A 51,513-nucleotide genomic window follows, 5' to 3' on the forward strand; every position below is an offset into this window, starting at 1 on the left:
ACGATGACGGCGCTCTTCATGGCTCAGGCCACCTTTTCGATGCGGTAGTTTTCGATCACCGTATTGGCCAGCAGCTTGCGGCACATGGCGTCGATATCCTCGTCGCTGGTACCTTCGACCAGATCCAGCTCGATGAGCTTGCCTGCGCGCACGTCATTGACGCCGCCAAAGCCAAGGCCGTCCAGGGCATGGTGGATCGCCTTGCCCTGCGGGTCGAGGACACCGCCCTTGAGGGTGACGAAGATGCGGGCTTTCATGAGAGTGGAACTCCGTAAACAGGCTTCGCGCACCCCCTAGTCCCGGAGTGCGCGGCAGGCAAGGCATTATGCTTTTGTTAGCGACCATCGCTTTATCCTTGCCGTGGGAGGAGAGGGTTTCGCACTATGGCGGGTCTTGCTTTGGCGATGTTTGTCGGGCTTTTTGCCTTCGGACAGCAGATCATGGGCTATGATGATCCCCATGGGCGGGTTCAGCTGGCGTTGCTGGCCACCTTCACCTTCGGCGTTCTGATCGGTTACCGCGCCAACGGCTGAGCCGCAAAAAGCGATTCCTTCGGCAGCCACCTTGCATTAGGCGAGGCGCCATGAGTCCCGAATATCTCTATTATTCCTGCGCGATCATCGCCGTCATCCTCTCCGGCCTTGCGAAAGGCGGCTTTGCCGGGGTGGGGGCGCTCGCCATGCCGATCATGGCCCTGGGCGTCGATCCGGTGCGCGGCGCGGCGATCCTGCTGCCGATCCTGATCCTGCAGGATGCGGTCAGCGTCTGGGCGTTCCGGCACAGCTGGGATCGGCATATCCTGACAGTGATGCTGCCGGGCATGGCGATCGGCGTGGCGATCGGCTATTTTTTCGCCGCCGCCGTGTCGGAGATCGCGGTGCTGGGCGTGCTGGGCGCGATTTCGACGCTGTTCGGCCTCCAGCGACTGTGGGTCGAGCGGGGCGGGGCGATCGTCCTACCGTCCAACTCGGCCGATTGGGTGGGCGTGTTCTTCGGCATGGCCAGTGGCTTCACCAGCCAGATCGCCCATGCGGGATCGCCGCCGTTCCAGATGTGGGTGCTGCCCAAGCGCCTGCCCCGCGACATGCTGGTGGGCACGACGGCGATCGCCTTCGCCACGATGAACTGGATGAAGGTGCCCGCTTATGCCGCGCTGGGGCAGTTCACGCGGGCCAATCTGCTGGCAACGGCAATGTTGGCCCCGTTCGCGGTGATGGCCACCTTTGCCGGCGTGACGCTGGTGCGCCGGGTCGATGCAGCGCGTTTCTACACACTGATCTATGTGCTGATGGTGCTGTTGGGGTTCAAGCTGATGGCGGACGCGCTGCTCGCCTGAGCAGCGCGTCCCGTCCAATCAGTCCTTGCCGCGCTTCTTGCGGTGGGTGTCGAGGTCGAGGACGGTCGTGTCCAGCCCTTCCGGCAGCAGGCCGAGGCGGCGGGCGACTTCCTGATAGGCTTCGCTTTCGCCGCCCAGATCGCGGCGGAAACGGTCCTTGTCGAGCTTCTCGCCGGTGTTCATGTCCCACAGGCGGCAACCGTCCGGGCTGATCTCGTCTGCCAGAAGGATGCGACTGTAATCGCCGTCCCAAAGCCGGCCGAACTCCAGCTTGAAGTCGATCAGGCGAATGCCGATGCCCGCGAACAGGCCGCACATGAAGTCGTTGATGCGGATCGCCATGTCGGCAATGTCGTGCATCTCTTCCTGGCTGGCCCAGCCGAAGCAGGCGATATGCTCTTCGGACACCAGCGGGTCGCCCAGCGCATCGTCCTTGTAGCAATATTCGATCAGTGTGCGGGGCAGTTGCGTGCCTTCCTCGATCCCCAGCTTCTTGCTGAGCGAACCGGCGGCGACGTTGCGCACCACGACCTCGATCGGCACGATCTCGACCTGGCGGACCAGCTGCTCGCGCATATTGAGGCGGCGGATGAAGTGGGTGGGCACGCCGATCTGGCCGAGCAGGGTGAAGATATGCTCGGAAATGCGGTTGTTGAGGACGCCCTTGCCCGAAATCGTGCCCTTTTTCTGGGCATTGAAGGCTGTCGCGTCGTCCTTGAAATATTGGATGATCGTTCCCGGCTCGGGACCTTCATAAAGGATCTTTGCCTTGCCTTCGTAGATCTGGCGGCGACGGGCCATATGCGGTTCCTGTCTTCCCAAGAAAGAAATGTGCCCCGGCAAACGCGAATCGGGAAGGATCAGCGGGTGCCGGGGCTGCTTGGGCTGGCCCTTAGACCAAAGTGCGCAAGGGTGCAAATGGATGGCATCTCCTACAGCACGTCCCCGAACATGAACCAGATCAGGGCAAGCCAGGCGACCATTCCGATCGCGCCCAATATGACGCCTGATCGGGCGCGAAGGGCGGCGATCGGGCCGCGCGGTTCTTCGTCATCTTCCATGCCCGTGACAGTAGCGGCTGATGAACGAAAGTTAAGCCGGTTCCGCTTCCGGCTTCATTTCGCCATTGCGTTGCACCGCCATCAGCCGATCGGTGAAACGTTGGCGCCACCAGCTGATGTCCTGATTTTCCACGCTGTCCATCATCGCGCGCCAGCGACGCTTGCGCTCGTTCAGGGGCATGGCCAGCGCGCGGGAGATGGCGTCGGACATCTCCTCCGGACTATAGGGGTTGATGAGCAGCGCGTCCTTGAGCTGCTGCGCCGCTCCGGCAAAGCGGGAGAGGATGAGCACGCCGGGATCGTCGGGGTTTTGCGCCGCCACATATTCCTTGGCGACAAGGTTCATGCCGTCGCGCAGCGGCGTGACCAGGCCGATCCGCGCCGCGCGATAGATGCCCGCCAGCTTGTCGCGCGGATAGCCCTGATTGACGTAGCGGATCGGCGTCCAGTCCACGTCGCTATATTCGCCATTGATGCGCCCCGCCAGGGCGTCGAGGGTCGCGCGGATATGCTGATAGCTTTCGACTTCCCCGCGGGAGGGCGGGGCGATCTGGGTCAGCACCACATTGCGATGCTGTTCGTGATGGTCCTTCAGAAAGCGGGCATAGCCGTTGAAGCGCTCTTCCAGCCCCTTGCTGTAATCCAGCCGGTCGACGCCCACGATCATGGCCCGATCCTGGAGCGAGCGGCGCACCTTTTCGTACATGTCCTTCGCGGCGTCGCTGACCGCCGCATTGGCATATTCCTGCGCGTTGATGCCGATCGGGCAGGCGATCGCCTGGATGGTGCGGTTGCCCAGCGTCACATGATCGCCGTCGACCGACCCGCCCATTTCCCGCTCGATATAATGGCGGAAGGATTCCAGCCATTCCTCCGTGTGGAAGCCCACCACATCATAAGCGAAGAGCGTCCGGACCAGCTTCATATGATGGGGCAGCGATACCAGCAGCCGGGTCGGGGGCCAGGGGATGTGCAGGAAGAAGCCCATGCGATTGTCATGACCCCTATCGCGCAGCATCTGGCCCAGCGGGATCATGTGGTAATCCTGAACCCAGATGATGTCCTCCGGCTCGATCAGCGGGCTGGTGGTGTCCGCGAAGCGCTGGTTGACGCGATTATAGCCGCCCTCGAAATCGCGCTCATATTCCGCGAGATCGATGCGGAAGTGGAATAGCGGCCAGAGCGTCTTGTTGGCATAGCCATTATAATATTCGTCGACATCCTGTTCTTCCAGGTCGATGGTCGCGGTCTTCACGCCGTCATCTTCGGAAAAGCCGATCTGGCCGGTGAAATTTTCCGTGACCTCGCCCGACCAGCCGACCCAGATGCCCCGGCTTTCCCGCAGGGCCTGTGACAGCGCCACAGCCAGGCCGCCCTGATTGCCGCTCTTGTTGGGTCGGCTGACCCTGTTTGAAATGACTATCAAACGGCTCATCGCATCACGCTCCACGGTTTGCTCAAGAGCACGGCGCAGTTGATGATGCCGACCAATGAGTAGGTTTGGGGATAGTTCCCCCACAATTCCCCCGTCACAGGATCGATATCTTCCGACAGCAGCCCCGCGGCGGTGCGGCGGGAAAGCATTTCTTCGAACAGGGACCGGGCTTCCGCGGTGCGGCCGGTGCGATGGAGGGCTTCGATCAGCCAGAAGGTGCAGACGTTGAATGCAGTGACGGGCTCTCCGAAATCGTCGGGCGCGCTATAGCGAAGCATGTTGTTGCCACGCCGCAGGTCCTGCTCAAGTGCTTTCAGCGTCCCGATGAACATCGGATCGTCGGCAGTCAGAAAACGCAGGTCGAGCAACTGGAGCAGGGATGCGTCCCGCGCATCATCCTCGAAATTGGCGGAGATGGCGTTGCTGTCGGTACGCCAGGCGGATTGCAGGATGCGGGCCTTCATGATCTCCGCCCGTTCCCGCCAATGGACTTCGCGTTCCGGCAGGCCGACGGCGGCTGCGGCGTGGGCGAGACGGGCGCAGGCAGCCCAGCACATCACCGCGCTATAGCTGTGGACATGGGCGCGGGTGCGCAATTCCCAAAGGCCCGCATCAGGCTGGTCATAGACTTGCCATGCGCGCTCGCCGACGGCTTCCAGCGCCTCGAAATCGGATGCGCCGGCCATGCGGAGCAGGCGCTGGTCGATGAAGCCCTGAACCGAGGACAGGACAATCTGGCCATAGGCGTCGTGCTGGACCTGCGAATAGGCGGCGTTGCCGACCCGCACGGGACCCATGCCACGATAGCCGGGGAGATTTTGCGCCTCCCGTTCCTCCAGCGTGGCATTGCCGCGCACATCGTAAAGCGGCTGGATATGGCCGCCCCTGGCGCCGTCCACGATGTTGCGGAGATAGACGAGATAGCTTTCCAACACGTCCAGCGCGCCAAGGCGGTTCAGCGCTTCGACCGTGTAATAGGCGTCTCTTATCCAGCAGTAGCGATAGTCCCAGTTCCGGCCGCTATCGGCATGTTCGGGGATGCTGGTGGTGAGGGCGGCGACGATCGCGCCGGTTTCCTCATGCTGGCAGAGCTTGAGCGTGATGGCGGAGCGGATGACCGCTTCCTGCCATTCTGGGGGAATGGCCAGGCCCCGGACCCAGATCTGCCATTCGTGAATCGTGTCGTCCAGCATCCGCTCGACCGCTGGGCGCAGGGCGTCGGAAAAGCTCTCGTCCGGTCCCATGAAGAAATGCGTGTCATGTTCAAGCCTGAACCAGCTCTCCTGGGAAATCAGGCCGATGGGAGCGTTGGTGGAAACGCGCATCGCCATATAGGACAGGACCAGCCGGATGTGGTTCGACCCATAGCTGATCGGCACCTTTTCCGAATGCCAGGACGTCGTCGGGCGCAGCCTTACCCGAACGCGCGGGCTGCCCGAGATCGGCCGGATGATGCGGGCGAATGCCACTGGGCGATACATGCGGCCCTGATGCTTGTGACGGGGGCAGAAGTCGTAAAGCTCTATCGCATTGCCCTGCGCATCGCTTTGGCGCGTGACCAGGATCGGCGTATTGCGGATATAATGCTGTTCGATGAGGGTGCAGTTTTCCAGCTCGATTGCCCAGAAACCGCGTGCTTCCGGATTGTCCCAGCCAGCTTCATCCAGCAGCGCCGAAAAAACGGGATCGCCGTCCACGCGCGGCACGCAGGCCCAGACCATCCGTCCGACGCGGTCGATCAGCGCCGATGCCTGGCAATTGCCTATGGGCCAAAGGTCGAGCGTTCGCTCACTCCCGCCCCGAAAGTCCTTTTTTTGCGTGGCTATCGGTCCGTCCCCCTTGTTCGTCCGGGGACGACGGACGATCGGATCAATCGATGCCAGCCATCCCCTGAGCCAGATAATGCCTGACGGCGGCAACCTGTTCCAAAGAGAATGCGGCGAGCGTCGGTCTGGTCGGGCCGACCAAGATGCCGGCCCCTCCCAGATCGCGAGCGGCGGCAAAGCCTTCTTCATCCGTCACGTCGTCGCCGATGAATATCGGGATTCCGCCGGCCATGGGCGCGCGCTGCATCAGTGCGCGCACGGCGCTGCCCTTGTCGGCGCCGCCGGGACGCAATTCGTACAGCATCTTGCCTGGCTGAAGGGCAAGGCCGAACTGGTCCGCCAATTTCGTCGCAAGGTCGCCCGCTTCCCGGCCCCATTGGGGCGCCCCGCGGAAATGGAGGCCGACGCTGATCGTCTTGCGTTCGACCAATATGCCGGATTTTCCTGCGGCGAAGGTCTGGAAAGCGGCTTCGGCCTCATCGATCGCGGGCAGGCGGGCGGGTGCTACGACGGGGCGGCCGGGTTCTGCAAATTCCAGTCCATGAGTGCCCGCGAGCAGAAATTCACCAAAGCCGAAATCGCGCAGCGTCGCGACGGACCTGCCGCTTACGATGGCGAGGCGCCCCTCCAGACGATCGCCCAGGTGCCCCAGCAAGGCAAGCAGATCGTCATCCACCATGACGCCGTCCGGCGTGTCGGCAATCGGCGCCAGCGTGCCGTCGAAGTCGACAAACAGCGCGGCCCCGGTCAGCAGCGCGGGAGGCGGAGGGGGAAGGCATGAATCGGACACGCGCGCAAATTGGTGCCTTAGACGGAATGTGCAAGTCCCATAAGGCAGTTTGCGCGATTTTTGAGTGGCTTCATCGACGTTCCTCCGCCCAGGGCGCAGACCATGCGATGCGGTGAAGGGTGCCGAAGGCCTGCATGATCATGGCGAGCACGCCGGAGGGAGCGGAGGGTTTTTCATGGCTGCTGGCGCGCAGCCGGGTGTCATCAGGCAAGCGCATGACGGTGCTCCTTTGTTCGATGAATAGGTATGAAACGCTTTTGTCGCGCTGACATCGCTATGGCTCTTTTCCGTAGCGGCCGCCAACAAAAGGGTGGACGCCATATATAAGCTGGCCTTATCAAGGGAGCATGAGTCAGCTGCCGCCGCTTTCCGCCGTTCGCGTGTTTGAGGCTGCGGCGCGGCTGGAGAATTTTACCGCCGCGGCGCAGGAACTGGGGATGACCCAGGCGGCGGTCAGCTATCAGGTGAAATTGCTGGAAGAGCGGCTGGGGATCAGCCTGTTCCAGCGGGCTGGGCGCAAGGTGGCGCTGACCGACAAGGGGCGGGAGATCGCACCCGTCATCACGCGGGCCTTCGACCAGATGCGGCAGGGTTTCACGGCGTTGACGCAGGATCATTCGACGGTTCTGACGATCAGCTGTTCCATCAGTTTCGCGCATCTTTGGCTGGCGCCCCGGATCGGCGCTTTCCAGATGCTCCAGCCGGGGTTGGCGGTGCGGATCGATGCAACGAATCAGGTGGTGGATTTTGCTCGCGACGGCGTGGATGTCGCGGTGCGGGGCGGCGAAGGGAAATGGCCGGGCGTTGAGGCGAAACTGCTGACCCACAACCGCCTGGCGCCGCTGTGCAGCCCGGAGTGGCTCGCACGGAACGGGCCGATCGCCGATGCGCGCGCGCTGCACGCCGTGCCTCGCCTGTCGCCGGACGACATGTGGTGGCACGAATGGTTCGCGGCCATGGGCGTGGAAACGGATGGCGAACCGCTGCTGCCGGGAATCGCGCTGGATTCCCAGGTGATGGAAGGGCGGGCGGCGATGGCGGGGCAGGGGGTCGCGATCGGCAACCTGTTCCTGTGGAAAGCGGAAATCGAGGGCGGGTCGCTGGTGGAAGCGGTGCCATCCTATGTACGGGAACGGGCGAGCTATTGGGTGGTCTATCCGCCTCATGCGCGCAATAGCCCGAAGGTGAAGGCCTTTCGCGACTGGATCGGCGCGGAATTCGCGCGGGAAATCGCAGCCGATCCGGAGAGGCGTTACCTGCCCCGCTAAACTTCGTTTCCGTTTTGTCGCGGCGCTGCTATTCCCCTCCGCGATGACCGATTTTCGCGACCCGTTCGACGCTATCAAGGATCACCCGTTCGACGATGCGCTGTCCCAGCGCTATCTCGTCTATGCGCTTTCTACCATCACCGCGCGATCCTTGCCCGACCTGCGCGACGGATTGAAGCCGGTGCATCGCCGGCTGCTCTGGGCGATGCGGCTGCTGCGGATGGAGCCGGGTGGGGCTTCGCCCGACGTGCTGGTCGCCAATCCGGCGCGCAACACTACCTCTTACAAGAAATGCGCGCGCGTCGTGGGCGACGTCATCGGCAAATATCACCCGCATGGCGACACGTCGGTTTATGATGCGATGGTGCGTCTGGCGCAGGATTTCTCGCTGCGGACGCCTTTGGTCGACGGGCAGGGCAATTTCGGCAATATCGACGGCGATAATGCAGCGGCGATGCGCTATACGGAGGCGCGGCTGACGCAGGCGGCGGCCGATCTGATGGCGGGGCTGGATGAAGGCACGGTTGAGTTTCGCCCGACCTATAATGGCGAGGATCATGAGCCGGAGGTTTTTCCCGGTCTTTTCCCCAATCTGCTTGCCAATGGCGCCACCGGCATCGCGGTCGGCATGGCTACCAGCATCCCGCCGCATAATGTGTCGGAACTGATCGATGCGGCCAGCCTGCTGATTGACAATCCGGAGGCCGGGCATGCGGACCTGATGCAGATCGTGCGCGGGCCGGACTTTCCCACAGGGGGCGTACTGGTCGACAGTACATCCATTATTTCAGAGGCTTATGCGACGGGTCGTGGATCGTTTCGAACCCGCGCGCGCTGGCGCAAGGAGGATAGCGGGCGCGGCACCTGGGTCGCGGTGGTCACGCAAATCCCCTTCCAGGTGCAGAAATCCAAGCTGATCGAGCAGATCGCCGCTCTGATCAACGACAAGAAGCTGCCGATCCTTGCCGATGTGCGCGATGAGAGCGATGAGGCGATCCGCATCGTCATCGAACCGCGCGCCCGCACCGTCGACCCCGATGTGCTGATGGACAGCCTGTTCCGGCTGACCGATCTGGAAAACCGTTTCCCGCTCAATCTGAATGTGCTTGACGCCACGCGCACGCCGCGCGTGCTGGGCCTGAAGTCGGTGCTGATCGAGTGGCTGAAGCACCAGATCGATGTGCTGGTGCGGCGCGCGCAGCACCGGCTGGAAAAGATCGCGGCGCGGCTGGAACTGCTCGACGGTTATATCATCGCCTATCTGAACCTTGACCGGGTGATCGAGATCATCCGGACGGAGGATGAGCCGAAGGAGGTGATGATGGCTGAATTTCAGCTCACGGACCGGCAGGCTGAAGCGATCCTCAACATGCGGCTGCGGTCTTTGCGCAAGCTGGAGGAGATGGAACTCCGCCGCGAGCATTCGGAATTGCTGAAGGAGCGCGATGAACTGACCAAGCTGGTCGAAAGTCCCGCGCGGCAGCGTACGCGGTTGAAGAAGGATCTGGCGGACCTGCGCAAGCGCTATTCGCCCGACAGCGATATCGGCAAGCGGCGTACATTGGTCGAGGAGGCGGCGCCGGCGCGGGAAATCCCGCTGGAGGCGATGATCGAGAAGGAGCCGATCACCGTGATCCTGTCCGAACGCGGATGGATCAGGGCGATGAGCGGGCACCGCGACCTGGCCTCCGCCGATACGCTGAAGTTCAAGGAAGGCGATGGTCCGATGATCGCCTTCCATGCGCAGACGACGGACAAGTTGCTGTTGGCGACCGAGACGGGCCGGATTTTCACGCTGGGTGCTGATAAATTGCCGGGCGGTCGCGGCTTTGGCGATCCGGTGCGGTCGCTGGTCGACATGGACGGAACCGGCAATATCGTTGCCCTGATGCCAGCGCGGATCAGCGGCGAATTGCTGTTGGCCGCTTCGGACGGGCGCGGATTCGTGGCCGTCATGGCCGATGTGATCGCGGAAACCCGCAAGGGCAAGCAGGTCGTGAACGTGCGGGCCGGCGCGAAGCTGAGCGTCGTGCATCCGATCGCGCCGGAGGCGGACAGCGTCGCGGTGGTGGGTGAAAATCGCAAGCTGCTGGTCTTTTCGCTGATTGAAATGCCCCGCATGGCGCGTGGGCAGGGCGTGCAGATGCAGCGCTATCGGGATGGGGGATTGTCGGATGCGATCGCTTTCCGCCTGTCCGATGGTCTGAGCTGGACCATGGGCGGAGGTACGGGACGGACCCGGACGGAAGCGGACATGACGCCATGGCGCGTTGCCAGAGGCGCTGCGGGGCGCATGCCTCCCACCGGCTTTCCACGCGATAACCGGTTCTGACAGGCTGATTTTTTCGCTATCGTTGGAATCTGGAACGTCGTTTCCCGAAAATTTACCGATTGAGCCTATGGCAGGCTTATGGAATCCACGTCGATGCGCGATCGGCCGATTGAAATGCCGAAGATCAGGCTCCTTTCCGGGGCGCATGACGCGCATCTCGCCCATAGGGTTGCGATCGTTGACTGGCTGGCTGCACTGCCTTATCCGGCAGCTATATTTTCGTTTAAAGACAATGAATTATCTATAATTTCCACCAATGCCTCCTTTGGCGATCATTTCAGTTCCGGCGGGACGGAAGAGGCAGAGCGACCCCATGCAGCGGAATGGCGCAGGCGGATCGTGCAATGCATTTTGTCGGAGCGTTATTCCGAATCTCTCGAATTACGCCGAGACGGCGTTTTGGGGCCGGAATATTTTTATTGCACGGTGGGCCGGTTGCCCGCTCCCGATGGGGCACCCAATCTTTTTCTCCTCACGGCGCTTGACCGGACCAGCGACCGGACCCTCGAGAAGAATTTGCGGCGGGAATTACTGTCGGACGGTCTGACCGCGCTGCCCAATCGTACCGGCTTTGGGGAGGAAATCGACGAGCGCCTGGCGAACATGCCCTGGCCTGATAATGCCCAGTTCGGCATCATTGCGATTGATCTCAGCAGGTTCAGCCGGGTCAACGAATCCCTGGGTCCCATGGCCGGTGACGAACTGTTGATCACTGTGGCCAAGCGCCTGAAATCCAGCCTGCGCCAAGGGGATGTGCTCGCTCGCATCGGGGGTAATGATTTTGCGATTTTTGCCCGATTGAACAACGGTTTGTCTGATGCCCTTCACATTGTTCAGCGCATTCGCGATGCGCTGAGCTACACGATCCGACTGAGCGATCTGCAAATTCGGGTCGATTGCGCGATCGGCTGCGCCTTGTCGACCAGCCTGACCGAAGATCCCGAAGATGTCGTGCGCAAGGCGCAGGCAGCGGTGAAGATCGCCAAACGCAGCGGCAAGGTGGAGATTTACCGCAATGGGGTGCTCAAAGAGGCCCAGAGGCGTTTTTCCATCGAGAGCCGTCTGCGCGATGCGCTGGCGCAGGGTGGGCTGACTCTCGCTTTTCAGCCGCTCATCCATTTGCAGACCGGGGAGATCACCGGTTTCGAGGCGTTGGCGCGGTGGGAGGATGACGAACTGGGGCATGTTTCGCCTGTCGAGTTCATTGCGGTAGCGGAAGAAAGCGGGCTGATCACGCCGCTTGGGCGTTGGGCCGCCTATGAGGCGGCGCAGGCGCTCAGCCGTTGGGACGCGAAATTCGGTCAGCCTCTGCCCGTGGGCGTCAATGTCAACCTGTCTCCGATCCAGATGACACGCGATGATGTTGCTTCGATGTTCGAGGAATCACTGCGCTATTCGGGCATTTCGGGAAATCGGTTAACGGCGGAATTGACCGAAAGCGCCATCGTCGCCGATCCGGATAAAGCGCGGAAGCTGTTGTTCGCGCTCAAGGACCTGCACATGCCGATTGCGATGGACGATTTTGGCACAGGCTATTCGAACTTGGCAAGCCTGCACAGCCTGCCGATCGACATTCTGAAGATCGACCGCAGTTTCGTGACGTCCATGCTCGATGATCGCGACAAGGAAATCATGGTGCGTACCATCCTGTCGCTAGCGGAATCGCTGGGCTTGCATGTGACGGCCGAGGGAATCGAAACGCAGGAACTGGCCCATGCGTTGCAGAATCTGGGTTGCTGGCAGGGGCAGGGTTATTATTTCGCGCGGCCCATGCCGGAAGCCGAAGCCTTCGACTATTGGCGCGCGCGCTGGAATTTCGAGACGGTCTGATCCGCGATTTCGGCCACGCGGCTTTCGTCCGGGAAACCTTCGGCTACCCAGATATCCTGAACTTCCGCCAGTGCCTTGGCCACGTCCGGGCCGGGTTGAAGCCCGCGCGCGATCAGCGCGCCGCCGCCCAGTGGCAGACGTGGCGGCAGCCAGCCCGTCAACATCGATACGCCGTCCAGCGGCGCGGCAGGATTGAGCAGAATCCGGTCGATGGCGCCTTCGACGCCGATCCGAAAAGCGAGGTTGCGCGGTGGCGCTCCAGTAGCCGCGCCTTCCAGTGCGACCGTGAGTCGCTTGCGAGCCTTGTTGGATAATTTCAGCCGTGCGCCGACCTGATCGGCAGCGCGCGGATCTGGCGGAAGAAGGGCGGCCAGACGGCGCACGGCCGACGGGCCGATGCCTGATTCAGCCTCGCGTTCGATCAGGCCACGTAAACGCTTCAGGCCACTCCGGTCGATCTCGGGTATGACAGGCAATAATATGCCGCCGTCGATCATGAGTTGAAGCGACGCAAGGGGCCCGGCGACGGCGAGCAATTTGAGCAACTCGTCGGCGATCCGTTCGCGGGAAAGAGCCATCAGGCTGTTGGCGGCGGCCTGACACGCGGCATAGGCCTCCGCATCCGGTTCATCATCGCCGAACCGGGCGAGGAAGCGGAAATAGCGCAGAATACGCAAATGATCTTCCGCGATCCGTGCGCCGGCATCTCCGATGAAGCGGACGCGCTGGGCTTTCAGATCAGCGACGCCATCGAAGAAATCGGTGATTTCATGGGTGATGGGGTCCGCATAAAGCGCATTGATCGTGAAATCGCGCCGCGCGGCGTCTTCGCGCCAGTTGTCGGTATAGGTGATGGTAGCGCGGCGTCCGTCCGTGCTGACGTCCCGGCGGAGGGTCGTGATTTCAACAGGCCAGCCGTTGATGACCGCAGTGATCGTGCCATGATCGATGCCTGTCGGGACGGCCTTGATCCCTGCGGTCTTGAGCCGATCGATGACGCTGCGGGGGGGGATGACCGTCGCTATGTCCAGATCATTGACCGGAAGACCAAGCAGCCCGTCGCGCACCGCGCCGCCAACGAAGCGGGCAAGGCCCTGATCCGCGCCCAGCGCTTTGAGCAGGGCGTCAAGACCCGGCCGATGGCGCCAGTCCGCGTCAGGCAGCGAGCTGATCATGGCCCAGCCTCCGCGAGAGATTGGCAAGGATGGCGGCAGTGATTCCCCAAATGCGCCGACCTTCCCACATGATTTCGTAATAATGCCTCTCAACCCCTTGGAATTCTATCAGCTTTCTGATCCTGTTCGCTGGATTGAGGGCGAAGGAGAGCGGGAGTTCGAACAGCTCGGCCACTTCCGATTCCTGCGGCACGAGCGGCAGGTCGGGAGGAATCACGCCCAATACCGGAACCACGTCGAAACCGGTGAAGGTGTGGTACCGATCCGAGGTGCCGATGATGTCGACCAGATGGGGCGCCAGGCCGATTTCTTCCTGTGCTTCGCGCAGGGCGCCGGCGATTTCGTCGGGATCGCTCTCGTCGACGCGGCCGCCGGGAAAGGCGACCTGGCCTGCATGCTTGCGCAATTTGGCCGATCGCTGCGTGAGGATCAGCCCGGGTTCGGGGCGGTCGGTGATCGCGACCAGAACGGCGGCGGGCGCCAGCATGACATCGCCGTCGATGCGCGGGTCGCGGGTGTCGGACAGCAGCAGGCCGACTTCGCGTTCATGGCCTTCCTTCAGGATGACCCGCAGCCTTTCCGCCAGCGTCATGCCGATCCGTCCAGCGGAAAAAAGGCGCCATTGCTCCATAGGCCGATGACGTCGGCATTTTCGTCCAGCGCGAGGTTCATCAACTCATAATAGACGCTGCGAGTGATAAGCGCCTCCAGGCCCCCGCGGACATGGAGATAGGGATGCGGGCCTTCAGGCGTTTCACGCAGGGTGAGCGCGTTGTCGTGTCCGGCAGCAACCAGATCGCCGGTGTTGAGGCGGAAGGTCAGTTCGCGTGCCCGGCCCTCGCCCTCGGTCTTGAGTTCGACGGCGATGAACGGTGCGTCCTCCACCTCGATGGAGAGCTTTTCGACGGGGGTAACGAGGACAAAGCTGCCATCGCCTTCGCGGCGGAGAATGGTCGAGAACAGGCGGACCATGGCTTCGCGACCGATGGGGGAACCCTGGTGGAACCAAGTGCCGTCGCGGGCGATACGCATTTTGCTGTCGCCGCAATGGTCTGGATGCCATTTTTCCACTGGCGGCAGGCGTTTTTCCGCTAGCAGACGCGCGATATCGGTCAGGGACAGGCTGGCGAGATCGGGGGGCGGCTCCATCGGCATGGGGCCGAGATAGGGGCGAGCGCGCCCGAAGGCAAAAGGGAAATTTCAGGCCTGGACAGCGATGCGGGGGCTGAGCATGCCTTTCCCATTAATGACGCGCCCGTTGACGGAGAGCGCCAGCAGGCGACGCGCTTCAAATGGTCCGGGGCACTGCCAGCCGCTGGTGCCTTCCGCCGAAAAGCCCCAGAAACGGCCATAATATTCCGGATCGCCGATCATCATCAACGGATCGCTTTTCTGCCCCCGGGCGGCGGTGACGACCGCGTCCATCATGGCGCGGCCATGGCCGGTGCCCTGCATGGACGGATCGACCGCGACCGGACCGACCATGATCAGGGGAGTCTGACGGCCATCTTCATGAGTCAGCGCGACGGGCCAGCTTTGCAGGGAGCCGATGAGCTTGCCCTTCTCATCTTCGATCCCGAAGGACAACTCAGGGAGCCAGGGCATCCCATCGCGAATCAGATAGGCGGTGCGGCCGTGCCGATCGGGGCCGAAAGCGGCATCGAGCAATTGCTCGATCACGTCCTGCGACATGATGTTGAGGGGCACTATAACAGACACGTCTTGCCGATCCGTCCTCAATGGCGCATGGACGCGCCGAGAGCGGCGGGCTTTAGCGCCTGCTTCGCAAAATAAAAGTCTAAACTGGGGCGCTCCCGCAGCAGGGAAGGGCCGAACGTGGCGAGCTATGAACAGCGGATTTGACGATTTCCTGACGTTGGAGGTGAATAATCTGGATGTGGATGTCCTGACCGGCATCTATTCCGAAGAAACTCACCTGCCTCAGCCGTTGCGCATCTCGATCCGCGCGAAGTTGAAGATCGCGGATCATTATGAGCCGGATACGCCCTTGTCGCGGTCCAAAAATTATATGGACCTGAAGCATGCCGCCACCACGGCACTACCTGAAGGGCAGCATTTCACGCTGATCGAGGCAGTGGCCGATCATATCATCGAGACGATCTTCCTTCAGGACGACAAGGTCAGCCATGTCGAGGTGAAGATCGTGAAACTCGCCCTCAGCGAGAAGGGCGAGGAAATCGGAATAACCATGGGGCGAGGACGGAAGTAAGCGCCAGGACCGATCGCGCGGCTTCCGATCAGCCTTTGATCAGCCCAATCTCCCGCAGACGCTCCGTCAGATAGTCGTGCGCGGTGATCGGCTGTTCACGGCGGGGATGATCCGCGTCCACGCATTGGGGCAGCGCGTCGATCAGGAAATCCGGGCGCAGATGCAGGAAGAACGGCATCGAATAACGCGAGAAGCCGCGGCGTTCCGGTGGCGGATTGACCACGCGGTGGCTGGTCGAGGGTAAATGATAATTGGTCAGCCGCTGGAGCATGTCGCCCACATTGATGGCGAGTGCGCCTGACGGCGGAACGACGGGGAGCCAGTTGCCGTTGCGATCCTTGAGTTCCAGCCCGCCTTCTTCCGCGCCCAGCAGCAGGGTGATGAGGTTGATGTCCTCATGCGCGCCGGCGCGGATGCCGGGTGCTTCGGGCGATACCGGCGGGTAATGTAGCAGGCGGAGGATCGAATTGCCGTTGCTGATGGGCTTGTCGAACCAACGCTCATCCAGGCCCAGATAGAGGGCGATGGCGGAGAGCAGTTCAGCGCCGACGCGGTCAAACTCCGCAAAGAGACGGACGAAAATATCGTGAAATTCGGGAAGTTCATCGGGCCAGATGTTGGGGGGCATGGTTGCGGCTAGCGGATCACCTTCGGGCAGGTCGCGTCCGACATGCCAGAATTCCTTGAGATCGTTCTGGCTCGCGCCCTTGGCGATTTCCACGCCAAAGGCGGTGTAGCCACGCTGGCCGCCGTTATATTTGGCGCCGTAGCGGCGTTTCGTTTCTTCGGGCAGCGCGAAAAACCGGCGGGCCAGCGCCCAACCCTTGTCGATCAGTGTCTGGTCCATGCCATGGTCCTTCACCATGGCGAAGCCAAAACGCTGAAATGAACCACCAAGGGCGGCGGAAAAGTCGATCTTCTTCATATCCGCCAGGGACAGAACAGGCACCTGTTCCAGTACCGATTGCGACACCTTTATTCTCCGAAATCAACTGGATTGGCCCGGCGCGCCATTAGTGGGCTCGCTGCCATGCGCATATTCTTGATCGTCCTTGGCGGCTGATGCAAGGAGAAGCCATGAACTACTGGCTGATGAAATCCGAACCCGATGTCTTTTCCTATGACGATCTGGTTAAAAAGGGAAAAGCGGAATGGGATGGTGTGCGGAACCATACCGCGCAAAATAATATGAAGGCGATGAGGAAGGGCGACCTGTCGATCTTCTATCACAGCAATATCGGGGTGGAAGCTGTCGGTATCATGGAGATTGTCGAGGAAGCGGCTCCCGACAGCACGGATGATACCGGCAAGTGGATTGCCGTGCATGTGGGGCCGAAGGAAAAGCTCGACAAACCCGTGACATTGAAGACGATGAAGGCTGATCCGGCGCTTGCGGACATGGCGATTCTTCGCCAATCGCGCTTGTCGGTATCCCCTCTGACCGAAGCGGAATTCAGACATATCCTTGCTTTATCAAAGGCTTGATGGACGGTTGCGGGAAACGCAATCGGTCTGTTCCTGTTTGCGATTGTCGTTCTTGAACGGCGCACCATAAACGGGCATCAACAGAAAAGAATATTCCAGAGGTGTTTGATCGGCATTCACAAGGAGTTTACCCATGCGAATGCTGTCCAAGTTTGTCCTTTCCGCGCTGTTCGCCCTTGGTGCTGCCAATGCGCCGGTTCACGCGGAAGCCGCTGCCAAGCAGAAGTTCACGCACGAAGGTTATACCTATGTGTATGATGTCAAGGACACCAAGACCGGCAAGGTAATTTCGGGCCGTCGTTATCCCGACGCCGTCGCCTTCAACCTGTCTGTCAAGAACGGCCGTGTTTCGGGCGTTTCAGGCGGCCAGGCGGTTGGTTTCAAGGTAGAGGACGCCCGCGGCGCTGCCGAATAAACGTCTTCAGGCTTGACGATAATAGGGCGGCTTCCCGTAGGAGGCCGCCCTTTTCATATCTGTTAGCGACAGCGACGCTTGCTGTCGATTTCCTTGCCCAGCAGCGCGCCGCCGGCTGCGCCCAGGATGGTGCCGGTGGCGCGGTCGCCACGGGTGTCGATCGCGCGACCCACAAGCGCCCCGCCGACGCCGCCGACGATCAGGCCGGTCGTACCGTTGGACTTACGGCAGTACGTGCGGCCGTCGCGACCCCGCCATTCGCGATATTCATAATGACGGCGGGCGTTCGCGCCGTCGGTTGGGACAGCCATCGAAACGGGAATAGCCAGCGAAACGGCGGCAAGGGCCATAAGGGCTTTACGCATTTTTATCTCCTCCAAAAGACTGAATTTGCTCGTTCAACCCACGCATATTGATCGAGGTTGCATGAACCTGTGACAACGAGGCATCATATTGTTTTTCCTGGGATAAAATTTTATCCGAAGCGACGAACGAATATGATGGAAGAGAGAGAAGGTCGCTTGAAACGCGGCGTGGGCCGGTCCGCGTCCTGGCGGTGGGAAAGCGGCGCGGTTTGTTGCGGTTGTGAATTTTTCCCGCTTTTAGGCCAGCGTCTCCAGGATATTTTTCGGGAATGGGAAGGGCGCAAAAAAATATCCACATTTATCCACAGCTTTAGGAGAAATCTGTCTTCGAAGCGCAAGATTCCGCTTTGAACGACTCGCTTTTGGTGAGAGCATCCTCTTATCGGAAAGGACGGGAGACAGAGAAATCTGGATGCCAAAGTCAGTGAGAAATCAGTGACTTGAAGGACTTTTCGAGCGTCGGAAAAGAAGCATGGACCGGAAGGAAAATGCGGAAAAGCCGACGGTCCTCAATGGACGATGCCATGTACGCGCGAAAGTGAACGTCGGGCATCGAATAAAGAGGAAAGCTGCGCGAGAACGGCCGACCGGCCGGGCAAACGGAGCTGACACGATATGAAAGCCTTTGAGGCGGACATATCGCGCGCCGAGTCCGATGATCGCATCTCGCAGGAGAAGCGGATCGAGAGACACGACGGAAGTGGGGACCGGCAGAAATGCCGGCCCCCATTTTGCTTTTGGCCTTTTGGATATGGTCAGGGGATGCGACGCAGCGCCCAGAAGCAGCCCAGAACTGACAGTCCCAACCAGGACAGGATTATGATGGCCGTCGCTGCCCTGCTTTTCGGGCGCTCCGCGATCGATCTCGCCTGCGTACGAAAGTCGGCCAGGAGTGGGGGCGGTATCAGCCGGATCGCCAGTGCCACCCCCAGCGGCAGGATGATGAGGTCGTCCAGATAACCGAGGATGGGGATGAAATCCGGAATGAGGTCGATCGGGCTGAGCGCTAAGCCGGCAACGCTGGCTGCGACAAGCTGGGCGACGAGTGGCGTGCGGCTGTCGCTGGCGGCGATCCACAGGGCGACGATGTCGACCTTCAGCGTGTGGGCCCAGCTTTTCAGTCGTTGGAATGCCATCTGGCTGTTTTTAGAGCATAGTGCGCAAAAGTGGGAACCGGTTTTGCGCCTGAAGATGCGAAAACAGAAAACTAGAGCGCGTCCAACGCAGCGCGCTCCCGGAGCAACGGCTGATGCCGTAAGGCCAATGTGCCTGAATGGTGCCGGATGAGGGGATCGAACCCCCGACCTTCGGTTTACAAAACCGCTGCACTACCGCTGTGCTAATCCGGCGCGTCCGTTTCGGACGGGAGCGCCTTTACTATCAGATGATGCCGAACGTCCAGCCCTCCGTTGCTGCGATTTTTTTTGTCAGCGATGGTGGCGCCCACAGGCTGGGGCGTGGCGCCGCGCGGCGCAGCCAGGCGGCGGTGAGGATCGCGTCGGCGCCGTGGTCGTCGGGGGGCAGGCCCTCATGTGGCTGTGATTCTACGGCGAACAGGGCGTCGTTGAGCGCGGCGAGGTCCCGCATCTTGGCCCTGCCCTTGGGACGGCCGGCGGCGCGGGCGGCAATGCTGGTGTAGATTTCGACGACCAGAGAGCCGACCGGGGGTGGCGGGTCGAAGGGCCAGACCGGGACATGCGCGTGGACATGGTGAAGCAGGCGCATGCCCGCGAAGCTCGCCTTGGCGACCTGGGCAGCTCCGATGGCGTCATAGACCGTGGAAGGCTTGCCTCCGCCTCCGGCATTGTAAAGGGATTCGCACTGGCGATTGTGCATATAATCGGCCTTGATGCCGTCAGCCTTGCCGAAATAGAAATGGCGGCGGTGGGTGCGTTCCAGCAGGCTGGCGGCGCCCAGATCCTCATCATCGCAGATGCCGTCGACATAGGCCCAGAAGGCGGGACCCGTGACCGGGACAGGATCGCCGGGGAGATAGCTTTGGCGGGTGACATAGGGCGGGGCGAAGCTGAAATCGAAGCCGAACAGGGTCGGGGCCTGCCGGGCGGTCTGGATCAGCCAGTCCGCTACCGCCTGTCGCGACCAGAAGCCGCCGTCTTTAGGATGCTGGAGCGTGGGAACCGCGTCGCCGGCTTCGCAAAGAGCGACCGCTATTCCCTTGTGACGGGAGCCTTTGGCGCCCGACCAGTCGATGACGGCAAAGCGGGCGAAGCGCGGCGTCATTGCCGGCGGCGTTCGCTTCGCAGGCGGTCCCAATGGGCCAGGCGTTCGGCAATGCGCGCTTCGAAGCCCCGGTCCGTGGGGGCGTAGAAGGTCTGGGGCTGCATTTCCTCCGGCCAGTAATTGTCGCCGGAAAAGCCCTCCGCCGTATCATGATCATATTGATAGCCCTTGCCGTAGCCGATATTTTTCATGAGCTTGGTCGGGGCGTTCAGGATGTTCTGCGGCGGCATGAGGGAGCCGGTGTCGCGGGCGGATTTCCAGGCGGATTTCATGGCGCTGTAGGCGGCATTGGATTTTGGCGCGGTGGCGCAATAGAGGCAGGCCTGCACGATGGCGAGTTCGCCTTCGGGGGAGCCGAGGAACTCGTATGTATCCTTGGCGGCGAGACATTGGACCACTGCTTGCGGGTCGGCCAGGCTGATGTCTTCCACGGCAAAGCGGACGAGGCGGCGCAGGACATAGAGCGGTTCCTCGCCAGTCGTCAGCATGCGGGCCAGATAATAGAGCGCGGCCTGGGGGTCGGACCCGCGCAGGCTTTTGTGAAGCGCGGAGATGAGGTTGTAATGGCCTTCGCGATCCTTGTCATAGACGGCGACGCGGCGGTGCAGCAGGGCAGAGAGGCCTGCCGGATCGAGCGGTTGCGGAATATCGATCGAATAAAGCGTTTCGACCTGATTGAGCAGGAAGCGACCGTCGCCGTCGGCGCTGGCAAGCAGGGCTTCGCGGGCGGCCGGGACGAGGGGCAGGGGGCGGCCGGTCAGGGCTTCGGCACGGTCGAGCAGCTGTTCGAGGGCGTTGGCGTCGAGGCGGCGAAGGATCAGCACCTGCGCGCGGGAGAGAAGCGCGGCATTGAGTTCGAAGCTTGGGTTTTCGGTCGTCGCCCCGACCAGGGTAACGGTGCCGTCCTCCACGAAGGGGAGGAAGCTGTCCTGCTGGGCGCGGTTGAAGCGGTGGATTTCGTCCACGAAGAGCAGGGTCTTTTCACCGCGCCGGGCATATTCACGGGCGGCGGCGAAGACTTTTTTGAGGTCCGCGACGCCGGAGAAGACGGCGGAAATGGGTTCGAAGCGCATGCCGACGGCATCCGCGAGCAGGCGGGAGATGGTGGTCTTGCCCGTACCCGGAGGACCCCAGAGGATGATCGAGGAAAGGCGTCCGGCGGCGACCATGCGGCCGATGGCGCCTTCGGGGCCGGTCAGGTGATCTTGTCCGACCACATCGGTCAAGGTGCGGGGACGCAGCAGGTCTGCCAGCGGGGCATCTGCCGGGGTGGTGGGCAGGTCGTCGGGAGCGAAAAGGTCAGCCATTGCCTTCGATATAGGAAGGCTTTTGCATTCAGGGAACCGGACTTGATCGAACCACGGCACCATGTTCACGCTGTCGGATGACGCGGACATAGGTGTCGACCAGCGCCTGGTTTACCTGATCCCAGCCATAGCGCTCCGCTTCGGCCATGGCGGCGGCTCCGGCGGCGGCGCGTGCGGCAGGATCTGTGCAATAGGCGGTGAGGGCGTCCGCAAAGGCGGTGATGGCACCCGGTCGGATCAGGCGGCCGGTGACGCCTTCGGTGACAAGGCTCTCGCTGCCGGTGGCGCGGGCGGCGACGGTGGGAAGGCCGCAGGCCATCGCCTCCAGCGTTACATTGCCGAAGGTTTCCGTGACGCTGGGGTTGAACAGCATGTCCATGCTCGCGACCGCCCGGCCCAGGTCCGCGCCCTTCTGGAAGCCAGTGAAAATGGCGTTCGGCAGGCGGTTTTCGAACCATTCGCGCGCCGGACCCTCGCCGACGACCAGCACCTTGTGGCGTATATTCTTCGCCGCGAGATGGTCGATGGTGTCGGAAAAGACGTCGAGGCCCTTTTCCATCACCAGCCTGCCGATGAAGCCGATCACTGGCTCGTCGTCCGCTATGCCGAGGGACCGGCGCCAGCCTGCGTCGCGGCGGCCGGGGTTGAAGATTTCCCGGTCGATGCCGCGCGTCCAGATGCCGACATCATAGCTCATGCGCTGTTCGCGCAGCAGCTGGGCCATCGATTCGGACGGCGCGACGATGGCGTCGCAGCGGCGGTAGAAGCGGCGCAGGATCGATTCGATCAGCGGTTCCAGAAAGGCGAGGCCGTAATAGCGCGGATAGGTTTCGAAACGCGTGTGCACGGAAGCGACGGCAGGCAGGCCATGCGCCCGCGCCCAGCTGATCGCGCGGTGGCCGAGCGGGTCCGGGCTGGAGACATGGACCAGATTGGGAGCGAAGCGCCTGAGATCGCGGCGGACGGCGCCCGAAAGACGATAGGGAATCCGATATTCGCTGCGCCCCGGCACCGGAATGGAAGGCGCGCTGATCAGATCGCCGGCCGGATCGAAGGCCGGGCTATCGGTCGTGGGCGAATAGACGCGCACGGTCGCCCCCTGCCGCAGCAGATAGCCGACGAAGCGATTGAGCGCCTGGTTCGCGCCATCGCGCACATAATTATAGTTGCCGCTGAAGAGCGCGACGCGAAGCCCCTTAACATCCATCCGCCGCCCTTAACGCAGACAAGCGCAAAACCCAAGGGAACCACGCCGCCGCTCAAGATTTTTGCATGATGGCAGCGATGGAAGCGGCTGGCGTGGTTGCCTCCTGAAGGAGAGAATGCAGATGACCGGGAGCTTTCGCAAAGGAGCGCGGGTCAAATGGAACTGGGGACAGGGCGTCGGCCGCGGACGAATCGCGGAATGCTTCGAACGGCATGTCGAACGGACGGTCGAGGGTGCCGTCGTTCGCCGTAACGGCACCCTTCGCAACCCGGCCTATCTGGTGAGGACCGATGGTGGCAGCGAAGTGTTGAAGCTGGGGTCGGAGCTTTCCCCAGCCTGACGCCGGCCTGTCGGGAGCCGCTCCATTCCGACTGGCCTTGGCCGTTGCCGCATATTCGTGGCAAGGGGAAGGCATGACCCAGCCGTTCATGACCATCGAAGCCTTGCTGACCGGCACGCCGGTTCCGTTCCGGGACGGCGATTACAGCGCCATTGCGAAGAGGCCGGTCGGGGGCAAGGTCCGCGTCGGCTGGTTGGGGTTCGAGGGCGATGCGGTTGCCGACACCGTGCATCATGGGGGTTGGGATAAAGCCATTCATCTCTATCCGCAGGACCATTATGGCTGGTGGCGGGAGAGGAAGCCGGGGCATCCGCTGCTCGATGCGCCGGGTGCCTTTGGCGAGAATATCGCATCGCGCGGGATGACCGAGCAGGAGATTTGCCTGGGGGATCGCTTTTCCCTGGGAAGCGCGGTCGTGGAGGTGAGCCACGGGCGGCAGCCCTGCTGGAAGCTGGACCACCGTTTCGGCGTGCGGGACGTGATGGCGACGGTCGTGAAGACCGGGCGTTGTGGCATTTATTTCCGGGTCATTCGTGAGGGCGAGGCCGAGGCGGGGATGCGGATGGACCTGCTGGAGCGGCCCTTGCCGGAGTGGCCGATCGCGCGGCTGTTTCGGTTGCTGATCGCGGGCGGGCATCATGGCGAGCCGGAGGCGGTGCGGGCATTGGCGGATATGCCGTTGCTCGCGGAAGCATGGCGGGAGCGGGCGCGGAAACTGGCTTAGCTGTCTGGTTGCGACACAGGTGACACGGTGGTACCGCGGAAAAGAGGGATTTTCGCGCGATTTTCCTATTTTGGGCGGACGATTCAAAGAGCGGGCTTTGTCTAGCTTGGCCGGGCGGCTGTAGGACAGGATTTTTTGGCCATTTCCCGACATCCCCACCCTCGTCACCCCGGACTTGCTCCGGGGTCCCGCTTTTCTTTTCGGAGCGCGCCTGAAAAGGTAGCGGGACCCCGGGTCAAGCCCGGGGTGACGAAAAGGAGACGGTCCGCCTTCCACCCATTTCCGACCCTCGCTTCTCTTTGCGGGCACTGGCGCGGCTGGGGGAGCATCCCTATAGCGGGACCATGGCATCGACTGAAAAAAAGAAGAAATCCGGTTCCTCCCGTGAGAAGGTGCGGCCCGCTGGCTTTCCGACGCGGGAGCAGGTGGTGGATTTCATCGCCACCTCCGACCAGCCGGCGGGAAAGCGGGAGATCGCGAAGGCTTTCGGCCTGAAAGGGCAGGAGAAGATCGCGCTCAAGGCCTTGCTCAAGGACATGGCGGATGAGGGGCTGATCGATATCGGTCCCGCGCGGGCCTTTCATAAAATGGGCGGGGTGCCCAAGGTCACGGTGCTTCGGATCGTCGATGTCGATGATACCACCCTGATCGCCACGCCTGAGCGCTGGGAGGCGGAAGGGCAGCCTGCGCCCCGGTTGCGGGTGGTGGAGCGGGGCAAGCGGGGCGCCCTGACCATTGGCGACCGGATATTGGCACGCACCGAGGAGGCCGGACGCGGCTGGGTCGCGCATCCGATGAAGAAGCTGGCCAAGGCCAGCGAGGAATTGCTCGGCGTGGTCGAGGAGGGTGAAGGCGGCAAGCTGTGGCTACGGCCTGTCGACAAGCGCATTCGCAGGGATACGCCGATTTCGGACGTGGGGACGGCGAAGAAGGGCGATCTGGTGCTGGCCGAGCCGGTGGGGCGGCCACCACGGATCACGGCGCGGGTCACGGACATTCTTGGCGATCCCTTCGCGCCGCGCAGTTTCAGCCTGATCGCCATTCACAAGCATGGCATTCCGCATGTCTTCTCCGAGCGGGTGGAGGAAGAGGCGGTGTCAGCCTCCAAACTCGCTTTGCACGAGGAGAAGCGGGAGGATTTGCGCCATCTGCCGATCGTCGCGATCGATCCGGTGGATGCGCGGGACCATGACGATGCGGTCTGGGCGGCGCCGGATGACGATCCGGGCAATGCGGGCGGTTACAAGGCCATCGTCGCGATTGCCGATGTCAGCTATTATGTGCGGCCGGGCAGCGCGCTGGATCGGGAGGCGCGCAAGCGCGGGAACAGCGTCTATTTCCCCGATCTGGTGGTGCCGATGCTGCCGCATCAGCTCTCGTCGGACATGTGTTCGCTGCGGGCGGGCGAGGATCGGGCCGCCATGGCCTGTCATCTGGTCGTCGATGCGGCGGGCAAGGTCAAGAGCTGGCGTTTTTCCCGCGCGGTGATCCGGGTGGCGGCGGTGCTGGCCTATGAGGATGCGCAGGCGGCGATCGATGGCGAAAAGCCGATCGACCTGCTGGAACCGGCGCTGAAGCCGCTCTGGGCCTGCTGGGCGCTGCTGCGCAAGGCGCGGGACAAGCGGGAGCCGCTGGCGCTCGACCTGCCGGAGCGGCGGGTGGTGCTGGACGAGTTCGGCAAGATCGTCAGCGTCGCGGTGCGCGAACGGCTGGACGCGCATATGCTGATCGAGGATTATATGATCGCCGCCAATGTCGCGGCGGCCAAGGCGCTGGAGCAGAAGAAGGCGCCGGTCATGTACCGCGTCCATGAACCGCCGAGCCGCGACAAGCTGGTGGCGCTGAAGGATTATCTGGCGACCTTCGACATCGAGTTCGCGCTGGGGCAGGTGGTGAAGCCTTCGACCTTCAACCGCTTGATCGAACGCGTGGGGGAGGCCGAGGAAAAGCCCCAGATCATGACGCAGATTCTGCGCAGCCAGACCCAGGCTTATTATACGCCGTCGAATATGGGGCATTTCGGTCTGGCGCTTGGGTCTTACGCGCATTTCACCTCCCCGATCCGGCGCTATGCGGATTTGCTGGTGCATCGGGCGCTGGTGGGGGCTTATGGGCTGGAGCTGCCCGCGCCCAAGGGGGGCGTCATCCCGGAGCGGTCTTCGCTGAGCGGCGAGGATATGGAGAATATGGGCCGCGTGGGCGAGATGATCAGCCAGCATGAACGGCGCGCCATGGAGGCTGAGCGCGAGACGATCGATCGTTATGTCGCGGCCTTTCTGGCGGCGCATGTGGGCGATCTGGTCGAGGCGCGGATCACCGGGGTGCAGAGCTTCGGTTTCTTCGCCACGGTCGAGGGGCTGGGCGGCGACGGGCTGGTGCCGGTATCGACGCTGGGCGATGAGCGTTTTTTCCATGACGAGGCCGGGCGGGCGCTGGAAGGCGTGGAAAGCGGCGACCGTTATACGGTCGGGCAGCGTTTGCAGTTGAGGCTGGTCGAGGCGGACCCGATCAACGGGGCGTTGCGCTTTGAATTGCCCGATGCCCTGCCGCAGCGGCCGAGCTTCAGGAAGGATCGGGCGCGGCCGGGGATTAAGCGCGGGCGACCGGGCAATATCCGGCATATCGGGGCGAAGCGCGGGAAGCATCGGCGGTGATGCCCCTCCGCACCACCGTCATCCCGGCCTTCGCGGGGATGACGGTGGTGTGGGGATATCCGGGAAGCTAACTCAGCCGATCGATCGCTTCCATGTCCAGGCCGCCGGGAATGATCATGATCGGGCAGGGCAGCTTGCCCGCATCGGCGCCCGCGAAGTGGGAAACGAGGACGCCCGGATGGCCGCTGGCTGCGGCGCCCAGGACGAGGGCGGCGACGTCGTCCATTTCCTCCAGCGTGTGGCGAACGACCGTCACCGGATCGCCCTGGCGCACGGTGATGCTGGGGCGAATGCCGGATTCGTCCGTCAGCGTGCCCGCCGCGCTCGTCACCAATGCTTCGGCGCGTTGCAGCGCCTCATCCTCCATCGTGGCCTGAACGCCGCCCCATTGGACGAATTCGGCAGGCGGGATCAGGGCGAGGATGCGGACGGTACCCCCCGTTTTGGCGGCCCGCCGGGCAGCGAAACGCAGCGCGGTTTCCGCCTCCGCCGATTCGTCCACGACAACCAGATATGTCCGCATTTCGTGCGTCCTTCGAAATTCGAAAGCCCTGCATGGGGGCGCCAAAGCTGGTTGAACGAACCCATGTGGTTCGCCGTGAACCGGTCTGGTGAAATGTGGCGGATTATTGGGGCTGGCGCAAGGCTTGGCCTTGACCGTTTCGGCCAAAGCGTCAAAACGAACCTCATTGCCCCGCCCGATAAAAATGAGAGGCCGTCCACCCATGAGCAAAACGATCCAGATGCCCGCCCTTTCTCCAACCATGGAAGAAGGGACGCTGGCGAAGTGGCTGGTGAAGGAGGGCGATACGGTTTCGTCCGGAGATCTGCTCGCCGAGATCGAAACCGACAAGGCGACGATGGAATTCGAAGCCGTCGATGAAGGCGTCGTCGCGAAGATACTGGTTGCCGAAGGCTCCGAAGGGGTGAAGGTCGGCACCGTCATCGCGATCATCGCGGAAGAGGGCGAGGATGTGTCGGAAGCCGCAAAGGGTGGCGCTGCTCCCAAGGCGGCGGCTGCGCCCAAGGCAGATCCCGTCCCCGCCAAGGCGGAAGCGCCCGCGCCGGCCGCTGCTGTGGTCAAGGCTGATCCGGTGCCCGCAAAGGCCGCCGACAGCCGCGTGAAGGCCAGCCCGCTCGCGCGCCGTCTGGCGGAGGCGAAGGGGATCGATCTTGCCGCCGTGGCTGGTTCCGGTCCGCAGGGCCGCATCGTCAAGGCCGATCTGGACGGCGCCGCGCCGGTGGCGAAGGCTGCCGCTCCGGTTCAGGCTGCCGCTCCGGCTCAGGCGGCTGCGCCAGCGCCCGCCGCCGCGCCGGTGGCCGCGCAGGATTTCGGCATTCCGCACGAGGTCGTCAAGCTTTCGGGCATGCGCAAGACCATCGCCCGCCGCCTGACCGAATCCAAGCAGCAGGTGCCGCACATCTATCTGACCGTCGACGTGCGACTGGACAAGCTGCTGAAGCTCCGTGGGGAATTGAACGCGGGTCTGGCTTCGCGCAATGTCAAGCTGTCGGTCAACGACCTGTTGATCAAGGCGCTGGGCGTGGCGCTGGTCCAGGTGCCGGAGTGCAATGTGCAGTTCGCCGGCGACCAGATGCTTGCATTCAAGCGGGCCGACATCAGCGTCGCCGTGTCGATCCCCGGCGGCCTCATCACCCCGATCGTCACGGGCGCGGACGGCAAGGGCGTTGCCGCGATTTCGACCGAGATGAAGGACCTGGCCAATCGTGCCAAGGACGGCAAGCTGAAGCCGGAGGAATATCAGGGCGGCACCGCCTCGCTCTCCAACATGGGCATGTTCGGCATCAAGCAGTTCGAAGCCGTCATCAATCCGCCGCAGGGCATGATCCTGGCGATCGGCGCGGGCGAGAAGCGTCCCTTCGTCATCGATGACTCGCTCCAGATCGCGACCGTCATGTCGGCCACCGGCAGCTTTGATCACCGCGCCATCGATGGAGCCGACGGTGCCCGTCTGATGAAGGCCTTCAGGGAACTGGTCGAAAATCCGATCGGCATGCTGGCCTGATGCCCAAGGTCGACGAATTGCCGCCGGATCAAAGTCCGGCGGTGCGTGTCATCGCCATGCCCGCCGACACCAATCCCTATGGGGATATTTTCGGCGGCTGGCTGATGAGCCTGATGGATTCGGCTGCCGGTTCGGTTGCGGCCCGCTACGGCAAGGGCAGAGCCGTGACCATCGCGGTTGAAGGCATGACATTCCTGCGCCCCGTCGTCGTGGGCGATGAGGTGTCGGTGTTCGCCACGCTGAAATCCGTCGGGCGCACGTCGATGCATATTGCCGTCGAGGCCTGGCGCCGCGCGCGTCACGACGACAGATCCTATCGCGTGACCCAGGCGACCTTTACCTTCGTGGCGATCGGAGAGGATCGCCAGCCCCGTTCCGTCCCGCCTTTCACTCATCCGGCGGCGTGACCTTCCTGCACAGAAGAAAGAGTTACCATGGCTGAGAATTACGATGTCATCGTTCTGGGTTCCGGCCCCGGCGGCTATGTTGCCGCGATCCGTGCTGCCCAGCTGGGCCTGAAGACCGCCATTGTCGAGCGCGAGAATCTGGGCGGCATCTGTTTGAACTGGGGCTGCATCCCGACCAAGGCGCTGCTGCGTTCGGCGGAAATTTTCCACTATATGCAGCATGCCAAGGATTATGGTCTGGCGGCCGAGAAGATCAGCGCCGATATCGAGGCGGTGGTGAAGCGATCGCGCGGCGTCGCCAAGCAGCTCAATCAGGGCGTCACGCACCTGATGAAGAAGAACAAGATCGCCGTTCACATGGGCGACGGCAAGCTGATAGCGAAGGGCAAGCTCAGCGTCACCAAGGACGGCAAGGTAGAGGAACTGACGGCGAAGCATATCATCATCGCGACCGGCGCCCGCGCCCGCGACCTGCCGCAGCTCAAGGCCGACGGCAAGCGCGTGTGGACCTATCGCCATGCCATGACCCCGCCGGAAATGCCGACCAAATTGCTGGTCATCGGATCGGGCGCGATCGGCATTGAGTTCGCCAGCTTCTACAACGACATGGGCGCTGACGTCACCGTGGTCGAGATGATGGACCGCATCGTGCCGGTCGAGGATGCGGACGTCTCCGCCTTCCTTGAAAAGGCGGTGAAGAAGCAGGGCATGACCGTTCTGACCGGCGCGAAGATCGAGAAGATCGCGGCCAGCGACAAGGGCGTGACCGCGACGATCAAGGACAAGAGCGGCAAGGACAGCACCGCCGAATATAGCCATGTGATCGTCGCCATCGGTATCGTCCCCAATGTCGAGAATCTGGGGCTGGAAGATGTCGGGATCGAGCCGGACCAGCGTTACCACATCAAGACGGACGCCTATGGCCGCACCAATGTCGACGGCTTCTGGGCGATCGGTGACGTCACCGCGCCGCCATGGCTGGCGCACAAGGCGAGCCATGAAGGCGTCATCGTCGCGGAAGCCATCGCGCAGGCGCTGGGCAACAAGGATGTGCATCCCCACGCCATGGACGTGCGCAACATTCCGGGCTGCACTTATTGCCATCCGCAGATCGCTTCGGTCGGCCTGACCGAAGCCAAGGCGAAGGAAGCGGGATATGAGGTGAAGGTCGGCATGTTCCCCTTCATCGGCAATGGCAAGGCGATCGCGCTGGGCGAGGCGGAAGGCTTCACCAAGACCGTGTTCGATGCAAAGACCGGTGAGCTGCTGGGCGCCCATATGATCGGCGCGGAAGTGACCGAGATGATTCAGGGCTTCACCGTCGGCAAGACGCTGGAGACGACGGAGGCGGAGCTGATGCATACGGTCTTCCCGCATCCGACCATTTCGGAATCGATGCATGAAAGCGTGCTGGCCGCTTATGGGCGCGCGCTTCATATCTGATCGGCGCAGCCGTCAGGCAACAGGCGCGGGGGCTTTTGCCCTCGCGCTTTTTTGCGTTCTGGGGATCGCGCTGGTCCAGCGTCAGGGCGGACTGGATATGATCAATATCCGGATCATGACGGCTGCCGGGCATCTGCGCGAAGGGGATGGGGGCCGTCTGTTCACACCCGTCATGCTGGGCGCGTCGGCGGTGGGAGGAACGGTCGGACGCCTTGCCCTGCTTGCCCTCGTCGTCATGGGCCTGTGCCGGCGGGGCCGCTGGGCGCAGGCGCGATGGCTGCTCGCGACCGCGTTGTCGGGCATGCTGCTCAACCTGGCCCTGAAACAGCTGTTCGCGGCGCCCCGGCCGGACCTGCTGCCGCATCTCGACATCGTGGACAGCTACAGCTTTCCCAGCGGGCATGCGGCGCAAAACATGATATTCTTCGGCGCGCTGTCGTTGCTGGCCGGGATGCGTGGCGGCTATATCGCGGCAGCTGTCATGATTGCGCTGATCGGGGTTAGCCGCGTGTGGCTGGGCGTGCATTGGCCGAGCGACGTGCTGGCTGGATGGGTCGAGGGCCTGGGCTGGCTGGCGTTTTGCGCCGCCTGGCTACCAGCGCGGGGAGGGAAGCAGGAGGGCGCGCATCAGGCTTTGATGCGGAGGCATTCCGTCCGTGGTGATGAAGCCGTGAACCCAGAAGCTGTCGAAAACAGTGATGGCGGCGATCAGTAGCAACAGTGAAGCGGCCCCCGCGAAGAGAAAACGGGCGCCCCGCACCGGCGCGGCAGGCATGAGCGCCATCAGGGCCAGCGGAAGGAGAGGCAGGAAGTAACGGCCCTGCGTCCCTTGAATATAATCCGCGCCGAGCGGCGTGCCGGTGAGATACATGGCGGTTTCGATCAGCAGCGCGACGCCCGCGACGACAGCGAGCCACCAAAGCCTTTGGCCCAGGGAAAAGCGCATCGTGGAGCCGCTGAACATCGCCCCGCCCAGCATCAGCAGCGCCAGCGGATAGGCGAGCAGCGGCAACAATATGGCGTTCCAGCCGAAGCGGCCGATGATCTGAAGCGCGTAGACAGGCGCGCGTTCGATGACGCTGGCTGCCAGAATCCGGGAATAGCCCATGGGATCATGAAGGATCACCGCCAGTTGTTGGCCGAGCGGCGCGGTCATGACCGTCTCGCCCGTCTTGCGCGACGCGATGTGGTAGAGCGCCTGGCTGCCGCCGGACAGCTTCATCCAGAGGAGGAAGGCCAGCGCGCCGCCGGCCATGGCGGCAATCATCGCCAGGGGGCGAAGATCGCGGCGGCTTGCCGGCCAGCGCAAACCGGCGGCCATCAGGGGCAGATAGACGCCTTTGGCCAGCGCCAGCAGCGGCGCCGTCAGGCCTAGCGCAAGGCCGCGCCTGACCGTCCATCCCATGAAGCCGATGCGCAGGGCCAGAGCGAGGCCGAGAAACCCCATCCCGTTGATGACCGCATCGGGTGACAGCGATCCGCTCTGATAACTGAAAGTCGGCAGCAGGGCCGTGCCGAGCATGGCATTCCGGCCGAAGGGCAAAAGGCCGAGCGCCAGCCCGAGCATGGCCAGCGCGAACAGGCCATTGGCGATACGGCCGCTGTAAAAGGCACCGAGCCGCGGCAATCCCAGGCTGTTGCCGACGGTCAGGCCCAGGGCGCCGGGAGCGTAAAGCGTGGGCGCGTAATTCGCCACATTGGGGAAATCGGCAAAACGGCGCTGCTCGGCATGGGGGGTGTCGGCCCGCCATGCTTCACGCAGCATTGCGCCGTCGAACAGGCGCGGAACGGACGACGCACCGGTCGGAAAATGGTCATCATGCAGGGCGATGGCGGCGCGGGGAAGCTCTGCGCCGATCATGGCATTGCGTTGCGCGGTCAGGATTCGGCCTTCGGAAAGCAGCAGCGCCTTCATATAATGCTGATTTTCGTCGGGTGCCTGGAAGGGTGGCGTGACGCAGGCAAAGAACAGGGTGGCGATGAAGATCAGCGCATAGAGCAGCGTTTCGAAGCGCGTCCATGGCATGGCCGCTGTCGTGCGATGCGACCGTGCCCATAATCCACCCCCAGCCGGCATCGAGATTCAGGCCTCTTCCTCGATTTCGCGCTCTGCCGGTGGGTGGAGACGCAGGCGGGTGACGCGGCGGCCGTCGCTGGCCAGGATTTCGAGTTTCCAGCCGCTTTGTTCATGTTCGATGATTTCGCCCGGTCCCGGCACGCGGCCCGCAATCACGAAGGCCAGGCCACCGAGCGTGTCGACATCTTCCTCGATCTCCGCCAGCTTCGCGTCGATTTCCTTGGCGACGTCGTCCAGCTCGGCACGGGCATCGGCTTCCCAGAGGCCGCCTTCCAGCGGCACGAGCATCGCCTCCGGTTCCTCGTCATGCTCGTCCTCGACTTCTCCGACGATTTCCTCGACCAGATCCTCGAAAGTGAGCAGGCCTTCGGTGCCCGAATATTCGTCCAGCACGATGGCGAGATGGGTGCGCTTCGCGCGCATTTCCGCGAGCAGGTCAAGCGCGCCCATGCTTTCGGGCACATAGAGCGGCTGGCGGATCAGCGGATCCAGCGTGTCGGGCACCGGCGCCTTGCCCGCGAGGATCGCAAAGGCGTCCCGGATGTGGATCATGCCGACGATGGTGTCGAGATTGTCGCGATAGACGGGAATGCGGCTGTGCCCGGCTTCCGCGAACAAGGCGGCGAGATCGGCAAAGCTTGCCTTTTCCTCGATCGCGACGATGTCCGCGCGGGGAACGGCGACATCATCGACCGTATGTTCGGAAAAATGGAGGAGATTGCGGACCATCTGACGCTCGATCACCGACAGGTCGCCCTTGGCAGGAGGAGACGCGCGCTCGTCCTGCTCATCCTCATCATATTCGTCGAGCGCATCCTCCAGCTCGCGGCGGAGGCTGTGGCTTTCTTCCTCGCCAAAGAGCAGCGATTTCAGGCCGCTCCATAAACCGCCTTCGCTGCTACTGTCCGATTCCTTGGAACCGTTGCCGTCCTTCGGACTGCCTTCAGCCATTTTACTTCCTGTTCCCCTGTTTCAGAGCCTGGACCTACCGATCCCCATAAGGATCGGAAATGCCGAGGCTGATCAGCGATTGCGTCTCAAGAGCCTCCATCGCTTCGGCCTCCGCGTCCTCCATATGATCATATCCCAGCAAATGGAAAGTCCCATGAATGATGAGATGGGTCGCATGGTCCGCGATGGAGATGCCCTTTTCTACGGCTTCGGCGGCGCAGACCCCCTCGGCCAGCACGATATCCCCCAATATGACTTCGCCATCGTCGGTATTGGCGGTGGTTTCCAGCAGGTCGGACTGCACCATCGGGAAGGACAGGACGTTGGTTGGCTTGTCCTTGTCCCGATAGGCGCGGTTGAGCTGGTGCACTTCCTCATCGGTGGTGAGTTTGACCGCGACCTCGTACAGCGTCTCGTCCGTGGCGAAACTGGCATAGGGGCTGTGCGTGATCGCCGAAACGACGGCCCGCTGGGCAAGCAATTCCCAATCAGCATCGGGCCAGCCCTGTTCGTGGAGGACCGCGACTTCAATCATTCAGAGAACTCCACGAAACGACAGGATTCAGGCATCCGGGCCCTCATAGGCCTGAACGATGCGTCCGACGACCGGGTGGCGGACGACGTCGCTGATGCCGAAGGGCACGACGGATATGCCGTCCACGCCTTCGAGGCGGGCGACGGCATCGGCCAGGCCCGAAATACCCGGTTGCGGCAGGTCGACCTGGCGCGGGTCGCCGCAAATGACCATGCGGCTGCCTTCGCCGAAGCGGGTGAGGAACATCTTCATCTGCGCGACGGTGGTGTTCTGCGCTTCGTCCAGGACGATGAAGGCGTTGGACAGCGTTCGGCCACGCATGAAGGCGAGGGGGGCGATTTCAATCTCGCCGGATGCGATGCGGCGTTCGACCTGCTCGGCGGGGAGCGTGTCGTACAGCGCGTCGTAGATCGGGCGGAGATAGGGGTCGACCTTCTCCTTCATGTCGCCGGGCAGGAAGCCCAGCCGCTCGCCCGCTTCGACGGCGGGGCGGGAGAGGATCAGGCGGTCGACGCTGCCGGTGATGAGCTGGCTCACCGCCTGCGCGACGGCCAGATAGGTCTTGCCGGTGCCTGCGGGCCCAAGCGCGAAGATGATGTCGTTGCGGGTGAGCGCTTCCATATAGGTCACCTGCGTCGCGGAGCGCGGGACGATGGTTTTCTTGCGCGTGCGGATCATCACCTTGGGCGGTTCGGCCACGTCATGGCGGATGATGCCGTCGAGCGTGGGTTCGGCGGACATGGCGATGACGGCTTCGACTGCGCCGGCGTCGATTTCCTGCCCGGCGACGATGCGGTTGTAGAGGCCGGTCATGACATCGCGGGCGCGGGCGGCGGCTTCGGCCTCGCCCTCGATCTGGAGCTTGTTGCCGCGCGCCGCGATATAGACGCCGAGGCGGTTTTCGATGGCCACCAGATTCTGGTCATATTGGCCGAAGAGGGCGCCGAGCAGGTGCGGGCGGTCGAAGGTGACTTCGAGACGGGCGCGTTCGGCGACTTCGGCGCGGTGGTTCTGGTTCGGTTTCTTCGACATTCAGCAGCCTCCCTTTCCCATGATCATAGCCGTGCGATCGGCTATCCATCTCCTCCTCATTGAGCCTGGCGGACAGGTTCGGAGATGGGTTCCCGTTGTCACGGGAACGACTGGTTTTGGGTTCAAGCGGCCTTCCTCCTGCTGGGCTGCCCGGCCAGACTGTTCGGACCGGCGCTGATGATGTCGACTTCGACCATGTCACCGATGGAAAGTTCCGGCGCGGTGACATGGACGGACTGGAGCCATGGGGTCTTGCCGATCAGCTGGCCGGGATGGCGGCCCTTGCGTTCGAGCAGGATATTCGTGGCACGACCGACGGTGGCCGCGTTGAATTCGACCTGATGGCGGTTGATCAGGGCCTGAAGGCGGGCGAGGCGTTCGTCCATCACCTCGGCCGGGATCTGGTGGTCCATGTCGGCGGCGGGCGTGCCGGGACGCGAGCTATATTTGAAGCTGTAGCATTGAGCGTAGCGGACCTGCTCGACGATTTTCAGCGTATCCTCGAACTCGGCGTCGGTTTCGCCGGGGAAGCCGACGATGAAGTCGCCTGAGAGCGCGATGTCGGGGCGCGCTTCGCGGACGCGTTCGATGATGCGGAGGTAGCTGTCGGCGCTGTGGCTGCGGTTCATCGCTTTCAGGATGCGGTTATTGCCCGACTGCACCGGCAGATGGAGGAAGGGCATCAGCTTGGGTTCGTCGCCATGCGCGGCGATCAGGCCGTCGCTCATGTCATTGGGATGGCTGGTGGTGTAGCGGATGCGTTTCAGGGCATCGATCTTCGCCAGTTCGCGAACCAGGCCGTCCATGCCCTGCATCCGGCCCCTGTCGTCCTCGCCCGTCCAGGCATTGACGTTCTGGCCGAGCAGCGTGATCTCCCGCACGCCGCCGTCGACAAGCGCTTTGGCTTCATCGAGGATGGCGGTCCAGCCGCGGCTGATTTCCGCGCCGCGCGTATAGGGCACCACGCAATAGGTGCAGAATTTGTCGCAGCCTTCCATGATCGTCAGGAAAGCGGTGGGCCGTGCCTGCTTCGTGCGGGCGGGCAGGGCGCCGAATTTGGAGGCGAGCGGCATGTCGGTATCGACCGCCGCCTCGCCGCGACCGGCCTTTTCGATCAGGTCCGGCAGGCGGTGATAGGCCTGCGGGCCCACGACGACGTCGACATTGCGGGCGCGGCGCTGGATTTCGCCGCCCTCCGCCTGCGCGACGCAGCCCGCGACGGCGATCATGGGGCGGCTGCCGTCCTCCCGGGTCATGCGGCCGATGTCGGAATAAACCTTGTCCACCGCCTTTTCGCGGATATGGCAGGTGTTGAGGATGACGAGGTCCGCCTCGGCGCCCTCGGCAGCGGCGGTCATGCCCCGCTCGCCCAGCATTTCAGCCATGCGTTCGCCATCATAGACGTTCATCTGGCAGCCGAAGGATTTGACGTGGAATGTCGCTGGAGTCTTTTGGGCGTCGTTACGATTCATGCGGTCCAGCTATACAGGGCGTGGCGGCGGAGTGAAAGCTTGCGATGCTGGCGGCGATCCTTTCCTGCGTCATCGCCGCCAGGACCTTGCGATCCGGGCAGATTGCCGGGTCGAACGGCTCCAGAAAGCGCAGCGTGACGTCCAGCGGGCCCTTGCGTTCCATCAGCCTTTTGACATTGGCGCCCGCCGGTTCGTTGCTGTGCCAGCTGATTTCCGCGGTCGCCGCGCCATAATCGATATGGACCGGCTGGATTCGCACGGAACGGGGCGGTGGCAGAAGGACGGACAGCAGGGAAGGCTTGAAGGGCAGCAGCCCCGTGCCGTCGCTGGTCGTGCCTTCGGGGAACAGGGCGATCGGCTGATGTCCGGCAAGCGCCGTGCGCAGCGCATCGAGCTGGCCCGACAGCGCGCCGCGCCGGTTGCGGGTGACGAACAGCGTGTTGTTCTGCGCGGCCAGCCAACCGATGAGGGGCCAGCCGGCTATGCCATCATGCGCGACGAAGGCGGTGCCGGTCGCGCCGCCCAACGCCAATATGTCGACCCAGCTGACATGATTGGCGATGATGAAGCTGTCACCCTGAAAAGGATGCCCCTCGATCCGCACGCGCGCGCCGACGGAATGTGCCGCCAGCCCCAGAAAATGCCGGGGCCAGGGTGAGCGCTGCCGGGCGGCGCGCCAGATCAGATGCGGGATCAGGCAGAGAAGCAGGCTGGCAGCCAGCGCCCCGGTGCGCGTGATGCGGCGGACTCTGCCCAACTTGCCTCAGCTCTTGCGGTCGAGCGCGACGCCGTACAATTCCATGCGATGGTCGACCAGGCGGAAGCCCAGCTTTTCGGCGATCTGCTTCTGAAGCTGTTCCAGTTCGGGATCGACAAATTCGATGACGTTGCCGGTTTCGACATCGATCAGATGGTCATGATGGGATTCGGGCGCCGCCTCGTACCGGGCGCGGCCGTCACCGAAATCGTGGCGATCCAAAATGCCCGCCTCTTCGAACAGGCGGACGGTGCGATAGACGGTGGCGATGGAAATGCCCGGATCGATCGCGGAGGAGCGGCGGTGCAGTTCCTCCACGTCCGGATGGTCGTTGGCGTCGCTCAACACCTGGGCAATGACGCGGCGCTGTTCGGTGATGCGCAGGCCCTTTTCGTGGCAAAGGGCTTCGACGTCGATCTTGCGGTTCATGCAGGCTCACTTGGCTGAGATTTGCGGTAGGTCGGCAAGAGCCTAGCGGCTTTTGTCCTAGTATAAAAGGGGCGCGCGGCGAGCGCACCCCTTTGCATGGGCTTTTGCCTGCGGGTCGCGGGCTTATTTGGCGGGGCGCACGCGGCGGCGCTTGGTGCCCAGGCCAATTTTCTTCGCGAGGCTGCGGCGCTGTTCGGCATAATTGGGGGCGACCATCGGATAGTCGGCGGGCAATCCCCATTTGGCGCGATAATCGTCCGGCGTCATCTGATAATGGGTCATCAGATGGCGCTTGAGCATCTTCAGCTTTTTGCCGTCTTCCAGGCAGATGATGTAATCGGGCTTGATCGAGGAACGCACCGACACGGCAGGTTCGGGCTTCACTTCCGGCACAGCGGCGGGCGTCGCCAGACCGGAAAGCGCGGCATGCACATTCTGGATCAGGGTAGATACGTCAGAGACGGCGACGCTATTGTTAGAGACATGGGCCGCAACAATGTCCGACGTCAAAGTAATGAGCAATTCGCTCTGTGCCGATTCGATTTCCATTTCTTTTCCCTGCGAAGGCTATTGATTGTGCGACCCGCCCGAGGAAAATCATTTCAAGAGCGGTATGGGTCAGCTATACCCATGGTTTCTGTTTGGCAAGGGTAGATTTAAATCATCCAAGCATATCGATACGAAAGCTTAGCGCATCGTGAAGTTGTCCGTCGTTGCCGCGATAGTAACCGGGGCGACGATGTACATATTCGAACCCGGCTTTTTCATACAGCCCTATCGCTGTATTGGATGCCCTGACTTCCAGATTCATCGACGTGATGCCCCGTCTGCGCGCCGTCCTGAGGCTGTCGAGCAGCAGCGCCTTTCCAATGCCCCGGCCGCGCCATGGCGGACTGACGGCCAGCAGCAGCAGTTCGCATTCGTCGAGCACCGAGCGGACCAGGGCGAAACCCAGCGCCGCCGCATCGATCCGGGCGATGGTGATCCAGGTGCCCGGCATCGTCATCACGCCGGCAAGCTGGGGCAATGTCCAGGCTTCCCCGAAAGCCGGGTCGAAAGCCTGTACCATGACGTCCATCGCGTCGCTCATCGCTATGCGTTCGCCCTCGTCATAAGTGTCGAGGGTAAGGCCCGGGATCATGATGGGGCGTGTTCCGCCATCGGGCGCGCATCGGCGTCGCGGCAGTAGATGGGGGAGGGAGGAAGCGCCGGGAGGCCGGCGATCAGCGGATAATCCGCCGCATCGGGATAGAGGTTGACCGCAATGCCATGGCCGCGCGCCGTTACCAGCGCTTCGGCGCCGGTGCCGAAAAGCATCGGATGATCGAGCCGCTCCGCCAGCGCCGCGATCGGCGTGGAGGCTGGCATGGTGAGCGGCGCCAGCCCATCCGCGGAGAAGCTTTGCCAGAACAGTTCGCCATGGCCGCCGGTGATGGTGACGGCCAGAGCCTCACCCTCATGGCCGGCTGCCGCCATGGCGGCGATCAGGCTCAGCGCGCCATAACCGTGCAGCGGGACGCCCCAGGCCAGCGCCAGCGCGCGGGCAGCAGCTATGCCGATGCGGACGCCGGTGAAGCTGCCGGGCCCCACATCGACGGCGATCGCGTCGGCCTTTCCCCCATCGGGCATGGACGCGATGGCAGGCAGCAGCGCCTCTGCATGACCCCGGCCGACGATCTGGTGAAAATGTCCGATCGGCGCGCCATCATCGAGCAGGGCCACGGATAGCGCCTGTGTCGCGGTATCGATGACCAATATGCGCAAAGAAGACCCCTGTGGACGGCGAGCCGCCCGATGCGACGCCCAGATCAGCGGTTAGTCGATCAGGATCGATTTGCCAATTGGTCCTTCGCTCAGACGGCGCGAACCTCTGTCACTTCGGGAACATAATGTTTCAGCAGCTGTTCGATCCCGTTTTTCAGCGTCGCGGTGGAGGAAGGACAGCCCGAACAGGCGCCCTGCATGCGCAGATAGACCGTACCCTTGTCGAAGCCGCGATAGATGATGTCGCCGCCGTCATTGGCCACCGCCGGCCGGACGCGCGTGTCGATCAGTTCGCGGATCTGCGCGATGATTTCGGCGTCTTCGGGATCGTCGGCAAATTCCTCCTCCGGCACGAAGATCTCGCCGGCGGAACCCGGCGTGAACAGCGGCATGTTGGCGGAGAAATGGTCCAGCAGGATCGAGAGGATGTCGGGTTTTACATCGATCCATTGCGCGCCCGGCGCGATCGTCACGGAAATGAAGTCGCCGCCGAAGAACACGCCGGTCACGTCGCCCAGGCCGAAGAGCGCGGACGCCAGGGGAGAGGCTTCGGCCTCCTCCGGCGTGGCGAAATCGCGGGTGCCCATGCCCATGACCACGCGGCCGGGGATGAACTTGACGGTGGCCGGGTTGGGCGTTGCTTCAGTCTCGATCAACATGCCCGCTATGTGGAGAGAAGGCTGCGCAAGATCAAGCTTTCGTGCTAAATTGCATGTCGGAGCTTCGTTTGCCGCCGTCGATTGAGTCCCGCGGGAGATCGAATGGAGAGAGAAGATGACCAATGAGTCCGACATCCGCCATCGTTTCTGGACAGAGCTGTCGCAGAGTCCGTTCGTGATGATCGGGCTGCAGGGATCGCATGACCATAGCATGCCGATGACGGCGCAACTCGATCCCGGCGCGAATCATTGCTTCTGGTTCTATACGACGCGGGAAAACCGGCTGGCGGCTGGGGGGGCGGCGATGGCGCAGTTCGCCGCCAAGGGGCATTTCCTGTTCGCCTGCATCGACGGCACGCTGGTCGAGGAAACGGACCCGGCTGTCATCGATCGCTATTGGACCCATGACGTGGCCAGCTGGTATCCGCACGGGCGGCAGGACCCGCATTTGCTGATGCTGCGCTTCGATCTGGGGCGGGCGGAAATCTGGCGCGCGGACATGTCGCTGGGCGGCATGTTCCGGCAGATGTTCGGGGGCGACGTGCGGGGTGAGATGCGCGGGAAGCATGTGGAAGTGACACTTTAGGATCAGGGAGAGGAGTAGGAAGCCCTGCTGCCGGTGCAGTCACCCCCTTGCTTTTTCTTGTCATCCCCGTCATATGCGCTGCAGCGCAGCAGGTGGGCATTATCCCCATATAGCGATTGGCAGCGTGATCGCTCCGGCCGACAGGCATTGGAGCCGGCCAATGAAAGTCTGCGTCGAGCTTTGAGGCTTCCCCTTTCACGCGGGTCGTTTCGTAACCCGCCTTGCGTCCCGGCCATGCCGGAAGGCGCCCGGGCTGATTTGTGAGTTTCATTCATGCAATTTACCGACCTTGGCCTTGCCGAGCCGATTCTGAAAGCGCTCGCCGCCAAGAAATATGGTTCGCCCACGCCTATTCAGGCGCAGGCCATTCCCATGCTGCTCAAAGGCAAGGACCTGTGCGGCATCGCCCAGACGGGCACCGGCAAGACGGCGGCTTTCGCCCTGCCGAGCCTTGACCATTTCGCCCGCAATCCTAAGCCGACTCCGCTTCAGGGCTGTCGCATGCTGGTGCTGTCGCCCACGCGCGAGCTGGCCGCGCAGATCGCGCAGAGCTTCCGCGACTATGGACGTTTCCTGAAGCTGTCCGTCGAAGTCGTGTTCGGCGGCGTGCCGATCAACCGGCAGATCCGGGCGCTGGGGCGCGGCGTCGACATCGTGGTCGCGACCCCGGGGCGTCTGCTCGACCTGATCGATCAGCGGGCCTTCACCATCAAGGATACCGAGATTTTCGTCCTGGACGAAGCCGACCAGATGATGGACATGGGCTTCATCCATCCGTTGAAGCGGATCGCCAAGCTGCTTCCCAGGGAGCGGCAGAACCTGTTCTTCTCCGCCACCATGCCGAGCGAGATCGAGGCATTGGCCGCGCAGTTCCTGCACGATCCGGTCAAGGTCAGCGTCGCGCCGCAGTCCACCACGGCGGAGCGGGTGCGTCAGCAGGCAACCTTCGTCAACCAGATGGAAAAGCAGGCGCTGCTGAACCTGATGATCAGGAGCGAGGATATCGACCGCGCGCTGATCTTCACCCGGACCAAGCATGGCGCCGATCGTGTCGTGCGTTTTCTGGAAGGCGCGGGGATCCAGGCTGTCGCCATTCACGGCAACAAGAGCCAGGGGCAGCGGACCGCCGCCTTGCAGGCGTTCCGTCATGGCCATGTGAAGCTGTTGGTCGCGACCGATATCGCTGCGCGCGGGATCGACGTTTCGGGTGTTTCGCACGTCATCAATTTCGAACTGCCCAATGTGCCGGAGCAATATGTCCACCGCATCGGTCGGACGGCACGCGCCGGGGCGGAAGGCGTCGCGATCAGCTTCGAGGCGGATGATGAGCGGCCCTATCAGAAGGCGAACGAGCGGACGACCAAGATGAAGCTCGACATATTGCCGCTGCCCGACAATTTCGTGGAGGCGGTGCGCAATCTTCCCAAGGCCGCGCCGCAACGCAAGGGGCATGAGCAGACGCCGGAACAGAAGACAAGGCGCGCCGAAGGGCAGCGCCGCTATCAGGACCAGCAGAAGCAGCAGCCGCGTGGCAATGCCGAACGGGCCCATCGGCCTGAGGGGGAGGCCGCCAAGCCCGCGAAGAAGAATTTCCGGCGTCGGCGTGGTGGAAGCGGCGTTGGCGCGCATAAGGGCGCCGTGCAGAAGACCGGCGGGCGGTAAGCCTTTTCCCAACGAATGACGGGAAGGACGGGGCGGTTCGTTCCCGTCCTTCTCTTTGTCAGTGGTTATTCAGGAAAATCTCTTTAGGCTGCGCGGCCATGAGCTTTTCCTTCCGGCGTTCCGCCGCTTCGCTGTCCGTTCTTGCTTTGCTGCTTTCGGGAGTTGCCGCGCCTCTGGTCGCGAAGACGGGGACTGCTGCCACGCCGGTCGCGCCTGGTTCGACACAGGCGCAGGTCCGCCCCTGGCTTTATGAAAATAGCGATGTGCCGATCGATCCGGCGTGGCGCTTTGGCGAGCTGTCCAACGGACTGCGCTATGCGATCCGGCGCAACGGCGTGCCGCCGGGGCAGGTTTCGGTGCGGCTGCGCATCGATGCCGGGTCGCTGATGGAGCAGCCCGACGAGCTGGGTTACGCGCATTTCATGGAGCATCTGACGTTCAGAGGCTCCCGCCATGTGCCTGACGGTGAGTCCAAACGCATCTGGCAGCGGCTGGGTGTGACCTTCGGCAGCGACAGCAATGCGCAGACGACGCCGACCGGGACGACCTATGCGCTCGACCTGCCGCAGGCGACGCAGGCCAGCCTTGGGGAGAGCCTGAAGATCCTCGCCGGGATGATGGTCGATCCCAATATCGTGGATAGCGCCGTCAACGCTGAACGGGCCGTGGTGCTGGCGGAAAAGCGCGAGGGCGATGGGCCTCAGATGCGGATTTCCGATGCCACGCGCAGGCATTTCTTCGCGGGGCAGCCCCTGGCCGATCATAGCCCCATCGGCACGGTGGCGACGCTGAACGCCGTGTCGGCCGCGAAGATGGAGGCATTCCACCAGCGCTGGTATCGCCCGGAAAATGCGGTGATCTCGATTGCGGGCGATATCGATCCGGCCATGGCCGAGCAGCTGATCAAGGATAATTTCGCGTCCTGGATGGTGTCGAGCAAGGGCGCGCCGCTGCCGGACTTTGGCGAGCCCGACGCCAAGGCGCCGGCGACCAGGGTGACGGTGGAATCGGGCGCGCCGACCGGCCTCACCATGGCCTGGCTGCGCCCATGGAAGCCGCATGCCGACACCATCGTCTATAATCAGGACAAGCTGACGGACATGCTGGCCCTCCAGATCATCAGTCGGCGGCTGGAGCAGGCGGCGCGCAGCGGCGGCAGTTTCCTTCAGGCGAGCGTGGATCAGCAGGATGTCAGCCGTTCGGCCGATGGCACCTTCGTCACCATCGTGCCCACCGGCGAGAATTGGGAAAAGGCGTTGGGGGATGTTCGCGCCATCATAGAGGACGCGAAGGCCGCTCCGCCGAGCCAGCAGGAAATCGACCGCGAATATGCGCAGATGGACACGGCGCTCGCGATCCAGGTCGAAAATGCCGATACGGAAGCAGGCGCGAAACAGGCGAGCGATCTGGTGAGCGCGGTCGATATCCGCGAAACCACGGTCAGCCCGCAGGCTGCGCTCGACATCTTCCGATCGGGCAAGCCGGGGATGACGCCGCAGAAGATACTGGATTCGACGCGGCGGCTGTTCTCCGCGGGCGTGTTTCGGGCGCATCTGATCACGGGCAGGGTGCAGCCGGGCGTGGACGCGAAGCTTGCTGCCGCTGTCGCGGCGCCGGTCAAGGCGGCAACCAACGCGCGGTTGGGAGACAAGGTGGTCACCATGGCCGATCTTCCCCGGTTGGGCGCGCCGGGCGGGGTCGTGTCGCGCACGCCGGTCGGCCTGCCGGGGATGGAGAGCATCGTCTTTTCCAACGGCGTGAAGCTGACCCTCTTCGCCAATGATGCCGAGACGGAGAAGGTGCGCATCAATGTCCGCTTCGGCCATGGCCAGCAGGCCTTTTCACCGACCAGGCCGGCGCCCGGATGGGCCGCCGACTACGCGCTGGTGGCCAGCGGCATCGGAAAACTGGGGCAGCGGGAGCTGGATGACCTGACCAACGGCCGGCGCATGGGGATGGACTTTTCCATCGATGACGATGCGTTTGAATTGCAGGCGGTAACGCGACCGGCGGATTATAAGGACCAGTTGCAGCTTTTCGCGACCAAGCTGTTCGCGCCCGGATGGGACCCCGCGCCCATCGCGCGGGTCAAGACAGGCGCCGGAGTCGCTTACGACGCCATGGAACGGGCGCCCGATTCCGTGTTGGCGCGCGATCTCAACTGGCTTCTGCATGATAAGGATGTGCGTTTCCGGACGCCGTCGCGCGCGGAAATCGACGGGCTGACGCCGCAGGCCTTCCGCGCGACATGGGAGCCGCTGCTGGCCTCCGGGCCGATCGAGATCCAGATTTTCGGGCAAGTGAAGGCTGATGACGCCATTGCCGCCGTGGCGGCGACCTTCGGCGCTTTGCCGTCACGGCGCGATGTGCCGGTTCCGCCGGCGAACAGGGTCATGCGCTTCCCCGCCCATGTCGAAGCGCCGGTGGTGCTGCGGCACAAGGGCGACAGGGAGCAGGCGGCGGCGGTGATGGCCTGGCCGACGGCGGGCGGCTTTGCGCTGACGAAGGAGGCGCGGCAGCTGGAAATCCTGACGCAGATCTTCAACGATCGCCTGTTCGACAAGCTGCGGTCGACCGAGGGAGCAGCCTATTCGCCCAGCGTCCAGAACAACTGGCCTTTTTCCTATGACAGCGGCGGCTACATATTGGTGACGAGCCAGGTGCGGCCGGATCGGGTCAATTATTTCTACGGCGTGGTGAAGGATACGGCGGCCGACCTCGCCAGAAATCCGGTGACCGAGGATGAATTGCAGCGCGCCGTTGCACCGATGCGGCAATTGCTGATGCGCGCGGGGACGGGCAACGCCTTCTGGATGAACCAGATGGAGGGCGCGACCCATGATCCGCGTTATGTGCAGGCGATGCAGACCATGGCGCAGGACATGCTGACCGTCACGCCTGCCGATCTTCAGGCATTGGCGGCGAAATATCTGATACCGGGCAAAAGCTGGTCGGCGGTCGTCCTGCCTGAAGGCGTCGCCGCTCGTTAGCGACGCCGGAGGGACGAAGGGCGGCTCAATCCATCGATCGCAAGGCGGCAACGATCATGGAGGCTGCACGCTTTGCCGTTCGCTGCGCGCTGATCGCGGGCACCGACAGGCTGCGGTGGCCCAGGCCGAACAGGCATGCCAGGATGACTTCCTCGGCGCCTTTCAGGGCCTCACCCGACAGGGCGGGATTGGCGACGCAGGCAAAAGCACCCAGCGACTTGCGCAGACGCGCGCACATGTCGGCGATGGTGCCGCCAACCCGCGCGTTGCGGAATCCTTCTGCAAGAATGTCGAAGTACAAGGCTTCGTGCGGGTTATCCATCATCTCCAGCAGCAACAGTTCGAAGGTCTGTTCGATGCTGATCTCCCCCGCGTTGAGTCGGGCTTGCAGGCTCAGGATGATGGCTTCGCGGTCGTGCGCGTCACTCGCCACTATGGCTTCGATGATATCTTCCTTGCCCTTGAACAGGCGATAAATCTGCCCCACCGACACCTGGGCGGCCGACGCCAGTTCCGCCATTGCGCTCTGGTGGAAACCATGGGCGGCGAACAGGTCGCGCGCGGCATTCAATATGCGGTTGCGGGCAGTTTGTTCATGTTGCGGTGCAGCCAAATATCGTCCCCCGGCATTTTTTTACTCTTGAACAAATAGTGACATGTTCCTACCTGCGACGCAAGCGGAATGAACGTTCATTCCGGCGGACTTCACTTAACGGAACGGAGCATCGGCCGATGCAAAAGGGGATATTCGTCGGACTGCTCGCCTGTGCGTCGGTTGTCGCGCTGAGCGGCTGCGGGCAGCAACGGCAGGCAGCGCCTCCACCTCCCACGGTCGGGGTGGTCACGGTGAAGATCGAGGCGGCGCCCCTGATCACGGAACTGCCGGGGCGCATTGCCGCAATGGAAACCGCCGAAGTGCGGCCCCAGATCAACGGCATCATCCGGCGCCGCCTGTTTGCTGAGGGCGCCTTGGTAGAAGCCGGTCAGAGCCTCTACGAGATTGAGGATGCGCCTTATCGCGCGGCGCTGGGACAGGCGCAGGGGGCGTTGGCACGTGCGCAGGCATCGATCCGCGCAACGGGATTGCAGGCCCAGCGCTACCGGGAGCTGGTCGGCATCAATGCGGTCAGCAGGCAGGAGGCTGACAATGCAGACGCCTCCGCCCAGCAGGCGCGCGCGGATGTTGCGGCGCAGCGGGCGGCGGTGCGCGCGGCGCAGGTGAACCAGGATTTCACGCGTATCCGGGCGCCGATTTCAGGCCGTATCGGCCGTTCCCTGTTCACGCCGGGCGCTCTGGTCCAGGCAGGGCAGTCGGACGCGCTGGCAACGATCCAGCGAACCGACATGGTCTATGTCGACGTCACCCAATCCGCAGCGCAGATCATCGATCTCAAGCAGGCGATGAAGGCGGGCGGCGTCAGCGCAGCAGGCGGCGCGCGCGTGCGATTGTCGCTGCCCAACGGCAGCCTTTATCCGATCGAAGGGCGGCTGCAATTTTCGGAAGTGACGGTCGATCCGGGTTCGGGGGCCGTGACCCTGCGCGCCACCTTCGCCAATCCGGACGGCCTGTTGCTGCCGGGCATGTATGTTCGCGCGACGCTGGTCGAGGGGCAGCGCACGCAGGCGATATTGGCGCCGCAGCAGGGCATAACCCGCGATGCGCGGGGCCGGGCGACCGCCATGGTGATCGGCGCGGGCAACAAGGTCGAGCTGCGCCAGGTCGAAACCGATCGGGCCGTCGGAGACAGATGGATCGTCACCAGCGGGCTGAAAGCGGGTGACCGGCTGATCGTCGAGGGACTGGTCAATCTGCGTCCCGGAACCGTGGTGCGGCCGGGCGGGCCGCAGCAGGTGACGGCGCAGCGGGCGGGGAAATAAGCCATGGCCCGTTATTTCATCGACCGGCCCATCTTCGCATGGGTCATCGCCATCGTCATCATGCTGGCCGGCCTGCTGGCGATACGTTCATTGGCCGTGGCCCAGTTTCCGGAGATCGCGCCGCCCGCGGTGACGATTTCCGCCAGCTATCCGGGCGCCAATGCCGCAACGCTGGAAAGCACGACCACGCAGATCATCGAGCAGCAGCTCAAGGGCATCGACAATCTGCGCTATTTCTCCTCCAGCAGCGATTCCGCGGGCAATCTGACCATCACCCTGACCTTCGAGCAGGGCACCGACGCCGATATCGCGCAGGTGCAGGTGCAGAACAAGCTGGCGCAGGCGACGCCCCTGCTGCCGCAGGAAGTGCAGCAGCAGGGGCTGCGCGTCACCAAGTCGACCTCCACCTTCCTGATGGTCATGGCGGTCTATGCCGATGACGGCGTTCATGACCAACAGGACGCGGGCGATTTCATCGCGTCGACGTTGCAAGACCCGATCAGCCGGGTGAATGGCGTGGGCGATACCCAGCTTCTGGGGGCGCAATATGCCATGCGCATCTGGCTGGACCCTTATAAGATGGCAAATCTGGGCGTCACCACCGGGGACGTGAAATCAGCCATCCGGACCCAGAATGCGCAGGTTTCGGCAGGCCAGATCGGCGGCACGCCTTCCCCCACCGGACAGGCGCTGAATGCCACGGTGACGGCGCAGTCGCGTCTGAAGACGCCGGAAGAGTTCCGCCGGATCAGGCTGCGCAGCAATGGCGACGGATCGGTGGTCTACCTGTCGGACGTCGCGCGGGTCGAACTGGGCGCGGAAAGCTACAGTTTCGGCGCGAAATTCAATGGCCATCCCGCCGCCGGTTTCGGCATCAAGCTGGCACCGGGCGCCAATGCGCTGGATACCGTCGAAAGCGTCAAGAGCCGCATCGATGAGCTGTCCGGGACCTTCCCGGCGTGGGTCAAATATGATTTTCCGGTCGACAATTCCACCTTCGTGAAGCTGTCGGTCGAACAGGTCATCCATACCCTGTTCGAAGCGATCCTGCTGGTCTTCGTGGTGATGTTCCTGTTCCTGCAAAACTGGCGTGCCACGCTGATCCCGACCATTGCCGTGCCGGTGGTGCTGCTGGGGTCGTTCGCGATCCTGCATGCGGCCGGTTTCACCATCAACACGCTGACGCTGTTCGGCATGGTGCTGGCCATCGGCCTGCTGGTCGATGACGCGATCGTGGTGGTCGAAAATGTCGAGCGCATCATCCAGGAAGAAGGCCTCAGCCCCAGGGAAGCAGCGAAAAAGTCCATGGACGAGATCAGCGGCGCGCTGATCGGCATCGGTCTGGTGCTGTCGGCGGTGTTCCTGCCCATGGCCTTCTTCGGCGGGTCGACCGGCGTGATCTTCCGCCAGTTCTCCATCACCATCGTTTCGTCCATGGTGCTGTCGGTTCTGGTTGCCCTTATCCTGACCCCGGCGCTCTGCGCGACGATCCTTCAGCCCAAGGGGCACAGCCATATCTGGACGGGCTTTTTCGGCTCGCGCTTCGGCCGGTTCTTCGACTGGTTCAATCGCACCTTCGACCGCAATGTCGTGCGCTATGGTGAAACGGTGGAGAAGGTCGAGCGGCGTTGGGGCCGGACGATGCTGGTCTATGGGCTGATCGTGGTCGGCATGGGGCTGATCTTCCTGCGCCTGCCGGGCGGCTTCCTTCCCGATGAGGATCAGGGGATCATCATCAATCAGGTGTCGCTGCCTGCCGGTTCGACGCTGGAGGAAACCGAGCGGACGCTGGCCAGGGTGCGTGACCATTATCTGGTCGATGAGAAGAAGAATGCCGCCGCCGTCTTCACCATTTCCGGTTTCGGTTTCGTGGGACAGGGGCAAAATGTCGGCATCGTCTTTGCCCGCATGAAGGACTGGTCGGAACGCAAGGGCGCCGAGAACAGGGTGTCTGCCATTGCCCTGCGGGCCAATGCCGCCTTCCGGAAGATTTCCGCCGGAATGGCGATCGCCTTCGTGCCGCCCGCCGTGCAGGAATTGGGCAATGCGACCGGTTTCGACTTCCAGCTCGTGGACCGGGGTGGGCTGGGCCATGAAAAGATGCTGGAGGCGCGCAACAAGTTGTTGGGGATGGCGATGGCCGACAGGCGATTGGCGCAGGTTCGGCCCAACGGACTGGAAGATACGCCGCAGCTCAAACTGAACGTCGATCAGGCGGCGGCCGGAGCGTTGGGCATCGCGCAGTCCGACGTCAATGACGCGATCAGCACCGCGATGGGCAGTGTGTATGTCAATGATTTCATCGACCGTGACCGGGTGAAGCGCGTTTATGTACAGTCCGACGCGCCCTTTCGCACCACGCCGGATTCGATCGGGGCACTGCATGTGCGCGGCAGTTCGGGCGTGATGGCGCCGATCTCCTCCTTTGCGACGACCGAATGGATCAATGGCCCGGCCAAGCTGGAGCGCTTCAACGGCGTGCCGTCGATGCAGATCATGGGTGCTCCTGCGCCGGGCGTGTCGACCGGAGAGGCGATGAAGGCGATGGAGGAAATGGCGGCCAGGCTGCCGGCGGGCGTCGGCCATGAATGGAACGGCATTTCCTATGAGGAAAACACCTCGGGCGGGCAGGCGCCGGCGCTTTATGCCCTGTCCATGCTGATCGTCTTCCTGTGCCTGGCCGCGCTGTATGAAAGCTGGTCGGTGCCGATCGCGGTGATGCTGGTGGTGCCGCTGGGCGTGTTCGGCGCCGTGATTGCGGCGTCTTTGGCGGGGCTCAACAACGATATCTATTTGCAGGTAGGCCTGATCACGACCATCGGCGTGTCCGCCAAGAACGCGATCCTGATCGTCGAATTTGCCGAGGAAAGGATGCGCGAGGGCCTCTCGCCCGCCCGGGCGGCGCTGGAGGCAGGCAAGCTGCGCCTGCGGCCGATCCTGATGACCAGCTTCGCCTTCATCTTCGGCGTGCTGCCGCTGGCCGTGGCGAAGGGTGCAGGGGCGGGCGGTCAGAACGCGATCGGCTGGGCCGTTGTTGGCGGCATGTTGTCTGCCACCATTCTCGCCATCTTCTTTGTGCCGGTCTTCTTCACCGTGGTGAAGCGGCTGTTTCGCGAACAGCACGGCAAGGCAGGCGAAATTGAGGGCAGCGTTGCGCTGACGCCCCGAGAGGCATGAGGATCATGAACAAGATCAAGCTCTTTCACGCTGTTGCCCTGACCCTGACACTTGCTGCGTGCGACATGGCGCCCAAATATGTGCGACCCGCGCTGCCCGTGCCGGAGGCCAGTCCACAGGGTCCGGCCTATGCCGGAGAGGGTGGGCAGGCGATCGTTGCGGCGGATACGGCATGGAAGGATTTCTTCATCGATCCTCGCCTAGTCCGGGTGATCGGGACATCGCTTGGCAATAATCGCGACCTGCGCGTGGCGCTCGCCCGTATAGGGCAGGCGCGGGCGCAATATAAGGTGCAGCGGGCGGACATGTTTCCAGCCCTTGACGCCAGTGGAAGCGCGACCTTCCAGGATCAACCCTTCGCGCAGCAGGGTGCGTCGGGGCGTTCGGATATTTACGCGGCTTCGGCCGGGGTGTCCGCCTGGGAAATCGACCTGTTCGGCCGGGTGCGCAATTTGACCACGGCGGCGCAGGAGCAATATTTCGCTTCGGTGGAGAACCGCAACGCCGCGCAGACCGCCTTGATCGCCGAGGTTGCCAATGCATGGCTCGCCATGGCGGCGGATCAGGAGCGGTTGAAGATCGCGCGTGATCTGGAACAGACCTTCGGCCGGACGCTGGACCTCACCAGGGCGCGCTTTGCCAGGGGGATCGCATCGGAACTGGAGGTCCGTCAGGCGCAAACCAGCCATGATCAGGCACGTTCCGATATTGCCCAGGCGACGACATTGGTGGCGCAGGACCAGAATGCGCTGAACCTGCTGGCCGGAGCGACGGTGCCGGCTGAAGATCTGCCGACCGCAATGCCGGATGGGGATGTGACGCTGGCCAATCTGCCCAGCGACCTGCCTTCCACGGCATTGTTGCGGCGGCCGGATATCATGGCGGCAGAGCATCAGTTGTTGGCGGCTAATGCCAATATCGGAGCGGCGCGGGCGGCCTTTTTCCCGAAAATCTCGTTGACGGCGGCGTTCGGGACGATGAGCCTTGGTCTTTCCAATCTGTTCAAGTCGGGAAGCGATACATGGTCGGTGGCGCCTTCTGCCAGCCTGCCGATCTTCGATTTCGGGCGCAATCAGGGGAATCTTCGCTATGCGCGGGCAAATCATGATGCGATGGTCGCCACCTATGAGAAAAGCGTGCAGACCGGTTTTCGCGAGGTGGCCGATGCGCTGGCACGGCGGGGGACGATGACCGCGCAGTTGGAGGCGCAGACCTCTTTGCGGGATGCGGCGCGGGTCGGTTACCGGCTGTCGGAGGCCCGCTTCCGGGCGGGAGTGGACGGTTTCCTGACCACGCTGGATTCGCAGCGGACGCTTTACAATGCAGAACAGAGCCTGTTGGCGACGCGGCTGACGCGGGCGACGAACATGGTCGAACTGTATCGTGCCATGGGCGGTGGCCTCAGATAATCTTTGACCGCAAGGGGCGGGAAGGCATCCTTGCCCATCATCCCTATGCTTGCGCCATCAGATGGTGGAAAGGAATGGGCATGAGCTACGCATATCGGACGATGGCGTCGCCCGTCGGTGAACTGACGCTGGTGGCGGGCGAGAAAGGGCTGACGGCGGTCCTGTGGGAAAATGATGATCCCAGAGTGATTTCGAGCCAGATGGCATCATCTGGCGGCTCGGAAATCACGGAAAACA

General features: G+C 63.0%; 51 protein-coding genes, 1 tRNA gene and 2 pseudogenes. 22 read left to right on the forward strand and 32 right to left on the reverse strand.

Annotation, left to right across the window (positions count from 1 at the left end):
• Positions 1-23: 23 nt before the first annotated feature.
• A complete protein-coding gene (gene purS, locus RUH75_RS11985; protein WP_313806150.1) occupies positions 24-257 on the reverse strand; it encodes a phosphoribosylformylglycinamidine synthase subunit PurS in 234 nt (77 codons plus the stop codon).
• Between the two features lie 126 nt (positions 258-383).
• Between purS and RUH75_RS11990 the strand changes: the two genes are divergently transcribed.
• Both RUH75_RS11990 and RUH75_RS11995 read left to right on the forward strand, forming a co-directional pair.
• Positions 384-533, forward strand: coding sequence for a hypothetical protein (locus tag RUH75_RS11990; protein ID WP_313806152.1), 150 nt, complete (start codon positions 384-386; stop codon positions 531-533).
• 50 nt (positions 534-583) lie between these two features.
• Complete coding sequence (locus tag RUH75_RS11995; protein WP_313806154.1) at positions 584-1,336, forward strand: sulfite exporter TauE/SafE family protein; 753 nt, start codon at positions 584-586, stop codon at positions 1,334-1,336.
• 18 nt (positions 1,337-1,354) lie between these two features.
• Here RUH75_RS11995 and purC read toward each other — a convergent pair whose 3' ends face one another.
• From purC to RUH75_RS12025, 6 genes are all read right to left on the reverse strand, one after another.
• Complete coding sequence (gene purC / locus RUH75_RS12000) at positions 1,355-2,137, reverse strand: phosphoribosylaminoimidazolesuccinocarboxamide synthase (protein WP_313806156.1); 783 nt, start codon at positions 2,135-2,137, stop codon at positions 1,355-1,357.
• A gap of 131 nt (positions 2,138-2,268) precedes the next feature.
• Positions 2,269-2,397 (reverse strand): hypothetical protein, encoded by a 129-nt coding sequence (locus RUH75_RS12005; protein WP_313806158.1) that lies wholly within the window; start codon positions 2,395-2,397, stop codon positions 2,269-2,271.
• 31 nt (positions 2,398-2,428) lie between these two features.
• Entirely contained in the window at positions 2,429-3,832 is a 1,404-nt protein-coding gene (otsA, locus tag RUH75_RS12010) for an alpha,alpha-trehalose-phosphate synthase (UDP-forming) (protein ID WP_313806160.1), read from the reverse strand.
• Positions 3,829-5,598, reverse strand: coding sequence for a glycoside hydrolase family 15 protein (locus tag RUH75_RS12015; RefSeq protein WP_313806248.1), 1,770 nt, complete (start codon positions 5,596-5,598; stop codon positions 3,829-3,831). The genes otsA and RUH75_RS12015 overlap by 4 nt, the downstream gene beginning before the upstream one ends.
• A gap of 103 nt (positions 5,599-5,701) precedes the next feature.
• Positions 5,702-6,448 carry a trehalose-phosphatase gene (gene otsB, locus RUH75_RS12020; protein WP_313806162.1) on the reverse strand — a complete coding sequence of 249 codons (747 nt, stop codon included), beginning with the start codon at positions 6,446-6,448 and terminating at the stop codon, positions 5,702-5,704.
• 70 nt (positions 6,449-6,518) lie between these two features.
• Positions 6,519-6,665, reverse strand: coding sequence for a hypothetical protein (locus RUH75_RS12025; protein ID WP_313806164.1), 147 nt, complete (start codon positions 6,663-6,665; stop codon positions 6,519-6,521).
• Positions 6,666-6,795: 130 nt separating this feature from the next.
• Between RUH75_RS12025 and gcvA the strand changes: the two genes are divergently transcribed.
• From gcvA to RUH75_RS12040, 3 genes are all read left to right on the forward strand, one after another.
• The gene (gene gcvA, locus RUH75_RS12030) at positions 6,796-7,716 is read left to right on the forward strand and encodes a transcriptional regulator GcvA (RefSeq protein ID WP_313806166.1); all 921 of its coding nucleotides are present in this window, start codon (positions 6,796-6,798) and stop codon (positions 7,714-7,716) included.
• A gap of 43 nt (positions 7,717-7,759) precedes the next feature.
• Positions 7,760-10,048, forward strand: a complete 2,289-nt coding sequence (gene parC, locus RUH75_RS12035; protein ID WP_313806168.1) for a DNA topoisomerase IV subunit A — start codon at positions 7,760-7,762, stop codon at positions 10,046-10,048.
• A gap of 93 nt (positions 10,049-10,141) precedes the next feature.
• Positions 10,142-11,878, forward strand: coding sequence for a putative bifunctional diguanylate cyclase/phosphodiesterase (locus RUH75_RS12040; protein ID WP_409592350.1), 1,737 nt, complete (start codon positions 10,142-10,144; stop codon positions 11,876-11,878).
• Here RUH75_RS12040 and RUH75_RS12045 read toward each other — a convergent pair.
• The 4 genes from RUH75_RS12045 to RUH75_RS12060 are packed head-to-tail and all read right to left on the reverse strand — an operon-like array spanning position 11,842 to position 14,772.
• Positions 11,842-13,053, reverse strand: coding sequence for a CCA tRNA nucleotidyltransferase (locus RUH75_RS12045; RefSeq protein ID WP_313806172.1), 1,212 nt, complete (start codon positions 13,051-13,053; stop codon positions 11,842-11,844). The genes RUH75_RS12040 and RUH75_RS12045 overlap by 37 nt on opposite strands.
• Positions 13,034-13,645, reverse strand: a complete 612-nt coding sequence (locus tag RUH75_RS12050) for a CoA pyrophosphatase (protein ID WP_313806250.1) — start codon at positions 13,643-13,645, stop codon at positions 13,034-13,036. Before RUH75_RS12050 ends, RUH75_RS12045 begins: the two co-directional genes overlap by 20 nt.
• Positions 13,642-14,208, reverse strand: a complete 567-nt coding sequence (locus RUH75_RS12055) for a DUF1285 domain-containing protein (RefSeq protein WP_313806174.1) — start codon at positions 14,206-14,208, stop codon at positions 13,642-13,644. The genes RUH75_RS12050 and RUH75_RS12055 overlap by 4 nt, the downstream gene beginning before the upstream one ends.
• A 45-nt stretch (positions 14,209-14,253) precedes the next feature.
• Complete coding sequence (locus tag RUH75_RS12060; RefSeq protein ID WP_313806176.1) at positions 14,254-14,772, reverse strand: N-acetyltransferase; 519 nt, start codon at positions 14,770-14,772, stop codon at positions 14,254-14,256.
• Positions 14,773-14,899: 127 nt separating this feature from the next.
• On the opposite strand from RUH75_RS12060, the gene RUH75_RS12065 reads away from it, so the two are divergent.
• Positions 14,900-15,283, forward strand: coding sequence for a dihydroneopterin aldolase (locus RUH75_RS12065; RefSeq protein ID WP_313806178.1), 384 nt, complete (start codon positions 14,900-14,902; stop codon positions 15,281-15,283).
• A 28-nt stretch (positions 15,284-15,311) separates the two neighbouring features.
• On the opposite strand, the gene RUH75_RS12070 is transcribed toward RUH75_RS12065, so the two are convergent.
• Complete coding sequence (locus tag RUH75_RS12070) at positions 15,312-16,256, reverse strand: 2-oxoglutarate and iron-dependent oxygenase domain-containing protein (protein ID WP_313806180.1); 945 nt, start codon at positions 16,254-16,256, stop codon at positions 15,312-15,314.
• 104 nt (positions 16,257-16,360) lie between these two features.
• Between RUH75_RS12070 and RUH75_RS12075 the strand changes: the two genes are divergently transcribed.
• Positions 16,361-16,768 carry an EVE domain-containing protein gene (locus RUH75_RS12075; RefSeq protein ID WP_313806182.1) on the forward strand — a complete coding sequence of 136 codons (408 nt, stop codon included), beginning with the start codon at positions 16,361-16,363 and terminating at the stop codon, positions 16,766-16,768.
• A 133-nt stretch (positions 16,769-16,901) separates the two neighbouring features.
• Positions 16,902-17,183 carry a hypothetical protein gene (locus tag RUH75_RS12080; RefSeq protein ID WP_313806184.1) on the forward strand — a complete coding sequence of 94 codons (282 nt, stop codon included), beginning with the start codon at positions 16,902-16,904 and terminating at the stop codon, positions 17,181-17,183.
• Between the two features lie 62 nt (positions 17,184-17,245).
• On the opposite strand, the gene RUH75_RS12085 is transcribed toward RUH75_RS12080, so the two are convergent.
• From RUH75_RS12085 to RUH75_RS12115, 7 genes are all read right to left on the reverse strand, one after another.
• Positions 17,246-17,548: a glycine zipper 2TM domain-containing protein gene (locus tag RUH75_RS12085; RefSeq protein ID WP_066561591.1), complete on the reverse strand. Its 303-nt coding sequence runs from the start codon at positions 17,546-17,548 to the stop codon at positions 17,246-17,248.
• Entirely contained in the window at positions 17,541-17,846 is a 306-nt protein-coding gene (locus RUH75_RS12090; protein ID WP_313806188.1) for a hypothetical protein, read from the reverse strand. Before RUH75_RS12090 ends, RUH75_RS12085 begins: the two co-directional genes overlap by 8 nt.
• 457 nt (positions 17,847-18,303) lie before the next feature.
• The gene (locus RUH75_RS12095; RefSeq protein ID WP_313806190.1) at positions 18,304-18,684 is read right to left on the reverse strand and encodes a YkvA family protein; all 381 of its coding nucleotides are present in this window, start codon (positions 18,682-18,684) and stop codon (positions 18,304-18,306) included.
• Between the two features lie 138 nt (positions 18,685-18,822).
• Positions 18,823-18,897: transfer RNA gene (locus RUH75_RS12100), tRNA-Thr, on the reverse strand.
• Between the two features lie 31 nt (positions 18,898-18,928).
• On the reverse strand, positions 18,929-19,789 hold the full coding sequence (locus RUH75_RS12105; protein WP_313806192.1) for a hypothetical protein: 861 nt from the start codon (positions 19,787-19,789) through the stop codon (positions 18,929-18,931).
• Positions 19,786-21,096, reverse strand: a complete 1,311-nt coding sequence (locus tag RUH75_RS12110) for a replication-associated recombination protein A (RefSeq protein WP_313806194.1) — start codon at positions 21,094-21,096, stop codon at positions 19,786-19,788. Before RUH75_RS12110 ends, RUH75_RS12105 begins: the two co-directional genes overlap by 4 nt.
• 28 nt (positions 21,097-21,124) lie before the next feature.
• Positions 21,125-22,303 carry a glycosyltransferase family 1 protein gene (locus tag RUH75_RS12115; protein ID WP_313806196.1) on the reverse strand — a complete coding sequence of 393 codons (1,179 nt, stop codon included), beginning with the start codon at positions 22,301-22,303 and terminating at the stop codon, positions 21,125-21,127.
• 121 nt (positions 22,304-22,424) lie between these two features.
• Between RUH75_RS12115 and RUH75_RS12120 the strand changes: the two genes are divergently transcribed.
• The 3 genes from RUH75_RS12120 (at position 22,425) to rnr (ending at position 26,021) form a co-directional block, all read left to right on the forward strand.
• The gene (locus RUH75_RS12120) at positions 22,425-22,643 is read left to right on the forward strand and encodes a DUF2945 domain-containing protein (protein ID WP_313806198.1); all 219 of its coding nucleotides are present in this window, start codon (positions 22,425-22,427) and stop codon (positions 22,641-22,643) included.
• Positions 22,644-22,716: 73 nt separating this feature from the next.
• A complete protein-coding gene (locus RUH75_RS12125) occupies positions 22,717-23,367 on the forward strand; it encodes an MOSC domain-containing protein (protein WP_313806201.1) in 651 nt (216 codons plus the stop codon).
• A 344-nt stretch (positions 23,368-23,711) separates the two neighbouring features.
• Positions 23,712-26,021, forward strand: coding sequence for a ribonuclease R (gene rnr, locus RUH75_RS12130; RefSeq protein WP_313806203.1), 2,310 nt, complete (start codon positions 23,712-23,714; stop codon positions 26,019-26,021).
• 67 nt (positions 26,022-26,088) lie between these two features.
• On the opposite strand, the gene RUH75_RS12135 is transcribed toward rnr, so the two are convergent.
• A complete protein-coding gene (locus tag RUH75_RS12135) occupies positions 26,089-26,544 on the reverse strand; it encodes a universal stress protein (RefSeq protein ID WP_313806206.1) in 456 nt (151 codons plus the stop codon).
• Between the two features lie 202 nt (positions 26,545-26,746).
• Between RUH75_RS12135 and RUH75_RS12140 the strand changes: the two genes are divergently transcribed.
• The 4 genes and pseudogenes from RUH75_RS12140 to RUH75_RS12155 form a co-directional block, all read left to right on the forward strand.
• Positions 26,747-28,048: a pyruvate dehydrogenase complex dihydrolipoamide acetyltransferase gene (locus RUH75_RS12140; protein ID WP_313806209.1), complete on the forward strand. Its 1,302-nt coding sequence runs from the start codon at positions 26,747-26,749 to the stop codon at positions 28,046-28,048.
• Positions 28,048-28,455 (forward strand): acyl-CoA thioesterase, encoded by a 408-nt coding sequence (locus RUH75_RS12145; protein WP_313806211.1) that lies wholly within the window; start codon positions 28,048-28,050, stop codon positions 28,453-28,455. Before RUH75_RS12140 ends, RUH75_RS12145 begins: the two co-directional genes overlap by 1 nt.
• Positions 28,456-28,482: 27 nt before the next feature.
• Positions 28,483-29,898: a dihydrolipoyl dehydrogenase gene (gene lpdA / locus RUH75_RS12150; protein WP_313806213.1), complete on the forward strand. Its 1,416-nt coding sequence runs from the start codon at positions 28,483-28,485 to the stop codon at positions 29,896-29,898.
• Positions 29,899-30,199: 301 nt separating this feature from the next.
• A pseudogene (locus RUH75_RS12155) lies at positions 30,200-30,442 on the forward strand (phosphatase PAP2 family protein); the annotation flags it as partial.
• A 48-nt stretch (positions 30,443-30,490) separates the two neighbouring features.
• On the opposite strand, the gene RUH75_RS12160 reads toward RUH75_RS12155, so the two are convergent.
• The 11 genes from RUH75_RS12160 to RUH75_RS12210 all read right to left on the reverse strand — a co-directional run bounded on the left by RUH75_RS12160 (position 30,491) and on the right by RUH75_RS12210 (position 39,574).
• Positions 30,491-31,924, reverse strand: coding sequence for a DUF2142 domain-containing protein (locus tag RUH75_RS12160; RefSeq protein ID WP_313806215.1), 1,434 nt, complete (start codon positions 31,922-31,924; stop codon positions 30,491-30,493).
• Between the two features lie 57 nt (positions 31,925-31,981).
• Positions 31,982-32,926 (reverse strand): hemolysin family protein, encoded by a 945-nt coding sequence (locus RUH75_RS12165; RefSeq protein WP_313806217.1) that lies wholly within the window; start codon positions 32,924-32,926, stop codon positions 31,982-31,984.
• Positions 32,927-32,960: 34 nt separating this feature from the next.
• Positions 32,961-33,461, reverse strand: coding sequence for an rRNA maturation RNase YbeY (gene ybeY / locus RUH75_RS12170; RefSeq protein ID WP_313806221.1), 501 nt, complete (start codon positions 33,459-33,461; stop codon positions 32,961-32,963).
• 27 nt (positions 33,462-33,488) lie between these two features.
• Complete coding sequence (locus RUH75_RS12175) at positions 33,489-34,493, reverse strand: PhoH family protein (protein ID WP_313806223.1); 1,005 nt, start codon at positions 34,491-34,493, stop codon at positions 33,489-33,491.
• 122 nt (positions 34,494-34,615) lie between these two features.
• Positions 34,616-35,965 carry a tRNA (N6-isopentenyl adenosine(37)-C2)-methylthiotransferase MiaB gene (gene miaB, locus RUH75_RS12180; RefSeq protein ID WP_313806226.1) on the reverse strand — a complete coding sequence of 450 codons (1,350 nt, stop codon included), beginning with the start codon at positions 35,963-35,965 and terminating at the stop codon, positions 34,616-34,618.
• A complete protein-coding gene (locus tag RUH75_RS12185) occupies positions 35,955-36,722 on the reverse strand; it encodes a lysophospholipid acyltransferase family protein (RefSeq protein WP_313806227.1) in 768 nt (255 codons plus the stop codon). The genes miaB and RUH75_RS12185 overlap by 11 nt, the downstream gene beginning before the upstream one ends.
• Positions 36,723-36,728: 6 nt before the next feature.
• Positions 36,729-37,151: a Fur family transcriptional regulator gene (locus RUH75_RS12190; RefSeq protein ID WP_313806228.1), complete on the reverse strand. Its 423-nt coding sequence runs from the start codon at positions 37,149-37,151 to the stop codon at positions 36,729-36,731.
• Between the two features lie 123 nt (positions 37,152-37,274).
• The gene (locus tag RUH75_RS12195) at positions 37,275-37,700 is read right to left on the reverse strand and encodes a MucR family transcriptional regulator (RefSeq protein WP_313806229.1); all 426 of its coding nucleotides are present in this window, start codon (positions 37,698-37,700) and stop codon (positions 37,275-37,277) included.
• Positions 37,701-37,812: 112 nt separating this feature from the next.
• The gene (locus RUH75_RS12200) at positions 37,813-38,292 is read right to left on the reverse strand and encodes a GNAT family N-acetyltransferase (protein WP_313806230.1); all 480 of its coding nucleotides are present in this window, start codon (positions 38,290-38,292) and stop codon (positions 37,813-37,815) included.
• Positions 38,289-38,915 carry a tRNA (adenosine(37)-N6)-threonylcarbamoyltransferase complex dimerization subunit type 1 TsaB gene (tsaB, locus tag RUH75_RS12205; protein WP_313806231.1) on the reverse strand — a complete coding sequence of 209 codons (627 nt, stop codon included), beginning with the start codon at positions 38,913-38,915 and terminating at the stop codon, positions 38,289-38,291. The genes RUH75_RS12200 and tsaB overlap by 4 nt, the downstream gene beginning before the upstream one ends.
• 89 nt (positions 38,916-39,004) lie before the next feature.
• Entirely contained in the window at positions 39,005-39,574 is a 570-nt protein-coding gene (locus RUH75_RS12210; RefSeq protein WP_313806232.1) for a NifU family protein, read from the reverse strand.
• Between the two features lie 115 nt (positions 39,575-39,689).
• Here RUH75_RS12210 and RUH75_RS12215 point away from each other — a divergent pair, with 115 nt between their 5' ends.
• The 3 genes from RUH75_RS12215 (at position 39,690) to RUH75_RS12225 (ending at position 44,812) form a co-directional block, all read left to right on the forward strand.
• The gene (locus tag RUH75_RS12215; protein WP_313806234.1) at positions 39,690-40,160 is read left to right on the forward strand and encodes a pyridoxamine 5'-phosphate oxidase family protein; all 471 of its coding nucleotides are present in this window, start codon (positions 39,690-39,692) and stop codon (positions 40,158-40,160) included.
• A gap of 273 nt (positions 40,161-40,433) precedes the next feature.
• Positions 40,434-41,822, forward strand: coding sequence for a DEAD/DEAH box helicase (locus RUH75_RS12220; RefSeq protein ID WP_313806236.1), 1,389 nt, complete (start codon positions 40,434-40,436; stop codon positions 41,820-41,822).
• A 98-nt stretch (positions 41,823-41,920) separates the two neighbouring features.
• Positions 41,921-44,812 (forward strand): M16 family metallopeptidase, encoded by a 2,892-nt coding sequence (locus RUH75_RS12225; protein WP_313806238.1) that lies wholly within the window; start codon positions 41,921-41,923, stop codon positions 44,810-44,812.
• 25 nt (positions 44,813-44,837) lie between these two features.
• Here the strand turns inward: RUH75_RS12225 and RUH75_RS12230 are convergent, their stop codons facing one another.
• A complete protein-coding gene (locus tag RUH75_RS12230; protein ID WP_313806240.1) occupies positions 44,838-45,425 on the reverse strand; it encodes a helix-turn-helix domain-containing protein in 588 nt (195 codons plus the stop codon).
• Positions 45,426-45,544: 119 nt separating this feature from the next.
• Here RUH75_RS12230 and RUH75_RS12235 point away from each other — a divergent pair, with 119 nt between their 5' ends.
• The 4 genes and pseudogenes from RUH75_RS12235 to RUH75_RS12250 all read left to right on the forward strand — a co-directional run.
• Entirely contained in the window at positions 45,545-46,690 is a 1,146-nt protein-coding gene (locus RUH75_RS12235; protein ID WP_313806242.1) for an efflux RND transporter periplasmic adaptor subunit, read from the forward strand.
• Positions 46,691-46,693: 3 nt separating this feature from the next.
• Positions 46,694-49,867 (forward strand): efflux RND transporter permease subunit, encoded by a 3,174-nt coding sequence (locus RUH75_RS12240; protein WP_313806244.1) that lies wholly within the window; start codon positions 46,694-46,696, stop codon positions 49,865-49,867.
• Between the two features lie 5 nt (positions 49,868-49,872).
• Complete coding sequence (locus RUH75_RS12245; RefSeq protein ID WP_313806246.1) at positions 49,873-51,276, forward strand: efflux transporter outer membrane subunit; 1,404 nt, start codon at positions 49,873-49,875, stop codon at positions 51,274-51,276.
• An 80-nt stretch (positions 51,277-51,356) separates the two neighbouring features.
• Positions 51,357-51,513 (forward strand): annotated as a pseudogene (locus RUH75_RS12250) (hypothetical protein); the annotation flags it as partial.

Origin of the sequence: Sphingobium sp. (genome assembly GCF_032153725.1) — a bacterium.
Classification (GTDB): domain Bacteria; phylum Pseudomonadota; class Alphaproteobacteria; order Sphingomonadales; family Sphingomonadaceae; genus Sphingobium.

Bases quoted from the DNA above. Each gene is read 5' to 3' on its own strand.
- purS (WP_313806150.1), bottom strand. From the start codon at position 257: ATGAAAGCCCGCATCTTCGTCACCCTCAAGGGCGGTGTCCTCGACCCG.
- RUH75_RS11990 (WP_313806152.1), top strand. From the start codon at position 384: ATGGCGGGTCTTGCTTTGGCGATGTTTGTCGGGCTTTTTGCCTTCGGA.
- RUH75_RS11995 (WP_313806154.1), top strand. From the start codon at position 584: ATGAGTCCCGAATATCTCTATTATTCCTGCGCGATCATCGCCGTCATC.
- purC (WP_313806156.1), bottom strand. From the start codon at position 2,137: ATGGCCCGTCGCCGCCAGATCTACGAAGGCAAGGCAAAGATCCTTTAT.
- RUH75_RS12005 (WP_313806158.1), bottom strand. From the start codon at position 2,397: ATGGAAGATGACGAAGAACCGCGCGGCCCGATCGCCGCCCTTCGCGCC.
- otsA (WP_313806160.1), bottom strand. From the start codon at position 3,832: ATGAGCCGTTTGATAGTCATTTCAAACAGGGTCAGCCGACCCAACAAG.
- RUH75_RS12025 (WP_313806164.1), bottom strand. From the start codon at position 6,665: ATGCGCTTGCCTGATGACACCCGGCTGCGCGCCAGCAGCCATGAAAAA.
- gcvA (WP_313806166.1), top strand. From the start codon at position 6,796: ATGAGTCAGCTGCCGCCGCTTTCCGCCGTTCGCGTGTTTGAGGCTGCG.
- parC (WP_313806168.1), top strand. From the start codon at position 7,760: ATGACCGATTTTCGCGACCCGTTCGACGCTATCAAGGATCACCCGTTC.
- RUH75_RS12040 (WP_409592350.1), top strand. From the start codon at position 10,142: ATGCGCGATCGGCCGATTGAAATGCCGAAGATCAGGCTCCTTTCCGGG.
- RUH75_RS12045 (WP_313806172.1), bottom strand. From the start codon at position 13,053: ATGATCAGCTCGCTGCCTGACGCGGACTGGCGCCATCGGCCGGGTCTT.
- RUH75_RS12050 (WP_313806250.1), bottom strand. From the start codon at position 13,645: ATGACGCTGGCGGAAAGGCTGCGGGTCATCCTGAAGGAAGGCCATGAA.
- RUH75_RS12055 (WP_313806174.1), bottom strand. From the start codon at position 14,208: ATGCCGATGGAGCCGCCCCCCGATCTCGCCAGCCTGTCCCTGACCGAT.
- RUH75_RS12065 (WP_313806178.1), top strand. From the start codon at position 14,900: ATGAACAGCGGATTTGACGATTTCCTGACGTTGGAGGTGAATAATCTG.
- RUH75_RS12075 (WP_313806182.1), top strand. From the start codon at position 16,361: ATGAACTACTGGCTGATGAAATCCGAACCCGATGTCTTTTCCTATGAC.
- RUH75_RS12080 (WP_313806184.1), top strand. From the start codon at position 16,902: ATGCGAATGCTGTCCAAGTTTGTCCTTTCCGCGCTGTTCGCCCTTGGT.
- RUH75_RS12085 (WP_066561591.1), bottom strand. From the start codon at position 17,548: ATGCGTAAAGCCCTTATGGCCCTTGCCGCCGTTTCGCTGGCTATTCCC.
- RUH75_RS12090 (WP_313806188.1), bottom strand. From the start codon at position 17,846: ATGTGGATATTTTTTTGCGCCCTTCCCATTCCCGAAAAATATCCTGGA.
- RUH75_RS12095 (WP_313806190.1), bottom strand. From the start codon at position 18,684: ATGGCATTCCAACGACTGAAAAGCTGGGCCCACACGCTGAAGGTCGAC.
- RUH75_RS12105 (WP_313806192.1), bottom strand. From the start codon at position 19,789: ATGACGCCGCGCTTCGCCCGCTTTGCCGTCATCGACTGGTCGGGCGCC.
- RUH75_RS12110 (WP_313806194.1), bottom strand. From the start codon at position 21,096: ATGGCTGACCTTTTCGCTCCCGACGACCTGCCCACCACCCCGGCAGAT.
- RUH75_RS12115 (WP_313806196.1), bottom strand. From the start codon at position 22,303: ATGGATGTTAAGGGGCTTCGCGTCGCGCTCTTCAGCGGCAACTATAAT.
- RUH75_RS12120 (WP_313806198.1), top strand. From the start codon at position 22,425: ATGACCGGGAGCTTTCGCAAAGGAGCGCGGGTCAAATGGAACTGGGGA.
- RUH75_RS12125 (WP_313806201.1), top strand. From the start codon at position 22,717: ATGACCCAGCCGTTCATGACCATCGAAGCCTTGCTGACCGGCACGCCG.
- rnr (WP_313806203.1), top strand. From the start codon at position 23,712: ATGGCATCGACTGAAAAAAAGAAGAAATCCGGTTCCTCCCGTGAGAAG.
- RUH75_RS12135 (WP_313806206.1), bottom strand. From the start codon at position 26,544: ATGCGGACATATCTGGTTGTCGTGGACGAATCGGCGGAGGCGGAAACC.
- RUH75_RS12140 (WP_313806209.1), top strand. From the start codon at position 26,747: ATGAGCAAAACGATCCAGATGCCCGCCCTTTCTCCAACCATGGAAGAA.
- RUH75_RS12145 (WP_313806211.1), top strand. From the start codon at position 28,048: ATGCCCAAGGTCGACGAATTGCCGCCGGATCAAAGTCCGGCGGTGCGT.
- lpdA (WP_313806213.1), top strand. From the start codon at position 28,483: ATGGCTGAGAATTACGATGTCATCGTTCTGGGTTCCGGCCCCGGCGGC.
- RUH75_RS12160 (WP_313806215.1), bottom strand. From the start codon at position 31,924: ATGCCATGGACGCGCTTCGAAACGCTGCTCTATGCGCTGATCTTCATC.
- RUH75_RS12165 (WP_313806217.1), bottom strand. From the start codon at position 32,926: ATGGCTGAAGGCAGTCCGAAGGACGGCAACGGTTCCAAGGAATCGGAC.
- ybeY (WP_313806221.1), bottom strand. From the start codon at position 33,461: ATGATTGAAGTCGCGGTCCTCCACGAACAGGGCTGGCCCGATGCTGAT.
- RUH75_RS12175 (WP_313806223.1), bottom strand. From the start codon at position 34,493: ATGTCGAAGAAACCGAACCAGAACCACCGCGCCGAAGTCGCCGAACGC.
- miaB (WP_313806226.1), bottom strand. From the start codon at position 35,965: ATGAATCGTAACGACGCCCAAAAGACTCCAGCGACATTCCACGTCAAA.
- RUH75_RS12190 (WP_313806228.1), bottom strand. From the start codon at position 37,151: ATGAACCGCAAGATCGACGTCGAAGCCCTTTGCCACGAAAAGGGCCTG.
- RUH75_RS12195 (WP_313806229.1), bottom strand. From the start codon at position 37,700: ATGGAAATCGAATCGGCACAGAGCGAATTGCTCATTACTTTGACGTCG.
- RUH75_RS12200 (WP_313806230.1), bottom strand. From the start codon at position 38,292: ATGATCCCGGGCCTTACCCTCGACACTTATGACGAGGGCGAACGCATA.
- RUH75_RS12210 (WP_313806232.1), bottom strand. From the start codon at position 39,574: ATGTTGATCGAGACTGAAGCAACGCCCAACCCGGCCACCGTCAAGTTC.
- RUH75_RS12215 (WP_313806234.1), top strand. From the start codon at position 39,690: ATGACCAATGAGTCCGACATCCGCCATCGTTTCTGGACAGAGCTGTCG.
- RUH75_RS12220 (WP_313806236.1), top strand. From the start codon at position 40,434: ATGCAATTTACCGACCTTGGCCTTGCCGAGCCGATTCTGAAAGCGCTC.
- RUH75_RS12225 (WP_313806238.1), top strand. From the start codon at position 41,921: ATGAGCTTTTCCTTCCGGCGTTCCGCCGCTTCGCTGTCCGTTCTTGCT.
- RUH75_RS12235 (WP_313806242.1), top strand. From the start codon at position 45,545: ATGCAAAAGGGGATATTCGTCGGACTGCTCGCCTGTGCGTCGGTTGTC.
- RUH75_RS12240 (WP_313806244.1), top strand. From the start codon at position 46,694: ATGGCCCGTTATTTCATCGACCGGCCCATCTTCGCATGGGTCATCGCC.
- RUH75_RS12245 (WP_313806246.1), top strand. From the start codon at position 49,873: ATGAACAAGATCAAGCTCTTTCACGCTGTTGCCCTGACCCTGACACTT.